Source organism: Mycobacterium kansasii ATCC 12478 (genome assembly GCF_000157895.3).
Classification (GTDB): domain Bacteria; phylum Actinomycetota; class Actinomycetes; order Mycobacteriales; family Mycobacteriaceae; genus Mycobacterium; species Mycobacterium kansasii.
Genome location: NC_022663.1, coordinates 3,568,751 through 3,626,421, shown reverse-complemented (window position 1 = coordinate 3,626,421; position 57,671 = coordinate 3,568,751). Strand labels below are relative to the sequence as shown.

The following is a 57,671-nucleotide window of genomic DNA, read 5'->3' as shown; positions in this document are numbered from 1 at the left end:
TTCGACGGCCGCGACCTCGGCGAGGTACTGATCACCGCGCTCGGCAACGAAATTCGGTTGAGTCACCACAGTCACCCCGAGATCGCACAGGTCGGCCACGTTGTCGTCGGGCACCACGGCGGCGTGCTCGATCCGATCGAGCGGATGGCCGCCGGCGGCGCGCAACGCCGCGATGGTCACCACCAGCTGAGCCGTGGTCACGCAGTGCACGGCCACCGGGCGGCCGGCGTGGTGGCAGCCGGCGATCCAGGCCGTGAGGGCGTCCAGATCCAGCCGCTCGTCATGCAGGATCTTCTTGCCCGGCGCCAAAAACCGAACTCGGGGCCGGAATTCGCCGCGGCGATGCGCCGTCAGCAATGACTCCATGTCGCCGGCACCGAGATCCGGGGTGGCGTCGGTGACTCCGGTCACGCCCATCGAGGTGAGCCGGTCGCTCAATCGCACAAGGTCGGCTTCGCGCCGTGGCAACCCGTCCGACCAACCGGAATCGGCGCTGGGCAGCCGACCATCGGGGTGGCCGGCCAGGCCGACGCTGCCCAGTGCCGCGGAGTTGAGGATCCACAGGGCGCCACTGCGATGCTGGATGCGCAGCGGAATATCGGGCACCAGCGCATCGAGTACGTCTCGGTCCAACCGCCCGGCGACGGATTCGTGATAGCCGATCGCGCGGATCCACCCGTCAGAGCTCGGCCTGGCCTTCGAAAGCGACTGCGCTAGAAGCTCTTTGGTGAGAACGGCGGGTGGTCCGACGAATAGCGATTCTAGAGCCGCGGCCGCCGAGCGCAGGTGCATATGGTGGTCATGCAGGCCGGGCAGCACTGTCCCGCCGGCGGCGTCGAGAACCCGTTCACCCGGCGCTGCGACCAGACCGTCGGCGACCTCGTCGATCAAGGCGCCCACCCGGATGTCGGCTCTCGTCCCGTCGAGCAAGGTGGCCCGCCGAATCAGCATGGCAACGCGCGTCTTTGACCGACGAGGCGGCGCACGGCGTCATTGTCTGCGCCGAGTTCGGCGGCGGCACCGGACGGCGGCGGCGGCGACGGTGGCGGCGCCGGGTATGTCGATGCCGATGCCGTCAGTGGTAGTGCGGCGTAGCTGGCGGCAACTGCTGCCAGGGATACGTCGATGAGTTCGCCGCCACCGCGCCCCAGCGATCCGCTGATCGCTTGGCTTGCCTCGATGCCGGCCAGCGGGTCGGCGATGGCGTCGCCGCAGAACACCGGCCCGTCGGCAGCCGATCCGACGAGTCCACCGGCCACCGCGGCATCGTCACCGAACGCCGGCCGTCCGGACTGTTCGCCATAGCCGGTGACGCGCAACCAGATTCGCCCAGGCCGCGGAGCGATGTGGTCGGGCCCGAGCCGACGTCGCGCCAACGCAGCAGGCCGCGAACCCTCGATCACGATGTCCGCGACGGTCAACAGCTGCCGCAGCTCGTCGGCCCGTTCTTCGAAATCGACGCAGTACGAGAGCTTTTCACCGTTGATCCAGTCGAAGAAGGAGGGGTTGCCGGCTCGGGTGCCGTCGGGGCGGCGCGGGCTTTCGATTTTCACAACGGTCGCCCCCGCGCGGGCCAAGAGGTGCCCGCAGAGCGGACCGGCCCACATCGACGACAGGTCGGCGACGAGCAGGCCGGCCGGTCCGCGCACCGCTCCGCGCGGCCCGAGGCGACGAATCCGCGGCGGTGCAGCCGTTGCCTCACCCAATGCCGCGGCGGGGATGTCGAGGAGCCGGGTCCGCTCGATGATCGTGGACACGCACGACGTCGCGGCCCACCGCCGGATGGCAGGCCAGGGGTCTTCGGGCAGCCGATCTGCCTGCAGCAGCGCGGGAACGGCGGCGACGTCGTCGGGGCGCGACAACGTGATCGCAAGCCAGCCGTCGGCGGCCGCGAGCAACCGGGTGGCTCCGCCGGCCGACACCCGGCCCCGGCGCGTCAGTCCCAGCAACCCGGCCCGTCCGGTCAGCAGCGTGGCCGCATCGGCGACGATCGTCTCGGCGCGGCGCAACGCGTTGGCGCGGGAGAAATCGGGCGGCCCGCCGGGCAGACCGGTCAAGCAGGCCAGCCCGCTCCTCCCCCACCTGGCCAGGGTGCAGCTCACCCAGCCGAGCGTAATGCTCGCGCGGCCGCTCAGAACTGCAGCGCGGTGAACCGCCAGTCCAGCACCTGCCGGTCCGGCCCGGCGGCGTCGCCGACGGCGTAGACCAGCGACCGCAACCCCAGCACGCCGCCGTTCCCGGTGGGGTGGGCGGATTCAACGTGCAGCTCGCTGTAGAGGGTGTCGCCCTCGCGGACCGGCCCGCTGTGGTCGCAGTGTTCCCAGCCCAACACCGTCACCAGGTTCGGCAGCAATCGGCAGGCTTGGGCGAACGCCAGTCCGATGGTGTGCCCGCCGTAGACCAGACGCTGCCCACCGACCCGCGAATCATGGTGTGTCGCCGCAATATTCAGGGTGAGCCGGGCCAACTCGGGGGCGCTGCTGACCAGGTCAGCGGTGCTGTGCAGAACCGAACCCGCAATACCGGCGTCGAAGTGTGGGCCGGGCACCCGTTCTCGGAAGGCCGTGGCGTCCCAGTGGGCGACGGGGTTGACGGCCGGTCCCGTCACGTCGGCGCCGACGGTGGACAAGTCGTCGCCGGGGGCCTCGGGTCGGTCGGGCCGCCAATCCGGGCCGGCGGGCAGCATGGCGCACCGGTAGAAGTCGAGCACCAACCGATCGGCCTGGTCGACGGTCGTCATCCGCAGCGCCGCCAGCCCGGTCGGGGCACGGCCCGGTTTGGCCGTGTTGGCGCGCAGCCCGACCACTTCGGTGCGGGTGTAGACGGTGTCGCCGATCACCGGGAATCGGTGAAACGTCAGGCCTCGGTAGAACAGGTTGGCTTTGACCCGCTGAGTCACCAGGGTCGACTGCCCGATCGCCACGTCGCAGACCAGGCCCGGGTGCGCCAGCGGTGCGGGCGCGCCGATCACCGCTGCGCACAGCGCGGCGTCCAGGGCCAGCCGCAGCCGGTCACCCACGATCGCCTGATGGGCCGCGGCCAGCCCCGGCGACAGCGTCATCGCCGGTGCCCAGTCGAATGTCTGGCCTACCGAGAGGTCGTCGAAATAGGGCCCGCCCTGGCGGGTGTCCGCGTATGTCACAACGCCACATGCTGGCAGCCGGTCGAAGCGAGGGTCAATATGACACGGGTGAGCAATGAGCTGAATCATGAAGAAGCGATGCTGGTCGACACCGTGCGGGCCTTCATCGACCGTGACGTGAAACCGAGCGTCCGCGAGGTGGAGCATGCCAACGCCTACCCCGAGGCGTGGATCGAGCAGATGAAGCGGATCGGTATCTTCGGCCTGGCCGTCTCCGAAGAGTACGGCGGGTCGCCGGTGTCGATGCCGTGCTATGTACAGGTCACCCAGGAGCTGGCGCGCGGCTGGATGAGCCTGGCGGGGGCGATGGGCGGGCACACCGTGGTGGCCAAGCTGCTGACGCTGTTCGGCACCGAAGAACAGAAGACGGCGTATCTGCCGGCGATGGCCACCGGCGAACTGCGGGCCACGATGGCACTCACCGAACCCGGCGGCGGCTCCGACCTGCAGAGCATGTCGACCACCGCGCTGGTATCCGAAGCCGGCGGCTTACGGATCAACGGCGCCAAGACCTGGATCACCAACGCGCGCCGCTCCGGGCTGATCGCGTTGCTGTGCAAGACCGATCCCGCTGCCCGACCACGCCATAAGGGAATCTCGATCGTGCTGGTCCAGCCCGGACCGGGCCTGACGGTGTCGCGAGACCTGCCCAAGCTGGGCTACAAGGGCGTCGAGTCCTGCGAGTTGTCCTTCGACGACTACCGGGTGCCGGTGTCGGCAGTCTTGGGTAGTCGCATGGGGGAAGGCTTTTCGCAGATGATGAAGGGCCTCGAAACAGGCCGCATCCAAGTGGCGGCCCGTGCCCTGGGGGTGGCAACCGCGGCACTGGAAGACGCGCTCGCCTATGCCCAGCAGCGGGAGAGCTTCGGTCAGCCGATTTGGAAGCATCAGGCCGTCGGCAACTATCTGGCCGACATGGCAACCAAACTCACCGCCGCACGCCAACTGACCCGCTATGCCGCCGAGCGCTACGACAGCGGCCAGCGTTGCGACATGGAGGCAGGGATGGCCAAGCTGTTCGCCTCCGAGGTGGCGATGGAGATCGCGTTGAACGCGGTGCGCATCCACGGCGGCTACGGCTACTCAACGGAATACGACGTCGAACGCTATTTCCGCGATGCGCCCCTGATGATCGTCGGTGAAGGCACCAACGAGATCCAGCGCAATGTGATCGCCGGACAACTGGTGGCCCGGGGCGGTATCTAGCCGATATGTCGGCGGCCGGTGCTGTATATTTGCCTGACTTCGCCCAGGGAACCCAAGGGTAGGCACCAAAGGAGGGCAGCCATGAGTTATCCGCCAGGGCCGTATGGAGGTTCCCCGGAGTGGCAGGGCCAGCAGCCGGGCTGGCAGGGTCAACAGCCGCAACCGGGTTGGCCGGCCGCGCAACCCGGCTACGCACCAGAGCCGGACAACTACCTCGTCTGGGCCATTCTGGCCACGATCTTGTGCTGCCTCCCGTTCGGGATCGTGTCGATCGTGTACTCCACCAAGGTCTCCGGGCTGTGGGCCCAAGGCCGCTATGCCGAGGCGCAGGCCGCGTCCGCCAACGCCAAGAAGTGGGCCATCATCAGTGCGATCGCCGGGGCGGTCATTGGTGTGATCGTCGGGGTTATTTACGTAATCCTGATTGTGGTGGCCGTGTCGGTCGATCGCAACATGCCCTCCACTATCACCACGTATTCCGGCTACTGATCGAAGCGTTCCAACGTTGCGCGCCAGCAGGTCTGCCCCTAGCCGGCGGCCGCCGAGATAGCGTCCACCAGCCCCCAGGCCAGTGCGGTCTCGGCGTCGATAGTTCGGCCGGAGAGCACCAGATATGCCGTGCGCCAGCGTCCGATCCGTCGGGTGATGCTGACGGTGCCACCGGCGCCGGGGATCAGTCCGAGGCTCAGTTCGGGCAGCCCGAACACCGAATCCGGCCGGGCCACAACCCATCCGCAGAACGCCGCCATCTCCAACCCGCTGCCCAGCACCCGCCCGTGCACCTCGGCCCGGCACTCACGGCCAAGCCTGGCTCTGAGTTCGTCGAGCACCAGCGCCGGACTGTGCCGGGTGCGGGCAAAGTGCGCGCTGACCGGATCGGCAAAGGTGCCGAACTCGGCAAGGTCTCCACCGCTGCAAAACGATGGGCCGTTGCCACTCAACACGATTCCGGTGACCGACGGGTCCAGCTGCGCGACGCTCAACGCCTCCAGTAGCGCGGCGCGCACATCGGTGGAAAAAGCATTGTGTCGGTGCGGCCGGTTGAACCGGATACGCAGGGTGTCCTCGTCGCGCTCCACGAGCACCGCGTCGGCTGTGCCCGGAACGGCGGCCGGGCCGCGATCGTCGAGCCAGCGCGCGAACTCGGGTCCGGCCTGCAGGGTCGAGTAGGCCAGGGATTCGGTCAGCACGCCGGCCAGCGTCGCACCGGCGGGATCCAGGGCCCGTAGCACGTCGTCGCACATGGCGCTGGCCTGCGGCCAGCGTCGGCAGCGCCGCGTCACGTCGGCCAACGCCTCGGGCACCGACGCCACGGTGACCACCCGGCGATCGCCACATGGCTCGTCAGTCAGCGTGAAAGTCGCTGTTTCCAGCCAGAATTCATCCGGAGGCGAGCCCTGAGCGACGATCACGCCCGGCGGCGAGGGCACACCGGCGTCCCGCTCATCCGCGGGTTTCGACAGGTCAACTACACGCAGCATCGGTCAGGCCGAATACTTCTCGATCAGCCCGTCCTTGTAGAGCTTGCCGGTGTCGGTGCGCGGCAACTGCACCTCGAAAGCGATGGCCTTGGGACATTTGAAGTGCGACAGGCGATTCCGCAACCACGCCAGCAGTTCAGCAGCGAATTCCTCGGTGGCGTCCGCCGGGTCGACGGTCTGCACCGCCGCCATCACCCGCTGTCCCATCTCCTCGTCGGGAACACCGAAAACCGCTGCGTCGAGCACCTTCGGGTGGGTGACCAACACGTTTTCGGTTTCCTGCGGGTAGATGTTGACGCCGCCGGAGATGATCATGTGGTGGCGCCGGTCGGTCAGATACAGGTAGCCCTCGTCGTCGAGATAGCCTATGTCGCCAACCGTCACCCACCCGTGCTTATCGCGCGACGCAGCGGTTTTCGACGGATCGTTGAGGTATTCGAAGGAGTAGCCGCCCTCGAAAAAGATCTCACCCGGCTGGCCTGGCGGCAGCTCGTTGCCGTCGGGGTCCAGGATATGCACCGCGCCCTGCATCGGCTTGCCGACCGAACCGGGGTGCGCCAGCCAATCCTCGGCGGTGATCAGCGTGGACCCGATGGCTTCGGAGGACGCGTAGTACTCGTCGACGATCGGTCCCCACCAGTCCATCATCTGCTTCTTGATCTCGACCGGACACGGTGCCGCGGCGTGCATCACCCGCTTCAGGCTGGATATGTCGTACGAATTACGCACCCGATCAGGTAGTTTCAGCATCCGGGTGAACATCGCCGGGACGAACTGGCCGTGTGTCACCCGGTAGCGCTGAATGGCGTCGAGCGCCGACTCGGGATCGAACTTCTCCATCACCACGGTGGTGATGCCGCCGGCCTGGGCGCTCATCGACCACACCGACGGTGCGGTATGGTAGAGCGGCGCCGGGCTCAGGTACACCGAATCGCGGTCCATCCAATAATCAATGAGCGCCGACATCATCCCGGGCGCCTGATCCGGCGGGACATGCGGTAATTCGCGTTTGATTCCCTTGGGCCGGCCGGTGGTTCCCGAGGAGTACTGCAGCAGGTCGCCTTCCAGTTCGTCATCGATCGGTGTCCCGGGTTGGCCGGCAACGCATTCCGGGTATCGCCCCCAGCCCGCCAGGTCGCCGTCGGCGACCATCAGCAGCTCCGGCAGGCCTCCGGGAAGGTGGCCGGCCAGACCCGCGCAGGTCTCGCGCAGCGCCGCGGAGCCGACAATCGCCCTGGCGCTACTGTTGTCGACGATGTAGGCCGCCTCTGCCGGGGCCAGGTGGGTGTTGATCGGCACGTAGTACAAGCCGCTGCGGCGTGCCGCCCACATGACCGCGTGGATGTGCTCGTTGTTTTCCATCAGAATGGCGACGACGTCGCCTTCCCGCAGCCCCGCCTCACGGAATCGGTGCGCCAGTCGATTGGCTCGGGCTTCCAGCTCTGCGAAGGTGACGACGGTCCCGGACGGATGCAGGATGACTGCCGGTTTGTTGGCGCTTGTCTCATCGCGCAGGTGCTGGCGGATCTGCATGAGCCGACTGTACGTCGCATCCCGGTTACTGGAGCAATGGGGCGCGGTCCCCCGGTGCCGGCCGCCTGAGCGCCATCCAGCGATCATCGATGTCGACTAACCGGCTCCAGCGATCCGGCCGAAGTTCCCGGGTAAACTGAATGGCCTTGCGGTGCTGGTTATCTCATCGTCGTTTCGACGCTACGGTCGAACGTCGTCGCTGAGCAATGCCGCGGGAAAGGCCAGCGTCTTCGGCGGCCAACCGTACCACGATCTGGACGTCACGCTGAATGCCCGAAGCGACCTCGCGAACTGCCGCAACCAACTCGCGCACAGCGACGCCGACGACCACCGTCGCGGCCCGATGCGGCAGCGCTCAACGGGCCGCTAGCGAGCGCAACTTCTTACCCAATACCACTGCCACTGAGGTGTTTTCAGCGATAACGGTGACCTCGATACCCGCTCGTCGCCGCAGCTCGCGTTGCAGCCTGTCGCGAAGCGTGGAATTCGCGGCGAGGCATCCGCGGCAGGCTCCTGACATCCGCACAGTCACGTTGAGACCGACAACGGAAACCAGTTCAATCGACCCGCCGTGCGAACCGGCAAGCTCCCCGATCGGACCGGCGAGTAGTTCCTGTGCGAGCGTCGTCAACTGAGCCTCGGAGCTCGTTGGTTGCTCGACCCGCCAACCGGCCGGGTCCACCAGCGCGTCGGTGAGCGCCGTGCGGATATCGTCTCCCAACTCGCGCCAGCTACGGGTTGCGCCGACGGTGATCAGGATATCGGTGGCGCGCACGGCGATCTCGGCGATCAGTCCGCTCTTCAATAGTGCGCCCAGCCGGCCCGGTGCGTGCCGGACAACGCCGAGGGGTGGCAGCCGGTCCGGTGCGGCCACCCATCGAAGCTGTCGCGGATCGCCGGTGGCAGTGGCGTGCAGGGGAATCATGCACCCAGGCCAATCGCGATCGATCTGGCTGCAAACGCCGCTACCCAGGCGAGGCCGAACATGTAGGAGAATGCGACCGCAGGCCACCGCCAGGAGTTCGTTTCGCGGCGCATCACCGCGACGGTAGACATGCATTGCAACGCGAAGATGAAATACGCCAGCAGCGCGATGACGGTCGGCGCGCTGAACAACTTATGGCCGTCGTCGTCCGTGAGAGCGACCAGTGCTCCATGCGGATTGGCGGGGTCGGTAGCCGCCGACACCTGACCGACGGCCGACACGAACATTTCGCGCGCCGAAAAGGAACCCAACAGGGCCACATTGATGTGCCAATCGAAACCGAGTGGTTTGAACACCGGCCCCATCGCCTTCCCGACGTCGGCGGCGTAGCTATGGTCCATCACATACGCGCTGGCCTGCGTCGGCGACATGTGCGCGGTCTCCGCCGCCCGGGCCGGCAGGTTGAGCAGCACCCACAGCACCACCGACGTGCCCAGGATGATGGTTCCCGCCTTGCGCAAGAACAACTTCGCCGAAGCCCACATCGCGATGAGCAGGTTCCTGGGCGACGGAAAGCGGTAGGGGGGAAACTCCATCGTGAACGGCAGGATATCGCTGCGCAGGATCGTCGACTTGAACACCGAGGCCGCGATCAGCGCCGCGGTCCCGCCGCACAGATAGAGCAGAAACATCACGACACCCTGAGCGCTCAGACCCCACCAGTGGATCTGCGGCGACACCAGCAGTCCGACCAGCAAGGCGAACACCGGAAGCCTGGCCGAGCACGTCATCAACGGGGCCGTAATGATTGTGGCGATCCGGTCACGAGATGACGGCAGCGTGCGCGTGGCCATGATCCCCGGGATTGCGCAGGCGAACGACGACAGCATCGCAACAAACGCGCGACCTTCCAATCCAGTCGCGGCCATCACCCGGTCCATCAGGAACGCGGCCCGTGCCATATAGCCGACGTTTTCCAACAACGCGATCAGCAGGAACAGCAAAACGATCTGCGGGATGAACTGCAGCACCGTTCCGACACCGCCGATGAGCCCCTGGCCGAGCAGACCGCGCACCACATAGTTGTCGATGTGCTCACCGACCAGTCCGCCAAGCCAGCCGAGCACTCGGCCCACCCGGTCCTGCAGTGGCGCGGCGACGGTGAAAACGACCTGAAAGAAACAGAACATCACCGCAAAGAAGACGGCGGTGCCCCACAGTGGGTGCAATACCACCGCGTCGATCCCTCGCGTGCGCCGATCGGCTTGTGGTGCAACGTAACCGGCCGCGTCGAGCACCGAGGTGCCCCAGGCGTCGACGGCGTCATCCTCGACCGGGGGCAGCAGCGGGGGACGCTGCCACCGCTCGAAGGACGCCAGCTGATCGCGTACCCTGTCGACGCCCACGCCGCGGTTCGCAACGACCGCGACGACCGGGATGCCCAGTGCCGTCGACAAGGCGTCGACGGCGATGCTGCCGCCGCGGGCGCTCAATTCGTCGGTCATCGTCAGCGCCAGCAGACACGGCAGGTCAAGCCGCAGCACCTGTGCCACCAGGACAACGGACCGGTGCAGGGTGGTGGCATCGGCCACGATGACGATCGCGTCGGGGCAGCCGGTGTCAGACATCTCGCCGGCCAGCACGTCAGCTACCACCTGCTCGTCCGGGCTGATCGGGTCGAGACTGTAAGTGCCGGGCAGATCCTCAACGGCGATCTCGACGTCACCGGACTTGGCGAAGCCGACGCTGCGCCCGACTGTGACACCCGGATAGTTGCCGGTCTTGGCGCGTAGTCCGGTCAGCTGGTTGAACACGGTCGTCTTGCCCGCGTTGGGGCTGCCGACCAGGGCCACCCGTGCCACACCGGCAACCGAGACCACGGCGCCGTTCTCCTGGTGACACGTCGTCATGCGCCGTTTCCCGGGTCAACTTCGATCAGTTGCGCGTCACGTCGGCGCAGGCAGAGTTCGGTGTCTTGAACCCGGTAGATAGTCGGATCACCCAGCGGGGCCCGGCGGATCACCTCGACGACGGACGCTGACCGAAATCCCAACTGTCGCAGCCGGCGCGCTAACGCCGAAGGTGCCCGCGGCGCGGTGCCCACGATGGTTGCCCGCTCACCCGGCCGCAGATCGGTGAGCGCGATCGCAAAACCCGGCACCGGACGCGGGCGCGGCGCTTGATTGGGCATTTTGGTCCTCCAAGCAACAATGTAGCGACTTTGATACCCACGGGCAGGACACCGCCACCACACGGGTAACGGTGGTCGGCCCCGGGCCGCATGGAAACCCACTGGCTGCCTTGTGCCGAGACCCTGGATGGATGTTTAAGATAGCCTAACCTTAATTGCAACGAGGGGGTGCCAATGCCAGCGTCCACAGGCCGCGCATCGGAGGCTGCAGAATGCATCCGCGGTGCGCGGGCTCATCGGGGAACCACGCCGAATGCCGAGCGCCAGATTCACCGGGCCTGCGGGGACGTCCGTGCCGCACTTCTCCAGGCACTTGATTTACTGTCCGTGGCGACGGCCCCCCGGCCTGGCCGCGACGACGTGTTCCGGGCATACAGCGACTTGGGGCGTGTCGAGCGTCACGTCCTACTGGCCCTGCACGCCACCGACCTGCTCGACCAAATGGTGGGCACTCAGCCCGAACACCGACAGCCCTGGTCTTACTATCGCGGCCGGATCGGCATGAAGTTGCGATCGGTGGGTCGCCGGGAATCGAGTGCGACGCTGGACATTTGCGACACAGCGCGATCGCCCGGGCAGAAGGGTTAGTCGGCCCCTACTCGGCCAGGCGTTCCTTGAGCGCGTCGAACTCGTCCTTGACGCCGGTGGGCAACTTCTCACCGACGAACTCCAGCCACTCCTCGATAAGGGGCAGCTCCGCGCGCCATTCTTCGGGGTCGACCTTCAGCGCCTCGGCCACATCGGCCACATCGACGTCCAACCCGTCCAGGTCCAAGTCCTCAACGGCGGGGACGGTGCCGATCGGGGTGGTTCGGCCGCCGGCCCGGTGCTCGATGCGCTCCACAATCCACTTCAATACCCGGCTGTTCTCGCCGAAGCCGGGCCACAGGAAGTGCCCGTCGTGGCCGCGGCGGAACCAGTTGACGAAGAACACCTTCGGCAGCTTGGACTCGTCGGCGTTCTTGCCCAGGTTGATCCAGTGCTGGAAGTAGTCCCCGACGTTGTAGCCGAGGAACGGCAGCATGGCCATCGGGTCGCGACGCACGTTGCCGACTTTGCCCTCGGCCGCGGCGGTCTGCTCGCTTCCCAGAGTCGCTCCGATGAAAACCCCGTGTTGCCAGTCACGCGCCTCGGTGACCAGCGGAACCGTGGTTTTGCGGCGTCCGCCGAACAGGATGCCGGAAATCGGCACACCCTGCGGGTCGTCCCATTCGGGCGCCAGGATGGGGCACTGCGACATCGGGGTGCAGTATCGGGAGTTCGGGTGTGCTGCTTTGGTTTCCGTTTCGCGGATGTACCAGTCGTTGCCCTTCCAGTCGATCAGGTGGTCGGGCTCGCCCTCCAGACCTTCCCACCAGACCTCGGCGTCATCGGTCAGTGCGACGTTGGTGAACACCGTGTTGCCCGCGGCGATGGTGCGCATGGCGTTGGGGTTGGACTTCCAGTTGGTGCCGGGCGCCACCCCGAAGAAGCCGAACTCGGGATTGACCGCGTACAGCCGGCCGTCCTTGCCGAACCGCATCCAGGCGATGTCGTCGCCGAGTGTCTCGGCGCGCCAGCCGGGGATGGTCGGCTGCAGCATCGCCAGGTTGGTCTTGCCGCATGCCGACGGGAAGGCCGCCGCGAAGTAGTAGGCCTTGTTCTCCGGTGAGATCAGCTTGAGGATCAGCATGTGCTCGGCCAGCCAGCCCTCGTCACGGGCCATGGCCGAGGCGATCCGCAGTGAGTAGCACTTCTTGCCGAGCAGCGCGTTGCCACCGTAGCCCGAACCGTAGCTCCAGATCTCGCGGGTCTCCGGGAAGTGGGTGATGTACTTGGTGTCGTTGCAGGGCCACGGTACGTCCTTTTGGCCCTCCTCCAGCGGGGCGCCGACGGAATGCAGCGCCTTGACGAAGAACCCGTCGTCGCCGATCTTCTCCAGGGCGGCCTTGCCCATGCGGGTCATGGTGCGCATCGATACGACGACGTATTCGGAGTCGGTGATCTCCACGCCGAGCTTGGGATCCTCGGCACCGAGCGGGCCCATGCAGAACGGCACCACGTACATGGTGCGCCCCCGCATGCAGCCGCGGTACAGGTCTTTCATGATGGACCGCATTTCGTCCGGGTCCATCCAGTTGTTGGTGGGGCCGGCGTCGACCTCGCGCTCGGAGCAGATGAAGGTGCGGGACTCCACCCGCGCCACATCCGACGGGTCGGACAGCGCCAGGAAGGAGTTCGGGTACTTCTCGGGGTTGAGCCGGGTGAACGTGCCGGCCCCGACCAAGTGATCGGCGAGCCGCTGGAACTCTTCCGCTGAGCCGTCGGCGAAGACAACCCGGTCAGGCTGAGTGAGCTCGGCGACCTCCTCCACCCAAGACAGCAACCCCTGATGATTAGTCGGCGCGGTGTCTAAACCGGGAACGGTCGCTGAGGTCATCGAACTCTCCTGAGATTCTGCTGCGTATCTGCGGCTAGTTGTCGGCTGGTATCGGCTTCGGGATCCATCTAGGGGGTCGGTTGATGCGTTTGCTAGCACGAATGTTGACCCGGGTGCTTATTAATACAGGTTATCGTGCATCACTTGTCGCGGAAGGCCAGGGCGGGTATAAGCCTCCTCACAAGACCGATTCAGAAGGATCAATATCCTTCCCATTTCCTGTTGTTGCTGCCTTTGGGGCCGCTGGTGCGCTGGCAGCAGTGCCGACGCCCTGGGATCGGGTGCCAACCGTGGGTATACCCGGTTCGCCCAGTTCTTTACGCACCGCGTCGAGCGCGGCTTGGATGGCGGGCAGCTCCCGGTCCCGCACTGCGGCGGCTCGCGCCGCGGCGATGGTGTGTTCGCGTAGTTCGGCGTCGATCATGCTGACCTGGTGGGCCACCCGGGCGTGCTCGGCCTCGTCGCGTGCGCTCAACGCGGTACTCAGCTGCGACTCGGCGGCCAGCACCCGGCCGGAGACCAGTTCGTCCAATACGGACCGCAGCGCCGAGATCACGTCACCCGTCCAGCGATCCAGCACGGCGCGGTCGCTCAGCAAGGCGCGGGTGTGGACCACCCACAGCGTCAACACCAATCCGAGCGCCACACATCCGACGATCCCGGCCCCCGTCAGCCAGGGGTTGAGCCGGGGCGCCAGTCCGGCCAGCAACCGGCTCAGCGTCATTGCCACACCCAGGCCGAAGCCGGCGCCCAGCACCACCATGAGCCGGCTCTCCAACCGCCGGGACTTCAACGGTGGCGCCGAGACGGCGACCGTGGGCGGCATGTCGACGGGTGCAAGCTCGACGGGCACGCTCAGCGCATGCGTCACATCGGCGAGCCTCCGGTGGACGGCCTCGCTCACCTCGGCGAGCGCCCGGGCGACCCGGCTGCGGGTGTCATTTTCGAACTCGGCGATCTTGCGCCGCGGCAGGACCGCGACGTCCTCCTGCAGCTCGACACGTAGCGATGAACAACGGTTGCGGGCAAGGTAGGACAATTGGACCCGGGCCTGCTGGACCTGACCGCGCAGCGCAATGGCGTGGTCTGTTCTCGACTGACGCCGATGCCGCAGGGCCGCACTGCGTTCCGCACGCAGGGCATCCACCCGCGCCTTGCGGCCGGTGCCCTCGGCGTCGCGCCGGAACCGCTGCGCGAGCGTCTGCAGCCGCGATTCCCAGGCACGCAGCCTGTTGCGCCGGGCGATGTCCGGATCGGCGAGCTGACTGAGCAGCGCGGCGACCAGGTCGTCCATCCGCGACGGCCCCAGCTGCGGCGCGGCGGCCGCACCCACCCACGGCACGTCAGCGTAACGAGGCGCATGCGCCGCCAGCGTGGCCCGGTCTGTGGCCAGCACCTCGCGCCAGCTGCGGTGCACGTCGACCTTGGACGCCACGCCGATCACCACGTCGGTGTGCTCGGCGGCGGCATCCAGCAATGCGCAGTCGGATTCGGTCAGCGGGGCCGCCGCGGAGACCACGAACACCACCGCGGTCGGCGCGTCGCCGGGCGCCAGCGCCGACGGTTCGACGAACTCGTGTCGCGGCGCCCGTTGCCGCAGAGCGGCTACCACGCTGCTGACGCCGGCCAGCCAAGGGCCGGTCACCAGGACCACGTCGCGGCGGCGGATCACCAGCGGACCCACCTTGGGGCCGATCGCCGCCACCAGTGCGTCGACCCGGGCGGCCGGGTCTTCCCGGGCCGCGCCGATCACCCGAGTTCCCCTGACTCGACTGACCCGCCCGCCCGCGACCAGAGCCGAAGCGATCCTCTGACGATGTCGGCACCGCAGGCGGCGTCCACGCGGGCGGCCGTACCACCGCGGGACCTACGGTGGTACTGCCATCGCACCGCCCGCCGCAACAGCGCGGCCATATCGTCGGTCGCGATGTCTTCCGGTTCCAGGTGAAGCGCGGACACTGCGTCCAGGGCGGCGCTCATCCGGGCGAGCACCATGTTGTCGCCGGATAAGCACCGCGCTATCCGCTCGTCCGCCACGGCCATCGCCTCGAGCGCCGTGACGGCTTCGAGTATGCGGCGGTAGCGCGCCGGTCCGCGGGCGGCCATGGCCTGGGCGACGACGGCGTCGACACCGCTGGCCCGGTGCAGCAGGGCCCGCACTTCCGCGGGCCCCGCGCCGCGGCGCACCGCTGCGACGCCAAGCGCGATGCCGAAGAGGTCGAGGGCCTCCAGCAGCCGCAGCCGCATCGGCATCGACACCGTGAGCTCCGCCGCCAGAAAGCCGTCGAAGGATCCGTCGAGGCAGGTCAGGCCCTCTGGGTGGGCGGCCAGCGCGCGCAGCGCGAGCCAGCAGGTTTCATCGAGAAAATCGAACGCCGCAGCGGCGAGCAGCCCGATCATCGGCACCACGGGCAGGCCGACGAGCGCGGAAAAATGCGCGCAGCGGGTCTGCGCCGCGGCCATCGGCCCGGCCCCGCCGAAGCCACTCAGATCCGCCTTGTTCAGCACGATCACCAGCGGCTGCCGAGCGTCACGGACGGCGGCTATGGCGTCGCGGTCCTCGGGTTTGAGCGCCTCGGCCAGGACGTACAACTGCACGTCGGCGACGCTGGCCGAGAAGGCCGACGACACCACCGTCAGTCCCGCGCCATTCAGGGCGTGCGCCACCGTGCGGCAACCCGCCCCCGGGCGCCCGCGGACCGCCACCCGCGGCGGTTCCGCGACGCGCGCGGCGATCGGAGGCACCCGCTGGTCACCGGTGCGGCCAGCGAGACGCGTCAGTTCATCGAGGAAAAGCCGATACCCCCGCCCCGTCATAGCCCCCTGCTCGGTCGCATTACACCGATATCGAATGGTGGCAGCTGCGCCCCCGCCCCGCCAGCCACCCGCGAACCGGGAATGCATCTACTCGGTTACGAAAGACCATCAGCTGTCGAGAACGGCCCAATCCGACGACGCTCAGGTGGTCGCGGGCGGCGGCGCCGCGAGCTCGACGCTGACCAACTCGGTCAGACCGCTGATCCGCAGGACCGGCATCATGCGCGAGCTCGCGACCAGGCGCAGCTGATCGGCGTGCACGTAAAGGGCGTTGATGGCCTTGCTGTCCAGGTACTCCACCGCGCTGAGGTCGACGGTGAGCGTGTCACCGGCGCCCACGGCCTCGCGGAGCGCGCTGGCAAAGGCGTCGACGTTGCTCATGTCGATTTCTCCGACCGCTATCAGCACCGGCGTGCCGTCGCTGCGGCGTTCGGTCGACAGGGTCAGCGGTGTGGTCATCAGAAGATCCTCGCGTGAAGATGGACGGTGGTACCGAGCGTGCCGGCCTGGATGGTGACGTCGTCCATGAGAGTCCGCATCAGGGCGAGGCCCCGACCGCGGTGGGAATCTCGCGGCGGCCGCGGAGGTTTCCACGAGCCGGTGTCGGTGATGGTCAGCTGCAGTCGGTCCGCCAGGGCGATCGCGCGCAGGCCTATGGTGCCTTCGGGGTTACGGCGGTGTCCGTGCTCGATGGCGTTGGCGAGCGCTTCACCGACAGCGATCAGCACGTCCTGCGCCTGGCCGGGACGGACCATGGCGCGCGCCAGCCAACCCCGTAGCGCGCTGCGGGTGGCGGCCAGTTGACTGGCCCGGGCGGGAAGGTCGATCTCCAGCGGGCCGGGCTGACGATAAAGCAGCAGGGCCACGTCGTCCGGATAGCCGCCGCCGGGGTTGAGCCCGGACATGATGCGGGTGGCCAAGTCTTCCAGGGTGACGGTGCCGCCGTCCCGAACCAGCTCGATGGCCTCGGCGATGCCCTGGTCCAGCGGGTGGCGGCGACGCTCCACCAGACCGTCGGTGTAGAGCAGCAAAGTCGCGCGGGCCGGGATCGTCAGCCGCGCTTCGGGGCGGGCCCAGTCCGATCGCACCCCGAGCGCGATGGTGCCGGCCTCGTCGAGAATCCGGGCGGTGCCATCGGCATGAACCAGGATGGGTGGTGGGTGGCCGGCGCTGGAATACACCAGCTCACCGGTGTCGGGGCTGAGCACCGCGCAGAACGCGGTAGTGCACTGGGCGCCCGGTAGGCGCGCGGCGAATCGGTCCAGACCGGTCAGTGCGACGCCGGGGCTGAGGTGCTCGAGCAGCAGCGCGCGGCAGGCACTGCGCAATTGCCCCATCACCGTCGCGGCGGCCAATCCGTGGCCGACGCAGTCCCCGACGACCAGTGCGAGGCGCCCGTCGTCCAGGTCGACCACGTCGTACCAGTCGCCGCCGACTTGCAGCGGCCGGGTGGCGGGCTGGTAGCGGACCGCGAATCCGCCGGGCAGGTGGGCTGGACCCAGGATCGCGTGTTGCAGCGCCAGGGCCGTTTCGCGTTGCTGGTCGAGCTGGTAGACGCGCTGCAAACCCTGCCCCAGGCGGCCGGCCAGCGCCGTCAGCAAGGTTTGGTCTTCGGACGTGAACGGCCGGTTTTCGGCCAGCTCGATCCAGATCACCAGCACCCCTCGCGGGTGTTGCAGCGCGATGCCCGCCGTCCCCGGGGTCGTTGCCTGGGTGGGGAGCAGATCGGCGTTGCTCAGCGCGCTGATCGTCGCCCGGGTACCAGCTGGCAGCTCGGCCCACCCTACGGGCTCACCCGCCGACACCACTTCCGGTTCGCCGGCTGCCCGGGCTTGTGGTTCGACGCCGTGGCCGGCAACGGTGACGGCCAGTATCCGGCGCGCCCGCCACAGCTCGCGCAGCACCTCGACCGCGGCATGTATTGCCGCATCGAGGCTGTCGGCCTGCCCCAGTTGCTGGTTGAGGGCGGCCCACGCGGTCTGGCTCTGCACGGTGTAGTGCTCGGCGGTGACGTCACGGAAGGTGCCGACCATGACGCGTCGGCCGGTGTCGGGGTCGTCGACCTGGTTGAAGTTGGCGTTGATCCAGATTCGGTGCCCGTCCCGGTGGCGCGCCGGAACGGTGTAGTTGCCGTGGGAGTGGGTAAGGAAATGGGCGAACGCGTCGGCGAACTGCCGGTGTGCTTCGGGGTCGTCGCCGGCGTCGGGCCACCACGGGTGGGTCTGCACGTAGGGCAGGCCTTCGGGGCCGTAGCCGAGGATCTCGGTGAACGCGCTGTTGATCTCGACGACGGTGCCGCGCTCGTCGCACACGAAGAAGGCCTCTTGCAGCGAGTCCACCAGGGCGCTACGCCAGCGGGCGTGGTGATTGCGCAGTCGCGTCATCTGGACATTGGCGCGCACCCGCGCCAGCAGCTCCGTGGCGGCAAACGGCTTGACCAGGTAGTCGTCGGCACCCGCATCCAACCCTTCCACGGACGCCTCTTGCCCGGCGCGCGCCGACAACAGCAGCACCGGCACCGCGGCCGTGCGCGGATCCGCCCGCAGCTGTGCGACCAGCGCAAGACCGTCCAGCCGGGGCATCATCACGTCGCTGATCACCAGGTCGGGCACCTCGGCGCGGATGACGGCCAGCGCCTGCCGGCCGTCGCTGACGGCCTCGACGCGGTAGTCCGCGCTGCGCAGCAGCCGGGTGAGGTATTCGCGCATGTCGGCGTTGTCGTCGGCAACCAGCACTCGGGCCCGCGTGGCTGAATCCGACTCAGCGACGGGGTCCCCGGTCGGCAGAGCGGCCCCGGCGTTGATGTCAGCAGGCAGCCACCGCAACGCTTCCTGCAAGTAGGCCTCGGCCGACGAAGCGCCCCGCGCGGGCTCGTGGGAGGCGAGCGCCCCGGCGGGCAGGTGTGCCGTGCCATATGGCAGCCGGATGGTGAAAGTGGTACCCCCAGCCTGGCTGCTGTCGACGGTGATGCTGCCGCCGAGCAGCCCGACCAGCTCCTTGACCAGGGCCAGACCGATTCCGCTGCCCTCGTTGGATCGGGCCTGCACGGTTTCGACGCGGTGGAAACGCTCGAACAACCGGGGCATCTCCGCCGCCGGCACCCCGACGCCGGTGTCGCTGACCGTGACCACCGCGGCGCTGTCACCGCCTCCGACGCGCACGGCGATCGACCCCTCGAAGGTGAACTTCAACGCGTTGGACAGCAGGTTGAGCACAACCTTCTCCCACATGTCGCGATCGACGTAGACCGGTTCGTCCAGCCGCACGCAGTTGACGATGAATTCGAGTCCGGCCCGCTCCACGGCCGACCGGAACACGCTGGCCAGGTCGGCGGTGACGGCGGCAAGGTCGACCGGCTCGTAGTGGGCGCGCATCCGGCCGGCCTCGATGCGGGAAAAGTCCAGGAGGGTGTTGACCAGCTTGGCCAGCCGCAACCCGTTGCGGTGCACAACCTCCAGCTCCTGTCGCGCCTGCTCGTCGAGTCCGGGTGTGCGGCGGCGCAGCTCCGCAACCGGCCCGATGATCAGCGTGAGGGGGGTCCGGAACTCGTGACTGATGTTGGAGAAGAACGTCGTCTTGGCCCGGTCCAGCTCGGCAAGCTCCTCGGCCCGCTGCTGCTGCGCCTGATAGCTGCGCGCACTGGCGATTCCGGCGGCCAGGTGGCCGGCAACCAACTCGACAAACCCGCGGTAGCCCTCGTCGAGCCGGCGATAGCGGTTCAGCGCGGCCACCAGGAATCCGTACGGCGGACCACCTTGCTGCAGCAGCGGCACCACCAGCGCCTGGGCCGGCGGGTCGGGCCAGTCCCCGGTCGGGAGCTGGCGGAACAAGCCGTCGAGCTCGACGAGGACCGACTGCCCGTGCGCTGCTTGCTCGAGCGGCCACACCGAGCGGTCGGCCGCCAGCATCGTGGGCGCAGCCGGATGCCCGACAGCGATCCCGCTGAGCGCCGCCAACCGCGCCGACCCGCCCCCATCGAACGATCCCTCGTCGAACGATCCCTCGTCGAACGATCCCTCGTCGAACAAGTAGGTCAACGTGAACGGCAAGTCCCGCGGGTCATGGCCGAGTTGGGCGGCGGCGAACGTCAGCATCTCCTGTTCGGTGCGCACCACGCTGGGATCGGATCCGAGATCGCGCAGGGTAGCCATGCGGCGCTCGTTGATCACCCGGTCGGTGTCCTCGCTGACCACGCACAACATGCCGACGACGTGCCCGAAGTCGTCGCGCAGCGGGCTGTAGGAGAACGTGTGGTACGTCTCTTCCCGGTATCCCGACCGTTCCAGGAACAGCAACAGGGCGGCGTCCCAGGTCGCTTGTCCGGTCGACAGCACCCGCTGGATCCGCGGACCGATGTCGTCCCAGATTTCGGCCCACACCTCGCGGGCGGGCCGGCCCAGCGCCCACGGATACTTCTGGCCCAGAGTGTCGCGGCGGTAGGCGGAGTTGCAGAAGAACGTCAGCTCCGGTCCCCACGCCATCCACATGGAAAACCGTGACGACAGCAAGATGCTGACGGCTGTCTGCAGGCTCTGCGGCCACCCGGCGGGCGGTCCGAGGGGAGTCGCCGCCCAGTCCACCCGCGCCAGGTCGCGGCCCACCTCGCCGTCCGCGCCAAAGATCGCGTCCGGTGCCGGCAGCACCGGCCCGTGCTCGGTATCTGCAGCGCCCACCATCGATCCCTCTCGCGAAGGTCCGCCACCCGCCCGCCATCGCACGCTCGCCGGCGGACAGGCCCTACAAGAAGGTTTGCCGCCGCCGTTGGGCGCGAATCAGAACATTGGCAGATTCACACCGTACCTCTCGGCCGAGCAGAACCATTACCACTGTTTTGGGCCCGCTGTCGGGCCTCTTCGGGCCGCTGTCGGGCCGCTGTCGGGCCTCTTCGGGCCGCTGTCGGGCCGCTGTCGGGCCGCTGTCGGGCGCTTGTCGGGCGCTAGTCGGGCGCTAGTCGGGATCACCGGCGTGTCGGCGTCCGGCACGCCCGGTAGCGCTATCCGCTACCAGCCAAAGGCAACTGTTGGGTATCAATCTGGCCCAGGAGCGGCTACACCTGCGTTTCATGAGCCACCATGGACGAATGCACGCGCAACCCGAGGTTGGGTTACGTCCCGACTCGCCGGCTCTGCCCAGCCCGGAGTCCGGCGAGCAAGACCGGGGCAGCGCGTGGGGCTATCTGCCTGCCACCAGGCTTCGCTCCCGCCATTCGGCGCTGTCGAACACCCAGTGCCAAACCTGGGACCGGCGGTGGCCGGAGCTGGGCATCGACGCGCTCGCCGGGTCACCTCGCCGGGGACCGTTGGACACCCGCGCGTGGTTCGGCCGCGACGCGCCCCTGGTGTTGGAGATCGGCTGCGGCAGCGGGGTCTCGACGCTGGCAATGTCGCGGGCCGAGCCCCATCTCGACGTGATCGCGGTGGAAATCTACCGCCGGGGCCTGGCGCAGCTGCTGTGCGCGATCGACAGTGCGAACGCGACCAATATCCGGTTGATCCGCGGCAACGGGATCGACGTGTTGAAAGACCTGATCACCTCGAATTCGCTGTCCGGCGTCCGGGTTTTCTTCCCCGATCCCTGGCCCAAGGCGCGACACCACAAGCGGCGGCTGCTGCAGCCCGCCACCATCGCCCTGATCGCCGACCGGCTAATCCCCGGAGGTGTGCTGCACGCCGCGACCGACCACCCCGGCTACGCCCAGCACATCGCCGCCGCCGGCGACGCCGAGCCGCGGTTGGCACGTGCTGATCCGGGTACCGAAGCCCTGCCGATCTCGGTCGTTCGCCCCACGACCAAATACGAATCCAAAGCCCACGACGCCGGCAGCGCCGTCAGCGAGCTGGTCTGGAGAAAACCGAAATCAGATGACTAAATGAGCCTGACTGAAGACGTGACCACACAAGCGTCAGAACCCGTCGCCGGGACCCCGGTATCACCGCTGCCGTCGGTGCTGCCCGGCGATTTGTCCAACGATGGCCTGACCGGCTTGGCCCCGCCGACGGGTCGGGTCCTGCTGGTTTGGGACGCTCCCAACCTCGACATGGGGCTGGGCTCGATCCTGGGGCGCCGCCCGACCGCGCTGGAACGGCCCCGCTTCGACGCGCTGGGCCGCTGGCTGCTGGCCCGCACCGCAGCCGTCGCCGCCAGGGCGCCGGGCGGGCCGGCCATCCGAGTCGAACCGGAGGCCACCGTCTTCACCAATATCGCGCCCGGCAGCGCCGATGTGGTCCGCCCGTGGGTGGACGCACTGCGTAACGTCGGGTTCGCGGTCTTCGCCAAACCGAAGATCGACGAGGACAGCGACGTCGACCGCGACATGCTCGAGCACATCGACAAGCGCTACCGGGAAGGGCTGGCAGCCCTGGTCGTGGCGTCGGCGGACGGTCAGGCATTCCGACAGCCGCTCGAGGAAATCTCTCGCGGCGGAATCCCAGTTCAAGTGCTCGGATTTCGTGAACACGCCAGTTGGGCGCTAGCGTCGGATACCTTGGAGTTCGTCGACCTGGAGGACATTGCCGGTGTTTTCCGGGAGCCGCTCCCCCGAATCGGCCTCGATTCGCTACCTGAGCAGGGAGCTTGGCTGCAGCCGTTCCGGCCGCTGTCCTCGCTGTTGACCTCGCGTATGTGAACAGGCCCCGCGTCTGAAAGCCCGAGCGCCGGACAATCGAAAAGCAGTGCAAAGCAATGCGCGGGTCGCTAACGATCCAGTAAGGAGATTACGTGTTCGCCTGGTGGGGTCGAATTGTGTACCGCTACCGGTTCATCGTAATCGGCGTCACGGTGGCGTTATGCCTCGGCGGCGGGGTATTTGGGCTGAGCCTGGGTAAGCACGTCACGCAGAGTGGTTTCTACGACGACAGCAGCCAGTCGGTCAAGGCGTCGATACTGGGTGACCAGGTCTACGGCCGGGACCGGACCGGTCACATCGTCGCGATCTTCAAAGCCCCCGACGGCAAGACGGTCAACGACGCGGCGTGGTCGAAGAAGATCACGGACGAGCTGAACCGATTCGTGCAGGACCACCCCGACCAGGTGATGGGCTGGGCCGGCTACCTCCGGGCACCGGACACCACCAGCCCCGTCGTCAAGGGCATGGCCACCGAGGACAAGAAGTACACGTTCGTGTCCATCCCGCTCAAGGGCGACGACGACGACACCATCCTGACCAATTACAAGGACATCGCGCCCTCGTTGCAGAAGCTCGACGGCGGCACGGTTCAACTCGCCGGCCTGGAGCCGGTCGCCGAGGCGCTGACCGGCACCATCGCCACCGACCAGCGACGGATGGAAGTGCTGGCCCTGCCGTTGGTGGCCGTGGTGCTGTTCCTGGTGTTCGGTGGCGCGGTCGCGGCGTGTCTTCCGGTGATGGTCGGCGGCCTGAGCATCGCCGGCGCGCTGGGCATCCTGCGGTTGGTGGCGGTGTTCGGGCCGGTGCACTTCTTTGCCCAACCCGTGGTCTCGCTGATCGGCCTTGGTATCGCGGTGGACTATGGACTATTCGTGGTGAGCCGTTTCCGGGAGGAGATCGCCGAAGGCTACGACACCGAGGCGGCGGTACGACGCACCGTCATGACCGCCGGCCGAACCGTCGCCTTCTCGGCGGTGCTGATCATCGCCTCCGGGATCAGCTTGCTGATGCTGCCGCAAGGCTTCGTGAAATCGCTGACCTATGCGCTGATCGCCGCGGTCGGGTTGGCCGCCCTGCTGTCGATCACGCTGCTGCCGGCAGTTCTGGGTGTCCTTGGCCGGCACGTCGACGCGCTCGGCGTACGCACCGCATTCCGGGTGCCCTTCCTGCGCAACTGGAAGGTTTCGCGGGCCTACCTGAACTGGCTCGCCGACCGGCTGCAGAAGACCAAGACCCGCGAAGAGGTCGAGGCCGGCTTCTGGGGCAAGCTTGTCAACTGGGTGATGCGGCGGCCGCTGGTCTTCGCCATCCCGATCGTCCTCGGGATGATCTTGCTGGTCATCCCGTTGTTCAACCTGTCACTGGGCGGCATGAGCGAGAAGTATCTGCCGCCCAACAATTCGGTGCGCCAGTCCCAGGAGCACTTCGACCAGCTCTTCCCCGGATACCGCACCAATCCGCTGACCCTGGTGATCCAGTCGACCAACCACCAGCCGGTCACCGACCAGCAGGTCGCCGACATCCGCAGTAAGGCGATGTCGATCAGCGGATTCATCGAGCCGGACAACGACCCGGCGAACATGTGGCAGGAGCGCAGCGTCGCCCCCGGCGCGTCGAAGGATCCCTCGGTACGGGTGCTGCAGAACGGGCTGATCAACCCCGGCGAGGCGGCCAAGAAGCTGCAAGAGCTGCGCGCGATCACGCCACCCAAGGGACTCGAGGTATACGTCGGCGGCACTCCGGCGCTGGAGCAGGATTCCATCCACAGCCTGTTCGACAACATGCCGGCGATGCTGGTCATCTTGCTCACCGCCACCACACTGCTGATGTTCCTGGCCTTCGGGTCGGTGGTGCTGCCGATCAAGGCCGCGGTGATGAGCGCGCTGACGCTCGGGTCCACCATGGGGATCCTGACGTGGATATTCGTCGACGGGCACGGCTCGGGGTTGCTGAACTTCACCGCAACGCCGTTGACCGCGCCGGTGATCGCACTCGTGGTGGCGGTGGGATACGGCTTGGCCACCGACTATGAAGTCTTTCTGGTCTCCCGCATGGTCGAGGCCCGGGAAAGCGGCATGTCCACCCAGGAGGCCATCCGGATCGGCACGGCCACCACCGGACGCCTCATCACCGCAGCCGCGCTGGTGCTCGCCGTGGTCGCCGGCTCGTTCGTGTTCTCCGACCTGGTGATGATGAAGTACCTGGCCTTCGGCCTGATGGCGGCGCTGCTGCTGGACGCGACCGTGGTGCGGATGTTCCTGGTGCCGTCGGTGATGAAGCTGCTCGGCGACGACTGCTGGTGGGCTCCGCGGTGGATGCGGCGAGTGCAGACCCGCATCGGCCTCGGCGAGATCCAGCTGCCCGACGAACGAAAGCGGCCGGTTACCGACGGCCGTGCCGCCCGGCCTCCGGTCACCGCCGGCTTGGTCGCCGCCGGCCCGCGCCCCCCGCACGATCCCACCCACCCGTCGACGCCAGAGTCGTCCCAACGCGGGTCTGCCCGGCCGGAGATCGGGCCTGCTCAGAGCGGGCCGTCCAGTGCGGGCACCAAGCAGATCCCGATCAAGGCGAGCCAGCCGAGCGAACCGCCGACAACTCGGTTGTCGACACCCGGCAAACCGGGCGCACCGGGCCGCGGATCGAGCAGCCCCGCGCCGGCGGCACCGTCGTCGGCCCGGCCACCGGCGCCGACCCCGCCGCCGGCCCCCTCGGCCGGTCAGACCCGCGCCATGCCGATTCCGGGGAGTCGTTCCGTCGAAACCGACTCGGCCGATGCCACGGCCAAGCTGCCGGTCCAACGGCCGGAAGACAGCGACTCCGACGCGGCCACTGAGCAGCTCAACGCGCGCGGCGCGCAGGGCGACAACGGCGCCCGGCGCCGGCGTGGAGCCGGCGGCCTGTCCGCCCAGGACCTGTTGCGCCGCGAGGGACGGCTTTAGGTTTCCTGCGGCTCCTCTTCGCCGGCCTCGTCGGGATTGTCCGGTTCGACCTGCAGGATTGTCGATGGCTCTTCGGGCTGCTCGGCGGCGGCCGCCGGGTCCTTGGCCAGCAGCACCTGCATCGCATTGTTGAGAAACGCGACCGTCGGGACGGCCAGCAGGGCTCCCACAATCCCGGCAAGGACACCGCCGGTCGAAATGGCCAGGACCACCGCCAGCGGGTGAATCGAGACCGCACGGCCCATCACCAACGGCTGCAGCAAATGGGCCTCGAGCTGATTGACCGCGATGAGCAAACCCAGAGTGATCAATGCGTAAACCAGTCCCTTGGCCAGTAGGGCCACCACCACGGCCAGCAAACCGGAGATCAACGCACCCAGCAGCGGGATGAAGGCACCCAGGAACACCAGCGAGGCCAGCGGCAGCGCGAGCGGCACCCCCATGATCGCCAACCCGGTGCCGACACCGATCGCGTCGGTCAGGGCGACCAGGAACGTGGCCCGCACATAGCCGATCAGCGAGGAGTATCCGGCGCGCCCGGCCTCCAGAACCCGGTCGCGGGCGGGGACGGGCACGATCTTGACCACGTACTGCCAGATGTTGCGGCCGCCGTACAGGAAGAAAATCAGTGTGAACAGCACCAACACCGCGCCGGTGAGCAACTCGGTGATGGTGGCCGCGGTGGAAATCGCGCCGCTTGTCAACTTGGCCTGATTGTTGCGCAGCGCCTCGATCGCGGCGTTGCCCGCGTTGTCGATCTGTTCGCGACGCAGATGCGCCGGCCCTTCGATCAGCCACCGGCGGCTCGAGTCGATGCTGCGTTCCACCTGCTTGACCAGATCGGGCAGGCCCACGATGAACTGGCTGATGACGAAGGCCAGGATGCCGCCAAGGATCGCAAAACCACCCAGCAACACCAGCGACACCGCGGCACCGCGCGGCACGCGTCGCAGGTCCAGCCAGTCCACGACCGGCACCAGCAACGCGCTCAAGATCAACGCCAGCAACACCGGTACGACGATGATCTCCAGCTTGCTGATGACCCAGATGACCGCGAGTGCGGCAGCAAAGATGACCAATAAGCGCCACGACCATGCCGCGGTCTTGCGGACCAGGGGGGTTACCGAAGCATCGTCGAGGCTTGCCGACATCCGGCAAGCCTAACCGGGCTGCGGCACCGGGCCCCCGCAGCGCCTCGAACGCCTCCCTACGCGATCCCGCATGGCGGCGGTCGCTTCCCGCCGCCGCGGTCGCCACGATCCGGTCACGACCCCGGAACGACCCTGACACAGTCGATGACGTGCGGAGATCGCGGTGCCACCTGCACGGTTACCCTTATCCGGTGTCGCACGACGCCCCCGTCCGCAAGCTCGTCGACCGGCGCGAAGAGGCGCCGCGCGGCAAGTACTGGTGGCTGCGCTGGGTGATCCTGGGCATCGTCGCAATCGTGCTGGCCGTCGAGATCGCGCTGGTGTGGGACCAGCTGGCCAAAGCATGGATGAGCATCTATCAGGCCAACTGGTGGTGGCTGGTGGCCGCCATGGGGGCAGCCGCGGCGTCGATGCACAGTTTCGCGCAGATCCAGCGCACACTGCTGAGTTCGGCCGGGGTACACGTCAAGCAATTGCGGTCCGAAGCCGCCTTCTACGCGGCGAACTCGCTGAGTACCACGCTGCCGGGCGGTCCGGTGCTGTCGGCGACCTTTCTGCTTCGTCAGCAACGCATTTGGGGTGCCTCGACCGTGGTGGCGTCCTGGCAGCTGGTGATGTCGGGGGTGTTGCAGGCCGTCGGGCTGGCCCTGCTCGGATTGGGCGGCGCCTTCTTCCTGGGCGCGAAGAACAACCCGTTCTCGCTGCTGTTCACCCTCGGCGGTTTCGTCGCGTTGCTGCTGCTGGCCCAGGCGGTGGCGTCCCGACCGGACCTGATCGAAGGGATCGGCAACCGGGTGCTGTCGTGGGTCAACTCGATTCGCGGTAAGCCGGCCGACACCGGCGTGGCGAAGTGGCGCGAAACGCTCATGCAGCTCGAGTCGGTCAGCCTGAGCCGGCGCGACCTGGGAGTTGCGTTCAGCTGGTCGCTGTTCAACTGGATCGCCGACGTGGCCTGCCTGGGCTTCGCCGCCTACGCCGCCGGAGACCATGCCTCGGTCGCTGGGCTGACGGTCGCCTATGCGGCCGCCCGGGCGGTCGGCACCATCCCGCTGATGCCGGGCGGTCTGCTGGTGGTGGAGGCGGTGCTGGTGCCGGGCCTGGTATCCAGCGGCATGGCCTTGCCCAATGCCATCTCGGCGATGCTCATCTACCGGCTGATCAGCTGGCTGTTCATCGCCGCGATCGGCTGGGTGGTGTTCTTCTTCATGTTCCGCACCGAGAACGTCGCCGATTCGGATGCCGACGACCCGCCGACCGACCCCGAGCTGGGACGCATCATCGGGGTCCAGCGCGGCGTTGCCGACGACCCGGCCGAAACCGCCCTGCAGGGCCCGTTGCCCCCGCCTGATCGTGACTCAGCAGACGGTCGCTGAGTCAGCGGGAATGATGTCGCTGAGTCAGCGGGAATGATGTCGCTGAGTCAGCGGGAATGATTCTGTGTCGCCGTTTCAACGGCCCCGGACCGGGCCGCCGGCTGCGGGCGGCTGGGTGCCTGCCGGTGGCTGGGTGCCTGCGGACGGCCCGGCGGCGGGCGGCGCCCCGGCCGCTGGCGGCAAACCCGGCAACCCACCCGCGCCCTGCGCGGCCTGCGCCAGGTTCAGCGCCTGCGGAAACGTGACCGGCAGCTTGCACTGCATCGAAAGATTGGTCAGCGGATGCGCAAGCGACTGCAGGTCGCCGGCAGCCTTGGGGTTCCGCTCGAAGTAACCCTTCAGTGATGCCAGGGATCCCAGTGATTCCGATCCCGCCGGCTGCTGCAGTGCCGCGGTCACCGCCTGGTTGGTCTCCGGATGCGAGTCCAGGTAGTCGCCGGTTTGCTTGGCGACCGAGCCGATGGTCCTGGCTACTTCACTGGCCGCGCAGGGATCGGTCGCCCCGGTTGCCGAAGGTCCGGCCGGCACGACCAGCGCGGTCGCCGGCAACCCAACGGCGATCAGGGCGACGAACAACCCGCGCCGCGCAGCAGTACCTGTCCTGGCGAACGACTGCTTACCAGCGTCGGATGCACCCGCCGCACCTGGCAGCTCACTACGTTCATGTGTCGACATCAGTTCCCCCGTCTAACCCGAGTTGCGGACTCCGAATGCGCCGCACGGCCACGGACATCCTGCCACCTCCGGCGCCGTCGCCGTCAAGGCCGACGACCTGGGCCGGGGTTCGCCGCAGCGTCGCGGTGCCGACATCGTTGCAGCTCAGCAACCAATAAGCCGACATAATTGATACGTGCTCTGCGGTAGGCTCGCGAGCACGCATTGCGAGAGAAATACCGGGAGAACAACATCCAGCAGTTCATGATGCGCCTGAGCCGCAACCTGCGCAGATTCCGGTGGTTGGTGTTCACGGGCTGGTTTCTCGCTTTGGTGCCGGCAATTTATCTGGCCATGACGCAGTCGGGGAATCTCACCGGCGGCGGCTTCGAGGTAGCCGGGTCGCAGTCGTTGCTGGTCCACGATGTCCTCGACGCTCAGTATCCCGACCAGGAAGCGCCGTCGCTGGCGCTGGTGGCCACGCCCCGCCCGGACGCCAGCTTCCAGGACATCAACGACGCGGTCGCCCGGCTGCGGAGCATCGCCGGCGAATTTCCGGGTGTGTCGGAAGTGCCCAACCCGACGCAGCGGCCCCCGCAGCCCGACCGGCCATATGTGGTGTCGTTGCGGCTGGACGCCCGCAACGCCGGCACCAGCGATATCGCCAAGAAGCTGCGCCAGAAGATCGGCGTGAAAGGCGACAAACCCGGGCAAACGGCGGACGGCCGGGTGCGGCTCTATGTCATCGGGCAAGGTGCGCTCAGCGCCGCCGCGGCGGCCAACACCAAGCACGACATCGCCGACGCCGAACGCTGGAATCTGCCGATCATCCTGATCGTCCTGCTCGCCGTCTTCGGCTCGCTTGCCGCCGCCGCGATCCCGCTGGCCCTTGGTATCTGCACGGTCGTCGTCACGATGGGCCTGGTCTATCTGCTGTCGATGCACACCACCATGTCGGTGTTCGTGACGTCGACGGTTTCGATGTTCGGGATCGCGCTCGCGGTCGACTATTCCTTGTTCATCCTGATGCGCTTCCGCGAGGAACTGCGTACCGGCCGCCGGCCGCAGGAGGCGGTGGACGCCGCCATGGCCACCTCCGGGCTCGCGGTGGTGCTGTCCGGGATGACCGTGATCGCCTCGCTCACCGGCATCTACCTGATCAACACCCCCGCGCTGCGGTCGATGGCCACCGGTGCGATCCTCGCCGTCGCGGTCGCGATGCTGACGTCGGCCACGCTGACACCGGCGCTACTGGCGACCTTCGCCAGGGCGGCCGCCAAGCGATCGGCCCTGCTGCACTGGTCCCGGCGGCCGGAAAGCACGCAGTCGCGGTTCTGGGCCCGCTGGGTCGGGTGGGTGATGCGCCGACCCTGGATAACGGCGTTGTCGGCATCGCTGGTGCTGCTGCTTATGGCGGCGCCGGCGACACAGATGGTGTTGGGCAACAGCTTGCTGCGACAGTTCGACTCGTCGCACGAGATCCGGGCCGGGGTGTCGGCGGCCGCCCAGGCGCTCGGTCCGGGCGCGCTGGGCCCCGCTCAGGTGCTGGTCACATTCCCAGACGGCGGTGCGTCCACCCCGGCGCACAGTCAGACCATCGCGGCGATCCGTCAGCAGATGACGCAGGCTCCCGACGTCGCGTCCGTGGCACCGCCGAAGTTCGCCGCCGACAATCGCAGTGCGCTGCTCAGCGCGGTGTTGTCGGTCGACCCCGAAGACATGGGCGCCCGGCACACCGTCGACTGGATGCGGACCCACCTGCCCGGAGCGGCCGACGGGGCCCGCATCGACGTCGGCGGACCGACCGCGCTGATCAAGGATTTCGACGACCGGGTGGCGGCGACCCAGCCGCTGGTGCTGGCCTTCGTGGCCCTGATCGCGTTCGTGATGCTGCTGGTCTCGGTGCACTCGATGTTCCTGGCGCTCAAGGGCGTGCTGATGACGTTGCTGTCGGTGGCCGCCGCGTACGGCAGCCTGGTCATGGTCTTCCAGTGGGGCTGGGCGGAGAAACTGGGCTTTCCACACTTGAGTTCCATCGACAGCACCGTGCCCCCGCTGGTGCTGGCGATGACGTTCGGGTTGTCGATGGACTACGAGATCTTCCTGCTGACCCGGATCCGGGAACGCTTCCTGCACACCGGCCAGACCCGGGACGCGGTCGCGTACGGGGTGAGCACCAGCGCGCGCACCATCACCAGCGCCGCGCTGATCATGATCGCGGTGTTCTGCGGATTCGCCTTCGCCGGCATGCCGCTGGTGGCCGAGATCGGCGTCGCCTGCGCGGTCGCCATCGCGGTAGACGCCACCATCGTGCGGCTGATTCTGGTACCGGCGCTGATGGCGATGTTCTCGCAATGGAACTGGTGGCTGCCGCGGTGGCTGGCCCGCATGCTGCCGTCGGTCGACTTCGACCGGCCGCTACCCGAGGTCGACCTTGCCGACGTCGTGGTGATTCCCGACGACATCGCTGCCGCAATTGCCCCCAGCGGCGACCTGCGGATGGTGCTCAAGTCCGCGGCCAGGTTCAAACACCTTGCCCCCGAATCGATTTGCGTGGCCGACCCGCTTGCCTTCACCGGCTGTGGACGCAGCGCCAGGGGACCCGAACACGTTCCGGAACTGGTCCGGGACGGCGCCGACGTCGCGGTGCCCGCTACCGCCCCCGCCGCCTCGGCCCCCGCGTCCGCCGCCTCCGCCAAGACCGGCGGCCAGTCGGCGGCCAGCAAGGTCGGCCAGGCCTACCGCAACAGCCTCGCCCGGGCGATGTCGTGGGCCGAGCGTCCGGTTCATCCGGTCACCGTGTGGCGCGGGCGACTCGCGATCGCCCTCGACGCTCTGGAAACCGACGCCGCCGAGCGCGCGGCCGCGAAAAGCGGCACGGACCGGCCCCGGTTCGAGCGGCGCAGCCCGGTCGAGACCACCAACGTCCAATTGCCCACCGGCGACCGTCTGCTGATCCCGACCGGAGCGGAAACGTTGCGGCTCAAGGGCTACCTGATCATGAGCCGTAACAGCAGCCGCGATTATGCCGAATTTGCTGACATGGTCGAAGCAATGGAGCCCGAAACCGCGGCCGTGGTGCTGGCGGGAATGGACAGGTATTACTGTTGTCAGCCACTGGGTTCGTATTCGAGGCGGCAATGGATGGCCACCCAGCTGGTCCGCCGGCTCGCTGATCCGCACCCGTCTGATGTCGACGACGAGTGGCCCGACCCGGATGCCAGGGCAAACTGGGAGGAGGTCAGGCAGCGCTGCCTGGCAGTGGCCGTAGCGATGTTGGAGGAGGCGAGGTGACGTTGGCCGCCGACCAGCGGAAACCGGTGCCCGCTCCGCCACCACAACGGCCCGGGCGGGGAACCAGCGAACCCGGCACCGACCAGCCGGTGGAATTTTGGTCTACCGCCGCGATCCGCGCGGCGCTGGAGGGCGGCGACATCGCCACCTGGAAGCGCATCGCCGCCGCGCTCAAGCGTGACCCGTACGGGCGTACCGCCCGCCAAGTTGAAGAGGTCCTCGGAGGAGTTCGGCCGTACGGCATCTCCAAGGCACTGTCGGAGGTGCTGGACCGTGCCCGCATCCAACTGGAGGCCAACGAGCGTGCCGAGGTGGCCCGTCACGTAAAGCTGCTGATGGATCGATCGGGTCTGGGGCAGCAGGAGTTCGCATCGCGGATCGGTGTGCAAGTCGAGGACCTGACCGCCTACCTCGACGGCAGCGTCAGCCCGTCCGCCTCGCTGATGATTCGGATGCGACGGTTGTCGGACCGGTTCGTCCGGGTGCGCAACACGCGCGCGGCCGACACCAACTGAGGCCCGGCCTATCGGGAATTGATCGGCGTCACGTCGAGCACCAGCCAGTCATTGCCGCGCTTGGTCAGCGTCACCCGTACCGCCGGCGCCGCCTGACTCGGGGGTTGACCGGGCGAGTTCTGGGTGACCCGCAGAATCACCGCCACGCTGGCGTCCGCGGGCCCGAGCGCCTCCACTCCGGCCGACAGTGTCGCCGCCTGTGCGGTGACCTTGCGTTGCACCAGGTCGGCGCTGGACTTGGCGTATTGCTCTTTGAACGCTTGCGCCCGGTCGGGAACCATCATGGCCGCGGCCCGGTCCACGGAGGCGTTCGGCGCCGTCGGCGAGAACGACGCCACCGCCTCGGCCATCCCGGTGGCGACCTGTACCACCGTTCGGGAGTCGCGATTGAACTCGCGATCCGGCGTGGTCCAGTGGGTGTATCCGGTCAGCACCGCGGCCACCAGTGCGGCCGTGCACAAGAACACCACGGCCAGGCGCAGCCCCGGCGCGTCGTCGTCGGTACCTACGGTGACGGCATCACGGCGAAACAGCCAGAAATTGACGGCCACACCCTCGGCGATCAGCAGCACCAACACCGAGCACGCCGAAATCCACCACCACGGCCAGCCGAGCACGAATCCGATCACCAGCAACGCCATGGCGGCCACCAGCGGCGCCGCGACGTCGAATACGGCCAGCCGCCACGCGTTTCTCGTCGGGAGTCTCATCGGATCGACTCCAGCCCGGAGATCATCAGCTTGCCGTCCACCTCGGAGACGTCGATCCGCAGGTTCCAGTGCACCGTCTGGGGCTTGACTCCGGCGTTCTCGGCGACCGACGTCGCCACCAACAGCACCGAGTCGGTCCGGGTGGCGAAGGGCGGCAATTTGGTGGTCACCACCGGCCGGGCGCTGCCGGGCTGGGTATCCAGGTCGTGATGCACGGTTTCGATCGCCACCGCCTCGATCCGGCCGTTGCTGCGCGTCTGCAACTTCTCCACCACCTGCCGGTAAGGCTGCACGGCGGCGTCGAAATCGGTGTTGAGCTGTCCGACCGTTCCGTCGTGCAGCCGCTGCAGGCTGGAGTCGACGTTGCCGGCGTTCATGTTGATCAGCACATCGGTCCATTCGGCGGCCGCGCGCATGACCCGACTCAGGTACACACGCTCGGCGACCTCGTCACGATGTGCCGACCAGATAAGAGTCCCGAGCACGACTGCGGCCACCGACAGCACACCGAGAACGGTCGAGGCGATGCCATAGTGGGAGAACATCGCGGCCTGCGTCGACTCCGGTTCGTCGGGCTCCGGCGTTGCTTCCCCGGAGTCGTCGGCCTCATCGACATCAGCATCCTCGTCGGGCATGGCCCGATCGTCGCACCCGATATGGGGTGGAAGGATGGCGGGGTGACAGTAGAGGCCATCCGCTCCGGTATCGACCTGAGCTACGTCGACGCCGATGCCCGCCCCCAAGACGACCTGTTCGGCCATGTCAACGGCCGCTGGCTCAAGGAACACCAGATACCTGCGGACCGGGCGATCGACGGCGCCTTCCGGCAGCTGTTCGACCGCGCCGAAGAGCAGGTGCGCGATCTGATCGTCGAAGCAAGCCAAGCCTGCGCAACAGGTGCCGCGACCGGCGGCGACGAGCAACGCATCGGCGACCTGTACGCCAGCTTCATCGACGAGGACGCCGTCGAACGCCGCGGTCTGCAACCACTGCACGACGAGCTGGCCACCATCGACGGCGCCGCCGACCGCGCCTCCTTGGCCGCGGTCATCGGCGCCCTGCAACGCACCGGCATGGGCGGTGGCATCGGATTCTATGTGGACACCGACTCCAAGGACTCCACGCGTTACCTGCTGCACTTCTCCCAGTCCGGCATCGGCCTGCCCGACGAGTCCTACTACCGCGACGAACGGCACGCCGCGGTGCTGGCCGCCTACCCCGGCCACATCGCGCGGATGTTCAGCTTGGTGTACGGCGACACCCCCGAGGACCGGGCCGCCCACGCCGCTGTCGCGGCCCGCATCGTGGCGCTGGAGAGCAAGGTGGCGGCCGCCCATTGGGACGTGGTCAAGCGCCGTGACGCCGAGCTCACCTACAACCTGCGCACCTTCGCCGACCTGCAGGTCGAGGGCGCCGGCTTCGACTGGGAGGGCTGGGTCACCGGGATGGGCAGCACGCCGCAGTCTCTCGCGGAATTGGTGGTGCGCCAGCCCGATTATCTGCACGCCTTCGCGGCCCTGTGGGACAGCGAAGACCTCGACGACTGGAAGTGTTGGGCGCGTTGGCGATTGATCCGTTCCCGGGCCCCCTGGCTGACCCGCGATCTGGTCGATCAGGACTTCGAGTTCTACGGCCGCAGGCTGACCGGCGCCCAGCAGATCCGCGAGCGCTGGAAGCGCGGCGTGGCCCTGGTCGAGACACTGATCGGCGATGCAGTCGGAAAGCTTTATGTGCAAAGGTATTTCCCTCCGGGCGCCAAGGCCCGCATCGACGAGCTGGTAGCCAACCTGCAGGAGGCGTACCGGGTCAGCATCGGCGAGTTGGAGTGGATGACCCCGCAGACCCGGCAGCGAGCACTGGCCAAGCTCGGCAAGTTCACCGCCAAGGTCGGTTACCCGGTGAAGTGGAAGGACTACTCCAAGCTGGTGATCGACCGTAACGACCTCTACGGCAACTTCCGGCGCGGCTACGCGGTCAACCACGACCGCGAGCTGGCCAAGCTCGGCGGCCCGGTCGACCGCGACGAGTGGTTCATGACACCCCAGACGGTCAACGCCTACTACAACCCTGGGATGAACGAAATCGTTTTCCCGGCAGCCATTCTGCAACCGCCGTTCTTCGATGCCGAAGCCGACGACGCCGCCAACTACGGTGGCATCGGCGCTGTGATCGGGCACGAGATCGGGCACGGCTTCGACGACCAGGGGGCCAAGTACGACGGCGATGGCAACCTGGTCGACTGGTGGACCGACGACGACCGCGCCGAATTCGCTACCCGCACAAAGGCATTGATCGAGCAGTACGAGACGTACACGCCGCGAGATCTCGATGCCGGCCACCATGTGAACGGTGCGTTCACCGTCGGGGAGAACATCGGCGATCTGGGTGGGCTGTCCATTGCGCTGCTGGCCTACCAGCTATCCCTGAACGGCGAGCCCGCTCCGGTCATCGACGGCCTTACCGGTGTGCAGCGGGTGTTCTTCGGGTGGGCCCAGGTGTGGTGCACCAAAGCGCGTGAGGCTGAGGCGATCCGGCGGCTGGCCGTCGATCCGCATTCCCCGCCGGAGTTCCGGTGCAACGGCGTGGTGCGCAACATCGACGCTTTCTACGAGGCATTCGACGTCACCGAGGACCATGCCCTGTATTTAGCGCCGCAACAGCGGGTCCGCATCTGGAGTTAGGTCACGTTCTTCCCCGCGAGCAGACACAGAATCGCATCATCTGGCGGCTAGACACGCGATTCTGTGTTCCCCCGCAAGCGGGTGGTACCCCCAGCTGGGCAGGGCTCGATGCGCGCCGGCACATGTTTGTGCCACGGTGTGCCGGCATAGGGGTCACGCCACTGTGTCGAGGTCAGCGTGTTCGGGGCGACGCCCGGGGTGCGTAGCCGGCCGTCGTCGTCGGTGTAGTCCAGGCCAAAGCCGTTGGGCAGGGCGGCATGTCCGGGCAGCATCGTCTCGGTGATCTCGACAGTCGCCTCCGCGCTGCCAGCCGCGGTGGTGATGCGGGCTCGGCCACCGTCGACCAGTCCGAGGACTTGGGCGTCTTCGACACTGACCCGAAGCGCCCCGTCGGCGTCGCGTTTGCGCCAGGACGGGTCGCGGAAGATGTCGTTGGCGGTGTAGGCGCGGCGCTCGCCCACGGACAGCACGATCGGCAACTCGGGCGTCGTCAAAGCCCCCGAAGCGCGGGCCAATGATCTTATCTCGTCGAGCATTTCGGGGATTTCCAGGGCGATCTTGTGGTCGGCGTGGCTGATCAACGCGAAGTCGTCCGGGTAGTTGTGCGCGGTGAAGGTGACCCCGGAACGTCCGGACAGGATCGCGTCGAACAAGGCGTTGCCGTCAGCGTGCCCGGCGCGCCGGACGGCGTCGGGATAGGTCATCGCGGTCTTCTGGGCAAGTCCCCACAGGGCAGCCGCTCCCGCCAGCCCGTCCGGTAGTGTCGGGCCGAGGGTTTCGTAGAGCACGTAGGGAAGCAGTTTGGCCACAGTCGGATTGGTCGCCACCGCGGTAAGAAAAGCTTGGGTGTACGCCTGGCGACCTTGCTGCGCCGCCTCGCGAAGCGGCCGCAGATCCGCGTCGTCGACAACATCCAACGCGCGTACCAACCGTGACCAGATTTCCGGCTCCGGCAACGTTCCCGAAAGCGGTTCCAGTATCGGGTGGCGCAGGTGCACCGCGTTGTGCGGGAACTCAAAGTTGAAGAAGGTCGCTTCGACCTTCTCGAACTGCGACGACGCCGGCAGCACGTAATGAGCCAGCCGGGCGGTTTCGGTCATCGCGACGTCGACGACCACCAGTAGCTCCAACGTTGCGAACGCCTCCCTGCAAGCTGCCGAATCAGCAAGGGAATGAGCAGGATTAGCGCTTTCGACGATCATAGCGCGGAACCGGTCCGGATGATCGGTCAGGATCTCTTCCGGCACGACATTGCCCGGAACCAGTCCGGCGATGATGGGAGCGCCGGTGACCGGCGTGCGTCCGGATACCGCGCTGAACAATGGCGCGAACGACGAATGCAGGTGCTGGCCACCCTGTTTCGCGAAGTTGCCGGTGAGGATCCACAGCATCTTGTTCAAGTACGAACACAGGGTGCTGTTGGGCGCCTGCTGGACTCCGAGGTCCTCGAACACCGAGACGCTGCCCGCGGTGCCGATCCGCCGGGCCGCCGCTCGCAACAATTCCTCGTCCACTCCGCAACGTTGCGCGTAGTCGGCGACGGGAACCTCCCGCAGTACGGCGCGCACGGCGTCGGCGCCGTGCACGTGTTCCCTGAGAAACGCCTCGTCACAAAGGTTTTCCTGAACCAGAACAGCCGCTAGTGCCGCCATGCACCAGGCGTCGGTGCCGGGCCGCACCCGAAGATGAAAGTCTGCCATCTTGGCCGTGTCGGTGACGACGGGATCGATCACGATCATCGACCGGGCGGGGTCTTTCGCGATGTCGTTGAGCACCACTCGAGCCCGCGGGAAGCTCTGCGACATCCACGGATTCTTGCCGACGAACACCGATACCTCGGCGTACTCGAATTCGCCGCGCGTGTGGCCGCCATATAGCTGCCAATCGATCCATGCTTCTCCGGTCTTTTCCTGCGCCAGGGCATTTGACCGGTAGCGCGCGCCCAACGCCTTCAGGAATGCGCCGCTGTAGGCACCGCCGAGATGATTGCCCTGCCCGCCGCCGCCGTAATAGAAGATCTTGTCGCCGCCGTGGACGTCACGGATCCGCTTGAACCCGTCGGCGATTTCGACAATCGCGGTGTCCCAGTCGATTTCCTCGTAGGTTCCGTCGGATCGGCGGCGCAGCGGCGACGTCAGCCGACTGCGGTTGTTCTGGTAGTGATCCAAGCGCAGCGCCTTGTTGCAGGTGTAGCCCTGCGACGCCGGATGCGCTTTGTCGCCGCGGATGCGGGCCAGTTTGCGGTCTGCTACCTGCACCACGATGCCGCAGTTGCATTCGCAGAGGATGCAGGCCGTGGGCTGCCAATCCGTGGTGGTCATCGAGGTTTCCCTTCCGGCAGCTCGGCCAGTAGCAGGTGGTGCAACTGGCGGTGAACCGATTCGAGCGGCGTCAGGTCACGCCGTACCCGGGCCAGCAGCAGCGCGCCTTCCAGAGCCGATGTGGCAAATACCGCTAGTTCGTTGGCCCGGCCGGCAGGTATGCCGTCGCCGACGAAGCGCTGCGCGATCAGTGCTGACCAGCGGTCGAACACCGCCGCCGCATGCTCGATCACCGGGGTCATCCGCTCGCTGTCGGGGCCCTCGCCGGCTTCGACCGCCACCGCCGCGATGGGGCAGCCCGCGCGAAAGTCGCTGGCGAGCAACTGCTCGCGGTACTTGCCGATCAGCGTGTCCAGCAGTTCGAGGCTGTCGCGCGGCTCGGTGATGATGGCCGCGACGTGCTCACCGGCGTAGTCGACGGCCTCGCACAGCAACTGGGTCCGCCCGCCCGGGAAGTAGTGGTAGGCCGACCCGCGCGGCGCGCCGCTGTGCTGTAGCACATCGGCGATGGCCGTGGCGCGTGCGCCACGCTCGCGGATCAGCAAGGCCGCAGACACGACCATCCGTTCACGGGGGCCAGGCATATGTATGATGATATACATAACCGCCGTCGAATGGAACCCTCGAGCAGACGCAGTGCTGCCGGCTTTGCAACGAACGATTTCCTGAGAGCTTGGCTGCGGCGTCAGTCCACGAAGAGTTCCACATGGTCATTGACCCAGTCGGCGTACGTCTTCGCAGGGCAGCCGAGAATCTGCCCGGCCTCGCTGGTCACAAGCGCCCGCCCGACCTCGCGGGAATGCCGAACCATCAGGGCCGTCACAAATGCCATGGGCATTCCTTGGGAAACCATTCGCTCGTTCACTTCCTGCACCGAAAGCTCGTCATAGCGAAGCGGTTTCCCGATCACCTCGATATACCATCACGTCCTGTGACAATCCTAACCTGTTCGTTGTTACCGTGACCCCGCGGCGGAGAGGCTGTCGACTCGTGGGCGAAGTGTGCCGATCAGATTGCCACCGTGATGCACGTCACACACTATTAGCATCCTCAGGATAGTCATATAACGTGATGATCACTGACAGTGATTCTAGGGGAGGCCTAATGAATCTGGTGATCTTCGGGGCGAACGGCCAGACGGGTCGTCTCGTGACCGCTCTGGCATTGGCGGCGGGGCACCGCGTCACCGCCGTGACCCGCCGCCCTCGCGAATTTCCGATCGCTGGGCACGGGTTGACCGTGGCCGGCGCCGATGCGCGGGACGCGGCCGCGGTCAGCCTGATTGTGCGAGGCGCAGATGCCGTCGTCTCGGTGCTGGGGGTGTCGTTCACCCGTGAGCGGGTTGACACGTACTCGGTCGGCACCCGCGCCATCGTGGACGCGATGCGCGGCGCTGGCGTGCCACGCCTGATCGTGGTCAGCTCCACCGCGGCGCACCCGAGCCGGCGCCGTGCGGCACCGATCTCAATTCGGCTGATCGAGCCGATCATCACCCGGACTATCGGCAAGACGGTGTATGACGACATCCGGCGCATGGAAAGCATCGTGCGCGGCAGCAGGCTCGACTGGACCATTGTCCGCCCCTCGGGTCTGTTCGACCTTCCCGCACCAACCCACTACCTGTCCGGCGATATCGAACCCGTCGGCGCGTTCACCGCTCGCGTCGATCTGGCGGACTATCTGGTGGCGCTGACCGCTGATTCGTCCGCGGTGGGCAAAACCGTCGTTGTCTCGACCACCGAGGACACTCCGAGTGTGTGGCAGATGATTCGTCGGGAGGCCTCGTCGGGCAACGCACCCCGCCCCGCTGACCTACCGACGCGCCGGACCGGCGCCGAACGTGCCTGAAACCAAGGGGGCAAAGCCATGTCGGCCTCATCCGATATCTCCTTCCCGCGCAACGACACCGACACTGCCGGTGCCTCGAATCGAAAAGCGCCAGGGCTGCTTGAGTCAGCGTCGGCTTACCTCGCGGTGCTCTTCAGCGGACTTTTCGCCGGTTTCCTGATCACGGTGGCGGTCCTCGAAAGCAGTTTGCGTGGTGCCGGGGCGTCGGTGTACGCCCAGGTCCGGCTGATCGAGCTCGACCGGCTTGGCGGCCTTGCCGCAGTGCTGCTGGTGCCCGCGATCGCGGCCGCAACGGCGTTGACGCTGTATATGGTTCGGCGACGTGGCCGCGGCGGCCGGTGGGTGCTGGTGGCGCTGCTGATGCTACTGACGGCGACTGCGATCAGCGCAGCAGTCAGCGTCCCGATCAACAACGCGCAACAAGGTTGGTCGGTGCTGGTGCCGCCGAGCGACTGGTCGGGCGTGCGCGACCGCTGGCAGCTCGCCCATGCTGCGCGCACCACCGCCGCCACCCTGGCGTTTGTGCTGCTGACCGTGGTGACAACGGCGCCCCGTTTCCAAATGCGAAGGACGACATCATGACAACGATTCTGGTCACCGGCGCCACGGGCAATGTCGGGCGTCCTCTCGTCACCGCACTTGCCGACGCCGGTGTCACCGTGCGAGCGGTGAGCCGCCACCCCGACAGCGCGGGCCTTCCGGCCGGCGTAGCGGTGCTGACCTCGGCCGCGGATGGGCTGCGTGGGGCCGACGCGGTGTTCCTCAACTCCCGCGCCCTCGGCGATCACCTTGTCGCGGTCGTGGACCGCGCCCGCGACGAAGGGGTGACGCGACTGGTGGTGCTCTCGGCGATCAACGCCGACGACGACTTCTCGGTGCAGCCGTCACGCTTTCGCGGAGACCGCAACCAGGAGGTCGAGCAACTGGCCGTCGACTCCGGCCTGGAATGGGTGAGCCTGCGGCCGACGATGTTTGTGTCGAACCTGGTCGGCATGTGGTCCACCCAGCTACAGGCCGGTGATGTGGTCAGGGGGCCGTACGCCGCCGCGTCCTGTGCACCCATTGTCGAGGAGGACATCTCGGCGGTGGCGGCGCAGGCGTTGCTCACCGACAGGCTGGTCGGCCGCAGGATTGCGTTGACCGGCCCGCAATCATTCACCAACGCGGAGCTGGTGGCGGAGATCGGCAGCGTTGTGCATCGCCGCCTGCGTTATCAGGAGGTCCCGCCCGAACAGGTGCGGAATAAGTTTGTCGCACTGGGGTTTTCACCGGGATTTGCGGACGCCTACATCGGGTTTCTCTCGGCCACCGTTGACGGGCCGGCTGCGGTAACGCGTGAGGTCGAGAACATCTTGGGCCGCCCGGCTCAATCATTCGCCGCCTGGGTCGCCGACCATCGGGAGCTGTTCACCAGATCGCAAGGAGGATAATCATGACCGCACCAGGAGATTTCACGTTCGAATCCGCATACCGCGGTGAGGTGCCCAGCCTGGGGTCCGGACCCAAACCGCCGTGGAGCATCGGCGAACCGCAACCCGAACTAGCCGCGCTGATCGAGCAGGGCAAATTCCACGGCGACGTCCTCGACGCCGGATGCGGCGAGGCGGCGATCTCGCTGCAGCTGGCCGAACTCGGCTACACCACAGTCGGACTCGACTTGTCGCCGACGGCCATCGAATTGGCCAGGGCCGAGGCCGCCAAACGCGGGCTGAGCAACGCCACATTCGCCGTCGCCGACATCAGCGACTTCACCGGCTACCCACCCGGGTCGGAAGGCCGGTTCGGCACCATTGTCGACAGCACGCTGTTTCACTCGCTTCCGGTCGAGGCGCGCGAGGGTTATCTGCAATCGGTCGTGCGCGCCGCCGCGCCGGGAGCGTCGTACTTCGTTTTGGTGTTCGACCGCGCGAGTATGCCCGAAGGCCCGGCCAACGCCGTCACCGAAGACGAACTGCGCGAGCTGGTCGGCAGGTACTGGGCAATCGACGAGATCAAACCGGCTCGCCTGCATGGCAATCTGCCGGAAAGCTTCTCCGCACTGCCGCTCGGTGACCTGCGCGACGAACCAAACGGACGCAAGTCGGTTCCCGGCTGGCTGCTCAGCGCACACCTCCCCTAGTCAGATCCCCATCCCGACTCGTACCGCCCGCCCTGCGTGCCTATGCCCAGTCCCAGACGCTGCACACGATCACTGCCCGGACGTTCGCGGTCAGCGGTGGAGCCGATGTGCTCACCCACCGGCTCATGCCCGTGATCTACTGGCGCCATTCCCGGCGCCACGCTTGTACATCGGCCGACGGCCGGGCCCATGCTGCCGCAGCAGGCGCCCGCCGCCATCGATCGGGCGATGGGCCTGCTGACGCACGCAGCACCAGAAATGCACAGCGCATGAACCGAATTCGTGAATCTCGCGCAACCAACCGATTGCCTCGACAAGGAGGATGAACCAGATGACTGCTATTCTTAGCGCGCTGAAACGGTTGTGGATACCCTTGGTCGTCTCGCTAACGGTCGCGACCAGCGGATTCACCGTCTACCGACTCCACGGGATCTTCGGCGCGGCCGGCTTTTCGGCAATCAGCAACGGCCACGCCGACGAGATCGTCCCGTTCAACCCGAAGCAGGTTCGCTACGAGGTTGTCGGCCCGCCAGGGACTACCGGAAGCATCAGCTACCTGGACGAGAACGCGGCGCCGCAGCAGGCTCGCTTCACTATGCTGCCGTGGACGCACACGTTCACCACGACCATCCCGGCAGTGTTCGCCAATCTCGTTGCCCAGGGCGACAGCAACGCCATCGGATGTCGCATCAGCGTGAACGGCGAAATCAAGGAGCAGCAGTACGCCACCGAAGTCAATGCCCAGACCTTCTGCCTGGTGAAGTCCGCATGAGCAATCGGCATTCCGAACGCCCCGTCCTGGCACGGGCCATTCGGTTGCTGTCGGTGCCGATCATTGTGTTCTGGCTGGCACTGGCCGCCGTAACGAATACTGTTGTCCCCCAGCTGGAAATCGTGGGCAGGCACCACTCGGTGTCGTTGACGCCCCACGATGCGCCGTCGTCGATCGCAATGAAACGCATGGGCGCTGTATTCGGTGAATACGATTCCGACAGCGCCGCAATGATCGTCCTGGAAGGCGACGCACCGATGGGTGGCGCCGCACATGACTACTACGACGGCCTGGTGCGGCAACTGGAGCAGGACACCAAACACGTGCAGCACGTGCAGAACTACTGGGGGGACCTGATCACCGCGGCGGGGTCGCAGAGCGCCGACGGGAAGTCCGCCTATGTCCAGTTGAACCTGGCCGGTGACGTGGGCCAGCCGTTGGGCAACGAGTCGGTCGAGGCGGTCCGGGATATCGTCGCCCGTTCCCATCCACCGGCCGGGGTGCGGGCCTACGTCACCGGGCAGGCGCCGCTCACCACCGACCTGACCGATGCCGGCGAGAAGAGCATGGTGAAGATCACCGTGATCACACTCGTGGTCATCACCGTCATGCTGCTCATCGTGTATCGGTCCGTCGGGAACCTGTTGCCCGTGCTGCTGGTGGTGGTGATCGAAATGTGTGCTGCGCGAGGGGTTGTCGCGGTCATCGGAAACGCCGGCATGCTGGGGCTGTCCACCTTCGCCACCAGCCTGCTCACCTCGTTGGCCATCGCAGCCGGCACCGACTACGCAATATTTCTCGTCGGCCGATACCACGAGGCCCGCCAGGCAGGCGAGGATCGCGAGACCGCCTACTACACCGCGTATCGCGGTATCGCCCATGTGATCCTGGGTTCGGGCCTGACGGTCGCGGGGGCCATGCTGTGCCTGCACTTCACCCGACTGAACTACTTCAGTTCCATGGGCATACCCAGCGCCATCGGTCTGGCCGTGGTCATCGCGGCATCGCTCACGCTGGGGCCGGCTGTTCTGACCGCGGGCAGCCGGCTCGGTCTGCTCGACCCTAAACGAACGATCAACACCCGGGGATGGCGCCGGGTCGGCACCGCGGTCGTTCGGTGGCCGGTGCCCATTCTCGCCGGGGCAATCGCCGTCGCCCTCGTCGGCTTACTCGCCCTGCCCGGATATCGCACGAACTACAACGACCGCCGCTACATCCCCGCCAGTCTGCCCACCAATATCGGGTACGCGGCCGCGGAGCGGCACTTTACCGCAGCCCGCATGAACCCGGACATGTTGCTGGTGGAAACCGACCACGACTTGCGGAATCCGAGCGACATGCTGGTCCTGGACAGAATCGCCAAGAACATATTCCGCGTTCCGGGCATCGCCCGTGTGCAGAGCATTACCAGGCCCCTGGGAACCCCCATCGAACACAGCTCGATCCCTTTCCAGATCAGTATGCAGTCGGTATCCACCACCGAAAACCTGCAATTCTTGAAAGATCGCATGGCAGACATGAAGAAGATGAGCGACGACTTCGGCGTCATGGTCGCCGCGATGGAACGCATGATGGATCTGATGCGCCAACTCAGCGACACCACGCATCATATGGTGGCCGATACCGAGGAAATGAAAGCGACAACCGACGAGATGAGGGATCACCTCGCCGATTTCGACGATTTCTTCAGGCCGCTCCGCAGCTACTTCTACTGGGAGCAGCATTGTTTCAACATACCAATTTGCTGGGCGATGAGATCGGTGTTTGACGGCCTGGACGGCGTCGACAAACTCACCGACAACCTGGATTTGTTGCTGGACGACCTGAAGAACATGGACGCGGTGCTGCCGCAGCTGCTCGATCAGCTGCCGCCGATGATCGTCGTGTCCAAGAGCATGCAGACCACCCTGTTGACCATGTACAGCAGTTTCGACGGGATGATCACGCAGATCGAGCGCATGACCAACACCGCGACCGCCATGGGCCAAGCCTTCGACGCGGCAAAGAACGACGACTTCTTCTACCTGCCACCGGAGGCTTTTCAGAATCCCGATTTCCAACGCGGCCTCAAACTGATGGTGTCGCCCGACAACAAGTCGGCTCGCATCATCATCACGCACGACACAGATCCCGCTACACCAGAGGGAATTTCGCATGTCGATGCCGAACTCCAGGCAGCACACGAAGCCGTGAAAGGAACGCCGCTGGCCGGTGCCAAGTTCTACCTTGGCGGCACCGCCGCAACCTACAAAGATATCCAGACCGGCGCGAAATGGGACCTGATGATCGCAGCGACGGCCGCGATAACGCTGATCTTCATCGTCATGTTGGTGATCACCCGTGCCCTCTTTGCCTCGTTCGTGATCATCGGCACGGTGGTGTTGTCACTCGGTGCCTCCTTTGGTCTGTCCGTACTGCTGTGGCAATACATCCTGGGTATCGAATTGCACTGGATGACAATGGCGTTTTCGGTCATCGTGCTGCTTGCAGTCGGATCCGACTACAACCTATTGGTCGTGTCACGGTTCAAAGAGGAAATCACCGCTGGACTGAAAACCGGGATCGTCAGATCCATGGGGGCCACCGGAGGCGTCGTCACGGCCGCCGGCCTGGTGTTCGCCGTCACCATGGCCGCCATGGCGACCAGCGAACTACGCGCAATCGGGCAGGGCGGCACCACGATCGGCCTGGGATTGCTGTTCGACACCTTGGTGGTGCGCTCCCTGATGACGCCCTCCATCGCCGCGGTGCTCGGACGTTGGTTCTGGTGGCCGCTGCAGGTTCGAAGCCGGCCTGGACACGTCGCACCCCTACCGGCACCAGCGCGGCCGAATCCGGTTGCACTGCAACCAGTCCCAGCCGAATGAGAACCTTCCTGGGGCACCAGCGGCGCTCAGGCCTGGTAATTCCTGGGTGCCGCCGGCACCTCCTGCCCACATCGGGCACCTGGTGTGCGTCATCCCAAAGCGCGGGCCGTGCTTGCAGATCGCAAGCAGGAGAGGACCTTTCATGGACATCCGGATTTCGTCGCAACTGCCCCGGCGCGGGTATTCGCGCAACCGTGGCCGCGCTTGCCGTGAGTGCCGGGTTGGCAGCTGCGCCCGGTACCGCGTCGGCCGACGGTACCGACGACTATCCGATACCGCACCGAATGATTGTTACGACGTGCACGGCCGAGCAGATCATGGCGGCCGCCCGCGACGTGGAACCCGTCTACTACCAGCGGTACATGATCGATTACCACAATCACTCGGCTGAGATTCAGGAGGCGACTCGACACCAGATGCACTGGTTCTACGGGCTCGGTGTCGCCGACCGGCGAGCTTATTCGGAGCAATTCGTGACACACTTCGCCGATCCCCTGACCTTGGCGTGGCCCAACCATGCCAAGCTGTTCTTCAACAACAAGGGCGTCGCTGCGCACACCACCGACATCTGCGGTCAATACCCACCGGACGATCCGTCCGTGTGGAACTGGTAGCGGCGCAACGGTTGCGACGCGCAACCGACCGGTGAACCGCCTACCGGTTAACCGCGCTCAGACATTCGAGGATGAACTCCGGGGATGAGTCCGGCACCGGCAGCCATCCGCCGCAACAGTTTTCGCAGGGTGTCACGTTCAACCAGCGACAGCGGCGCAGACATCTCCTCGTCGAGCGCTTGCCCGGATTCATCGAGGGCCGGGAGCAGGCGGCGGGCCTTATCGGTCAGGGTTATCGCGAATGCGCGCCGGTCCTCGGGGTGTCGCAGGCGCTTGACCAGGCGCTTGCGTTCGAGTTCGTCGATGACGGTCACCATGACGTTGCGATGGATGCCCAGCCGGGCCGACAACTGACGTTGAGATTGGCCGTCGTCGGCTGCCAGTGCCATCAGGACCGCGTAGGCTCTCGGTTCCACGCCACTGGGAGCCAGCCGGCGGTGGAACTCCCCGTCGCTGTACGACCCCAGCTGTGAGAGCAGGAATGCAATGCGCTCATCCAAAGCGGTAATGCCTGACGGGGGGCCGGTCATGGGGCAAGACTAGCATCGTCCAGGATCGTCATGACTCATGATAATCAAGTTAATGACTACGGATTTGCGCCACTGATCCGGTACGACGTGACCGGCGCCTACCTGCACGGCATGATCGCGCCCGCTCAGGACGCAACAAACACGGTTAGATCTGCCAGTCCTGAGCGCCGTCGTTCTTGTTGTAGGTCCCCACGGAGTTCTTCACGACCACCGGGTCCCCGCTGCCGAAGTTGTCGTAGAACCACTTGGCGTTGGTGGGACTGAGGTTGATGCAGCCGTGGCTGACATTGCGCTTGCCCTGATCACCCACCGACCACGGCGCGCTGTGCACGAAATTGCCGCTGTTGTCGATGCGGACGGCGTCGGAAACGGTCACCTTGTAGCCCTGGGCCGAGTTCACCGGGACCCCGTACGTCGAGGAGTCCATCACCACCGTCGGGAACTTCTCCAGGACGTAGTACGTGCCGTTGGGGGTTTGGTGGTTACCGGCCGACATCCCCATCGACATCGGGAACGTCTGCTGCACAACGCCGTTGCGGGTGATCGTCATCTGGTGGGTGGCGTCGTCGGCGGTGGCCACCAGCGCGTCACCGGTGCGAAAGCTCGACCTGGTGCCGGCCGCATCGATGTTGACCGCCGTGTTGGCCGGCCAGAACTGGAGCGGGCGCCACCGCACTTGGGTCGGACTCATCCAGTAGAACTTGCCGGGCACCGGCGGGATCGACGAAATGTGGATGGCACTTTCGGCCATCGGACGGTCGGCGATGGGCACCTGGAAGTTGATGATGATCGGCTTGGCCACCCCGACCATCGCGCCGTTGACCGGGTTGAATGTCGGCGGCCGGAATGGCGGATCGCCGACGAACGGTGTGGGATCCTGCCCGGCGACGGGGCCGGCCGCCACCGGTATCGCCAGCGGGTCCGGCGGCGGCGGCGCAAGCGGGTCGGCCGGCGGCAGGGCCAGCGGGTCGGGTGCGGGAGCCGCCGGGTCGGCAGGCTCGGCAGGTGCAACCACATCCGGGTCGCCGGGCACCTGATCCGGGTCCGCGAGGGCCGGACCGGCACCGAGCAGCAACACCGAAACCACCCCCGCTACGTTCACCGCGGCGAAGAGGCTGACCCTTCTGAGCCTTCTGACCCTGCTGCCCCTGCTGCGGGCCCTGGTCCAGCGCGACATATGTCATCCCTCCCGTCACGTCCTGGCCCCCAGTGTGGCATAGCACAGCGGCTACTTTCCGGCCCCGAAGCCGTCCGGCCCCACACCAGCCACCCAATTCACACCGCTGACCTGCGGTGTTAGTTAGGGTGTGAAGTTGCCCTGCCGGTGTTGGAAGCCGCGTCATCCGCGGCCTCGAAGACACGCCGGACCGCCGATACCGCCACCAGCGCGACACCCATCAAGATCGCCGATGCGGTGAGCATCAACGCCACACTCCGCTCGTACAGCAATCCACCCGCCAGCGAGCCGGCCATGATCCCCAGCTGAAACGCCGTCACATACAGCCCGGATGCCCCGTCGGGGTCGTCTGCCCCGCTGCGCATCGCCGCGGATTGCAGCATCGGCGACACGGCGGTGGCCGCCGCTCCCCACAGCACGATCGCCCCGGTCCCGACGACCAACGTCGTCACCGGCGCGCGGTCACCGCCGAAAGCCAGCCCCGTCAGCACGACGAATGCAACGGTCAGGCCGGCGACACAGAAAATCACCGCGCCCTTCGGCCGGCGGTCCAGCGGGCGCGCCACCAGAGCCACCGCGATCACTCCGGCGACACCGTAGGCCGCCAGCAGCCACGCCTGGCTCGGCCCGTGCACCCCGACGACTTGCCGGATGACCACCACGATGTAGGTGTACGAGACGAAATGGCCGGTGACGCCGATCATGGTGATCAGGCTGACGATTATCAGCGCCCGATTGCGGTGGTGGCGCGATCGCGGACCCACGTGCTGTAGCTGGTCCGCGCTGAGCACGAGTTCGGGCAACAGCAGCCGGGCCGCCACGGTCACGACGGCAGCCGCAACGGTCACGCACACCGCTGCCAGCCGCCAGCCCCACATCAGGCTCATGACGGCCGTCAGGGGACTGCCCACCACCAGCGCCAGGCTGGTTCCGACGTAGATCGAGGTGGTGGCGCGTCCGGCGTGGCTGGCCGGCACCAGGCGGGTGGCGATCGGGGCGATCACCGACCACAGCAGACCGTGGGTGACCGCACAGAGCACCCGCCCGGCGGCCAACACCGCGAAGTTGGGCGCCAGCGCCGAGATCAGCTGGGAAACGGTCAGACAAACCAGGGCAACCACCAGGGTCCGGCGACGCGGCCAGTGCGCCGTCCAGCGCACCAACGGAACCGTCGTCAGAGCCGCGACCAGGGCATACCAGGACAACAGGGTCCCCACCAGGACGATGCTGATGTTCAGGTTCCGGGCAATCGCCGACAGGGCACCCACCGGCAGGATCTCCGCGGTGACATAAGTGAAGGCCGCGGCGGCCAGCACGGCCAGCTGCGCGGCGATCCGCGGTGTCCACGGTCCGGCGGCGGGGGCAACGGTTCGGGTGTCGGCAGTCATGGCGGTGACATCTATCGGCGTTCGCGCATCGCCCACGCACCGCGGTGGTGCGTCGCGACGATCACGCTGCACTCACCGTACGCACCGCCGCGGCGCCTTCACACCAATTGCGGGTCAACACGCCCGCGCGACCACCACCTGCTCAGGAACGAACGAGCCGTGCGATGGCCGCGGAGGCTTCGGCGAGCTTACTGTCCGCTTCGGTGCCGCCCTCGGCAACGGCACGGGTGACGCAATGGTTGAGGTGCTCGTCGAGCAGGTTCAGCGCCACCGATCGCAGGGCACTGTTGATGGCGCTGATCTGGGTGAGGATATCGATGCAGTACTTGTCCTCTTCGATCATGCGCGCGATTCCGCGCACCTGGCCCTCGATGCGCCGCAGCCGTTTGGCGTAATTGTCCTTCTGCTGCGAATAGCCGTAGTCGGTTGTCATCATTCTCCCAACGATCGGACGTCCCAGCTCTGCGGAAATCTCCGATCGGGCTGCCGTAATCCTGGATGCTACCTCATACCCTAGCGGGGTATGAGGTAGGGTGCCACGAGCATACTTGGACGATGCCCGAAGCCGACATCAAGCCCCGTAGTCGTGACGTCACCGACGGCCTGGAGAAGGCCGCTGCCCGCGGCATGTTGCGGGCAGTAGGCATGGGGGACGAAGACTTCGCCAAGCCGCAGATCGGGGTCGCATCGTCGTGGAACGAGATCACGCCGTGCAACCTGTCGCTGGACCGGTTGGCCAAGGCGGTCAAGGAGGGGGTGTTCGCCGCGGGCGGCTATCCCCTTGAGTTCGGGACGATCTCGGTGTCCGACGGCATTTCGATGGGACACGAGGGGATGCACTTTTCGCTGGTGTCGCGCGAGGTAATCGCCGACAGCGTCGAGACCGTGATGCAGGCCGAGCGGCTGGACGGCTCGGTGCTGCTGGCCGGCTGCGACAAGTCGCTGCCCGGGATGCTGATGGCCGCCGCGCGCCTGGACCTGGCGGCGGTGTTCCTCTACGCGGGCTCGATTCTGCCGGGGTTGGCCAAGCTCTCCGACGGCAGCGAGCGGGAGGTCACCATCATCGACGCCTTCGAAGCCGTCGGCGCGTGCGCGCGCGGACTGATGAGCCGGGAGGACGTCGACGCCATCGAGCGCGCGATCTGCCCCGGCGAGGGCGCGTGCGGCGGCATGTACACCGCCAACACCATGGCCAGCGCCGCCGAGGCGCTGGGAATGTCGTTGCCGGGCAGCGCGGCGCCGCCGGCCACCGACCGTCGCCGCGACGGGTTCGCACGCCGCAGCGGGCAGGCCGTCGTCGAACTGCTGCGCCGCGGCATCACCGCCCGCGACATCCTCACCAGAGAAGCCTTCGAGAACGCGATCGCGGTGGTGATGGCGTTCGGCGGCTCGACCAATGCCGTGCTGCACCTGCTGGCCATCGCCCACGAAGCCGGCGTCGAGCTGGCGCTGGACGACTTCAACCGGATCGGCTCAAAGGTGCCGCACCTGGCCGATGTCAAGCCGTTCGGCCGGCACGTGATGTCCCACGTCGACCACATCGGCGGGGTGCCGGTGGTCATGAAGGCCCTGCTGGATGCCGGTCTGCTGCACGGCGATTGCCTGACCGTGACCGGACAGACCGTGGCGGAGAACCTGGCCGCCATTGCCCCGCCGGACCCGGACGGCAAGGTCCTGCGCGCGCTGAGCAACCCCATCCACCCGACCGGAGGGATCACCATTCTGCGTGGATCGCTGGCGCCGGAGGGTGCGGTGGTCAAGACGGCCGGTTTCGACTCCGAGGTATTCGAAGGCGTGGCAAGGGTTTTCGACGGCGAACGAGCTGCACTGGATGCGCTTGAGGACGGCACCATCACTGGGGGCGACGCGGTGGTCATCCGGTACGAGGGGCCCAAGGGCGGGCCCGGGATGCGGGAGATGCTCGCCATCACCGGGGCCATCAAAGGCGCGGGACTGGGTAAGGACGTGCTGTTGCTGACCGACGGCCGGTTCTCGGGTGGTACCACCGGCCTGTGCGTCGGCCACATCGCGCCCGAAGCCGTCGACGCGGGGCCGATCGCCTTCCTGCGCGACGGCGACCGGATCCGGCTCGACGTCACCAGCCGCACCCTCGACGTGCTCGCCGACGCGGACGAATTCGCGGACCGGCAACAGGATTTCGCTCCCCCGCCGCCGCGCTACCAGACCGGCGTACTGGCCAAGTACGTCAAGCTGGTCGGCTCCGCAGCCGGCGGCGCGGTCTGCGGGTAGCCACCCCCGTTCGAGCCACAACCCGGATTTGTGGCGATAGCATCGGGCAATCCATCGCTTCGCGAATGCCGGGCGATGGTTTTCGTGAGTACAGCGAGGTGCCCGATGACGTATGTCCTGGTCTCACCGGAAATCATGGCCTCGGTGGCCGCCGATGTGCACGGTATCGGCGCGTTGCTGGCCAACGGGAATGCGGCGGCGGCCGCCACGACGACGAATGTGGCCAGCGCTGCGGCTGACGAGGTATCGACCGCCATCGCGACGTTGTTTTCCCAGTACGCGAAGAACTACCAGGTAGTGGCCGGGCAGGCGGCGGCATTCCACGACCAGTTCACCAACACCCTGCTGGCGGGCGCGAATTCGTACGTTTCCGCCGAAGCCGCCACCGTGGCAGACGTCCTGCTGGGAGTGGTCAACGCGCCCACCCAGGCGCTGCTGGGTCGCCCGCTGATCGGCAACGGCGCCAACGGGACCACCGTCAACGGCGTGGGAACCCCCGGCGGGCCCGGCGGACTCCTGTACGGCAACGGCGGCAACGGCGGGGCGAGCACCAACCTGGGAGCAGTCGGCGGCGCCGGTGGATCCGCCGGCTTGATCGGCAACGGCGGCATCGGCGGCCAAGGCGGACCCGGCGGGACGGGCGGCGCCGGCGGCGGCGCCGGGTTCCTGTTCGGCACGGGCGGGACGGGTGGCGCCGGCGGCGCAGGTATCACCGGTTTGATCGGTGCCGCAGGCGGTGTGGGCGGCGACGGTGGGGCCGGTGGCACCGCGGGGTTGTTCGGTCAAGGTGGGGCCGGCGGGATCGGCGGAGCCGGCGGGATCGGCGGGACAGGTTCGGCTACCCAGGACGGCGGAATCGGCGGGACGGGTGGTCACGGCGGCATCGGCGGCAGCGCCGGGCTGTTCGGCCACGGGGGTGGCGGCGGTTCCGGCGGCACCGGTGGTGGCGGCGGTGTGGGCGCGGCCGGCCAGCCGGGCGGTGGTCTCGCCGCCAACGGCGGCTACGGCGGTCATGGCGGCAGCGGCGGGGACGCCGGCGCCGGCGGCAACGCCGGCGCTCTCGGCATCAATGGCAGTGGCGGGCAGGGCGGCAATGGCGGGGTCGGCGGCGCCGGCGGCGCCGGTGCGGCAGACAACGGTGGCGGTGCCGGCGCGGGCGGCTTCGCCGGCAACGGTGGCAACGCCGGCGCGGGCGGGGCCGCCGGCGTCGGCGGGTACGGCGGCTCGGCCGGCGGCTACGGCAATGGCGGTGCGGGCGGCATCGGGGGCGCCGGTGGGGCCGGGGCCAGCGCCGTGGCCGGCACCGGCGGCAACGGCACCAACGGCGGGGCCGGCGGTCAGGGCGGGTCCGGCGGCGACACCGGCCCCGGCGGCAGCAATGGCGACGGCGGCGACGGCGGCGTCGGCGGAGCCGGTGGCGAGGGCGGCAGTGGCGCCGCCGACACCGGCTCCGGTGCCGGCAACGGCGGCAACGGCGGTAAAGGCGGCACCGGCGGCGTCGCCGGTATCGCCGGCAAGGGCGGCACCGGCGGCAGCGGCGGCATCGGCGGCACCGGGGGCGCCGGCGGCGCCGGCGGCAGCGGCGCCGACGGCAAGATCGGCTCCGGTCACATGGGCGGTGCCGGCGGCTACGGCGGTGACGCCGGCAACGGCGGCAACAGTCTGCCCGGCGGCACCAACGGCGCCGGCGGCGCCGGCGGTACCGGCGGCGCGGGCGGTGACGGCGGCAGCGGCACCCCCGACACCGGCAGCGGCGGCGGCAACGGCGGCTACGGCGGCGACGGCGGCATGGGCGGTGCAGGCGGCTGGCCGGGGCACGGCAACGGCGTCGCCGGTATCGCCGGCCTCGGGGGCACCGGCGGCGCCGGCGGGGCGGGCGGCACCGGCGCTGACGCCATCTCAGGGTCCGGCAACTACGGCGGCTACGGCGGTGACGGCGGCTACGGCGGCGACGGCGGTTACGGCGGCAACGGCGAAACCGGACCGGGTGGCATCGGCGGGACCGGCGGGACCGGCGGCAAGGCCGGTGCCGGTGGCCTGTCCGGCGCTGGGGTGCCCAACAGCTGGGGCACCGGCGGCACCGGCGGCAGCGGTGGCGGTGGCGGCTTCGGCGGCGCCGGCAGACTCGAGCAGCCTGGCGCCGCTGGCGGCTCCGGCGGCACCGGCGGCACCGGCGGCGACAGCGGCCCCGGCGGAACCGCCGGCAACGGCGGCGTGGGCGGCGTCGGCGGCGGTGGCGGCTACGGCGGCCCGGGCGACTACCAGGAAACGGGCTTCGCGGGCGGGCCCGGCGGCACCGGCGGCACCGGCGGCAACCCGGGCACCGGCGGAAATCCGGGTCTCGGCGGCAACGGCGGCACCGGCGGCGTCGGCGGTGGCGGCGGCTACGGCGGCACCGGCCGCGAATCGGCCGGCGCCATGGGCGGCATCGGCGGCACCGGCGGCACCGGCGGCGCCCCAGGGCCTGGCGGCATCGGCGGCAACGGCGGCGACGGCGGTATCGGTGGTCCGGGCGGCTACGGCGACACCGGCATCGGAACGCCGGGCTACGCCGGCGGCACCGGCGGCACCGGCGGCACCGGCGGCGCCCCCGGTCCCGGTGGCAGTGCCGCCGGCAATGGGGGGCAGGGCGGCATCGGCGGCACCGGCGGCTACGGCGGCAGCGGCAACGAAACAGCCGGGTACGCCGGCGGTGCCGGCGGCCAGGGCGGTGTCGGGGGCACCGGCGGCGCGGCCGGTGTCGGCGCCGCCAACGGCAACGGCGGCGGCGGTGGCGAAGGCGGCCAGGGCGGCAAGGGTGGTTACGGCGGCTACAGCGGCAGCACCTACGCCGGCGCGGCCGGCGGCTTGGGAGGCAACGGCGGCAGCGGCGGCGGCGGCGGCCAACCCGGAACCGGCGCGGGTAGCGCCGGCACCGTGGGCGGTGCCGGCGTCGGCGGCGAAGGCGGGCTCGGCGGCACCGGCGGCACCGGCTACTACAGCGGCAATGCCGGCCCCGGAGGTCAAGGCGGCCAAGGCGGCAGCGGCGCTGCCGGTGCGCCCGGCCAGGCAGGCGGCGCCGGCGGTGCCGGCGGTTCCGGCGGCACCGGCGGGACCGCGTCGGGCAGCGGCAACGGCGGCACCGGCGGCCAGGGTGGCACCGGCGGATCCGGTGGCACCGGCGGCAGCGGCGCCACGCCCGGCCAGGCCGGTGGCGGCGGCGGAATGGGTGGGGTCGGCGGGACCGGCGGAACCGGCGGCAAGGCCTCCGGCGGCGGCAACGGCGGCGACGGCGGCGACGGCGGCGACGGTGGCGTCGGCGGCGACGGCGGCAATGGTGACGGCGCCGCCGGCGGCACCGGCGGAACCGGCGGCGGCGGTGGCCACGGCGGCCACGGCACCCCACCGGGCGGTACCGACGGCGGCCCGGGCAACATCGGTGCGGACGGGCTCGACGGCCACACCATCTAACAGCGGCCCGACCGTCACGGCGAGGCAAGGGGGATGGTCCGATGGTTTCCGATGGTTGATGTTCTCGACCGGCTGCGGCTCGACGTTCCGGTCGCCCAGGCGGGCATGGGGGGCGGCATCGCTGGTGCAACGTTGGCGGCTGCGGTCGCCAATGCAGGCGGTCTGGGCACTCTCGGTCTGGTCACCGCTCGCCAGTTGCGCACTGCCATCGATCAGGTGCGGGCCGGGGCTCCGGGCCGAGCCGTCGCGGTCAACCTGTTGCTTCCCTTCCTGCACCGTGGTCATGTCGACGTGTGTGTCCGCGCGGGGGTCGACGTCGTCGTTTTGGCCTTCGGCGAGAAGCAGGGGCTCATCGCACATCTACGCGACGCCGGCATCGTCGTCTTCGTGATGGTCGGCACCCGGAATCAGGCGCTGCGGGCGGTCGGCGGCGGCGCCGACGGGTTGATCGCCCAGGGCCGTGAAGCCGGCGGACACCTCGTCGGGACCATGCCGGCACTGGACTTCCTCCCGCAGGCTCTTGCGGTGGCCGGGCCGCGGCCGGTGTTTCTCGCCGGGGGCATCGCGGACCGCGCCGACACCAGCGCGGCCCTGGCGGCAGGCGCCAGCGGCGTGATCGCCGGAACGCGATTCCTGATGACGCGCGAGGCGAACGCCAACCGCGCGTACCAACGCCGGATCATCAGCGCCGAACAAGACGGTGGAGACGAACCTGTTCGGCTTCAGCTGGCCGCTGCGACACCGCGTCCTACCCAACGACGCCACCCGGCGATGGTGCCGCGCCGATGGGATGGCCAAGGCGGTGCCGGCGGTATTCAACGCCGTGAGCGGCCCGCTTTCGGTACTGGGGTACTTCGAGGCCGGTCCCCTGCTGCGGTTGCAGTCGCCGGGCCGTCCGCTGTTCACACCGCTGCCGCCGGTCGCGGGGACGCCCGAATCCTGGGTGGAGCGGGCGGCACTGTATGCCGGTGAGACTGCGCTGCGCATCGGCGAGATCACCTCGGCCGAGCAGGCGGTCAGGGACCTCACTCCCGAATAGCCCCTGACGGCGTTAGCGGACGGCCGCGATGGCGAATCCGTCCGGCTCGGTCCGATCAAATTCCCCATTCCGGGTGTTTACCAGATACCCGTATGGGGTATAGAGTGATTGTGGTCATCCTGGGACGGCAGTCCCCCGATCCGAATGAAGGTGATATTCATGGCGACCCATGAGGCTGGAACCGAGTTGACCTGCGGCCACGAGGGCTGCGGCTGTCGTGTCCGCATCGAGGTCCCCTGCCACTGCTCCGGCGCGGGCGAGCCTTACCGCTGCACCTGTGGCGACGAATTGGTCCCGGTCCAGTAAGCGGGCAGCCGGTCGTGCGTTCGGATCGACCATCGCACTCATCGCCCGAACGCACGACCGGCCAACTCGACCTCGGCCGCCAGCGTCAGCGCCACCGCTGAAGCGCCCACCGCGACCGCGTAGCGACCCGCCGTGATGCGCCAGCACCCGGCCCGGCCGTCATAGCCGCCCAGCAGTCGCGGGTCCGCTGCGATGCTCACCCGGACGACCTGGCCCGGCTCCAGATCGACTCGCTGGAAACCCAGTAGGCGCAACCGCTGCGCGCCCGGAACGGTGGTCAGATACAGCTGCGCGATGTCCGACCCGTAGCGGTCACCGGTGTTGACGACGCTGAAACTGGCGGTCACGGTGTCGCCGCCGGTCACCGCCAGGTCGCGATACTCGAAGCTGGTGTAGGACAAACCGTGACCGAAGGCGAACATCGGGGCCTGCCCGGTCCGGGCGAACCAGCGATATCCGACATCCGCGCCTTCGTGGTAGTCGATGGTGGTCGGTGTCCCCGGCGCCGCATCGGGCAGCTTCGGGCGCGGTGTCTGGCCGAGATCGGCCGGAAACGTGATCGGCAGCCGGCCCGACGGATTCACCTGTCCGGCAAGGACTTCCGCGATGGCCGTAGCGCCCGCCTGGCCCGGATACCACGCCTGCACGATGGCGTTCACGCGGTCCCGCCAGGGCATGGCCACCGGGTTGCCGGTCTCGAGCACCACGACGGTGTTCGGATTGGCGGCCGCGACCGCCGAGATCACCGCGTCCTGGCCCCACGGCAGCGACAGGTCGGCGCTGTCGAAGCCCTCCCCTTCGGGTCGGATCGCGAACACGATCGCGACCTCGGCGCGGCGCGCCGCCATCACCGCCTCCACCGGGCTGATGCCGGGATCGAAATCGATCGGCACGCCCGGGAATTGCCGTCTCAGTTCGTCGAGCGGGCTCGGCGGCACCAGGTAGAGATTGCGTAAGCCGGCCTGCAGGCCGGACCCGCCGATCGGGATCACGCTCGCGTAGCCGCCCGGCGGCACGACGGTGCTGGAGCCGTAGCCGGCCGCCACCCCGACCTGTGCGTAGCCGCCGATGACGGCGATGCGAACGCCCGAACCGAGGGTCAACGGCAACAGCCCCCGGTTCTGCAGCAGCACAATGCCCTGGCGGGCGACCTGAAGGGCAATCGCGTTGTGCGCCTGCATATCCGGTGCGGGCACGGGTTTCCACCGGTCGATTCCGACAGCGAACATCGAGCGCAGGATCCGCCGGACCATGTCCGACAACCTTTCCTTGGGCAGCAGGCCCCCGGAGTAGGCGGCACGCAGTCGGTCGCCGAATGCCTCCGCCCCCCACAG

44 protein-coding genes and 1 pseudogene (2 of these 45 running past the window's edge) are annotated in these 57,671 nt (G+C 67.7%); 20 read left to right on the top strand and 25 right to left on the bottom strand.

Annotated elements, in window-relative coordinates; translation table 11 throughout:
* The 3 genes in view from MKAN_RS15820 to MKAN_RS15810 are tightly spaced (at most 29 nt apart) and all read right to left on the bottom strand, a layout consistent with a single transcriptional unit that may run on beyond the window.
* Positions 1-951, bottom strand: the 5' portion of a protein-coding gene (locus MKAN_RS15820) for an amidohydrolase family protein (protein WP_023369720.1). 372 nt of this gene lie to the left of the window's left edge; only the first 951 of its 1,323 coding nucleotides appear in the window; its start codon is at positions 949-951; its stop codon lies beyond the left edge, outside the window.
* Positions 945-2,102 carry a CoA transferase gene (locus MKAN_RS15815; protein WP_036395873.1) on the bottom strand — a complete coding sequence of 386 codons (1,158 nt, stop codon included), beginning with the start codon at positions 2,100-2,102 and terminating at the stop codon, positions 945-947. Before MKAN_RS15815 ends, MKAN_RS15820 begins: the two co-directional genes overlap by 7 nt.
* Before the next feature lie 29 nt (positions 2,103-2,131).
* Positions 2,132-3,142 carry a MaoC family dehydratase gene (locus tag MKAN_RS15810; protein ID WP_023369716.1) on the bottom strand — a complete coding sequence of 337 codons (1,011 nt, stop codon included), beginning with the start codon at positions 3,140-3,142 and terminating at the stop codon, positions 2,132-2,134.
* A gap of 78 nt (positions 3,143-3,220) precedes the next feature.
* Between MKAN_RS15810 and MKAN_RS15805 the strand changes: the two genes are divergently transcribed.
* Both MKAN_RS15805 and MKAN_RS15800 read left to right on the top strand, forming a co-directional pair.
* The gene (locus MKAN_RS15805; protein WP_371686005.1) at positions 3,221-4,348 is read left to right on the top strand and encodes an acyl-CoA dehydrogenase family protein; all 1,128 of its coding nucleotides are present in this window, start codon (positions 3,221-3,223) and stop codon (positions 4,346-4,348) included.
* 81 nt (positions 4,349-4,429) lie between these two features.
* Entirely contained in the window at positions 4,430-4,837 is a 408-nt protein-coding gene (locus MKAN_RS15800) for a CD225/dispanin family protein (RefSeq protein ID WP_023369712.1), read from the top strand.
* 38 nt (positions 4,838-4,875) lie between these two features.
* Here the strand turns inward: MKAN_RS15800 and MKAN_RS15795 are convergent, their stop codons facing one another.
* The 10 genes from MKAN_RS15795 to MKAN_RS15740 all read right to left on the bottom strand — a co-directional run bounded on the left by MKAN_RS15795 (position 4,876) and on the right by MKAN_RS15740 (position 20,387).
* A complete protein-coding gene (locus tag MKAN_RS15795) occupies positions 4,876-5,829 on the bottom strand; it encodes an enoyl-CoA hydratase/isomerase family protein (RefSeq protein ID WP_023369710.1) in 954 nt (317 codons plus the stop codon).
* A gap of 3 nt (positions 5,830-5,832) precedes the next feature.
* Positions 5,833-7,362, bottom strand: coding sequence for a fatty-acid--CoA ligase FadD4 (fadD4, locus tag MKAN_RS15790; RefSeq protein ID WP_023369707.1), 1,530 nt, complete (start codon positions 7,360-7,362; stop codon positions 5,833-5,835).
* A gap of 355 nt (positions 7,363-7,717) precedes the next feature.
* A complete protein-coding gene (locus MKAN_RS15780; protein WP_023369703.1) occupies positions 7,718-8,287 on the bottom strand; it encodes a NifU family protein in 570 nt (189 codons plus the stop codon).
* A complete protein-coding gene (feoB, locus tag MKAN_RS15775; protein ID WP_023369701.1) occupies positions 8,284-10,197 on the bottom strand; it encodes a ferrous iron transporter B in 1,914 nt (637 codons plus the stop codon). The genes MKAN_RS15780 and feoB overlap by 4 nt, the downstream gene beginning before the upstream one ends.
* Positions 10,194-10,478, bottom strand: coding sequence for a FeoA family protein (locus MKAN_RS15770; protein WP_023369699.1), 285 nt, complete (start codon positions 10,476-10,478; stop codon positions 10,194-10,196). Before MKAN_RS15770 ends, feoB begins: the two co-directional genes overlap by 4 nt.
* A 595-nt stretch (positions 10,479-11,073) precedes the next feature.
* Positions 11,074-12,897, bottom strand: a complete 1,824-nt coding sequence (locus tag MKAN_RS15760) for a phosphoenolpyruvate carboxykinase (GTP) (RefSeq protein ID WP_023369695.1) — start codon at positions 12,895-12,897, stop codon at positions 11,074-11,076.
* 178 nt (positions 12,898-13,075) lie between these two features.
* A complete protein-coding gene (locus MKAN_RS15755; RefSeq protein ID WP_023369693.1) occupies positions 13,076-14,650 on the bottom strand; it encodes a hypothetical protein in 1,575 nt (524 codons plus the stop codon).
* Positions 14,647-15,714 carry a hypothetical protein gene (locus tag MKAN_RS15750; protein ID WP_023369691.1) on the bottom strand — a complete coding sequence of 356 codons (1,068 nt, stop codon included), beginning with the start codon at positions 15,712-15,714 and terminating at the stop codon, positions 14,647-14,649. The genes MKAN_RS15755 and MKAN_RS15750 overlap by 4 nt, the downstream gene beginning before the upstream one ends.
* A 141-nt stretch (positions 15,715-15,855) precedes the next feature.
* Positions 15,856-16,173, bottom strand: coding sequence for an STAS domain-containing protein (locus MKAN_RS15745; protein WP_023369689.1), 318 nt, complete (start codon positions 16,171-16,173; stop codon positions 15,856-15,858).
* The gene (locus tag MKAN_RS15740; RefSeq protein WP_338043345.1) at positions 16,173-20,387 is read right to left on the bottom strand and encodes a SpoIIE family protein phosphatase; all 4,215 of its coding nucleotides are present in this window, start codon (positions 20,385-20,387) and stop codon (positions 16,173-16,175) included. Before MKAN_RS15740 ends, MKAN_RS15745 begins: the two co-directional genes overlap by 1 nt.
* A gap of 389 nt (positions 20,388-20,776) precedes the next feature.
* On the opposite strand from MKAN_RS15740, the gene trmB reads away from it, so the two are divergent.
* The 3 genes from trmB (at position 20,777) to mmpL3 (ending at position 25,278) form a co-directional block, all read left to right on the top strand.
* Positions 20,777-21,583 carry a tRNA (guanosine(46)-N7)-methyltransferase TrmB gene (trmB, locus tag MKAN_RS15735; RefSeq protein WP_023369685.1) on the top strand — a complete coding sequence of 269 codons (807 nt, stop codon included), beginning with the start codon at positions 20,777-20,779 and terminating at the stop codon, positions 21,581-21,583.
* Positions 21,584-22,339 carry an NYN domain-containing protein gene (locus MKAN_RS15730; RefSeq protein WP_023369683.1) on the top strand — a complete coding sequence of 252 codons (756 nt, stop codon included), beginning with the start codon at positions 21,584-21,586 and terminating at the stop codon, positions 22,337-22,339. It begins immediately after the preceding gene.
* Positions 22,340-22,431: 92 nt separating this feature from the next.
* Entirely contained in the window at positions 22,432-25,278 is a 2,847-nt protein-coding gene (mmpL3, locus tag MKAN_RS15725; protein WP_036395878.1) for a trehalose monomycolate exporter MmpL3, read from the top strand.
* Here mmpL3 and MKAN_RS15720 read toward each other — a convergent pair.
* The gene (locus MKAN_RS15720) at positions 25,275-26,429 is read right to left on the bottom strand and encodes an AI-2E family transporter (protein ID WP_023369678.1); all 1,155 of its coding nucleotides are present in this window, start codon (positions 26,427-26,429) and stop codon (positions 25,275-25,277) included. The two genes, mmpL3 and MKAN_RS15720, sit on opposite strands and share 4 nt — an antisense overlap.
* Positions 26,430-26,620: 191 nt before the next feature.
* Here MKAN_RS15720 and MKAN_RS15715 point away from each other — a divergent pair, with 191 nt between their 5' ends.
* Positions 26,621-27,802 carry a lysylphosphatidylglycerol synthase transmembrane domain-containing protein gene (locus MKAN_RS15715; protein ID WP_023369676.1) on the top strand — a complete coding sequence of 394 codons (1,182 nt, stop codon included), beginning with the start codon at positions 26,621-26,623 and terminating at the stop codon, positions 27,800-27,802.
* A gap of 75 nt (positions 27,803-27,877) precedes the next feature.
* On the opposite strand, the gene MKAN_RS15710 is transcribed toward MKAN_RS15715, so the two are convergent.
* Positions 27,878-28,477 carry a hemophore gene (locus MKAN_RS15710; RefSeq protein ID WP_023369674.1) on the bottom strand — a complete coding sequence of 200 codons (600 nt, stop codon included), beginning with the start codon at positions 28,475-28,477 and terminating at the stop codon, positions 27,878-27,880.
* 243 nt (positions 28,478-28,720) lie between these two features.
* Between MKAN_RS15710 and MKAN_RS15700 the strand changes: the two genes are divergently transcribed.
* Both MKAN_RS15700 and MKAN_RS15695 read left to right on the top strand, forming a co-directional pair.
* Positions 28,721-31,750: an MMPL family transporter gene (locus MKAN_RS15700; RefSeq protein ID WP_036443947.1), complete on the top strand. Its 3,030-nt coding sequence runs from the start codon at positions 28,721-28,723 to the stop codon at positions 31,748-31,750.
* A complete protein-coding gene (locus MKAN_RS15695; RefSeq protein WP_023369668.1) occupies positions 31,747-32,265 on the top strand; it encodes a hypothetical protein in 519 nt (172 codons plus the stop codon). The genes MKAN_RS15700 and MKAN_RS15695 overlap by 4 nt, the downstream gene beginning before the upstream one ends.
* Positions 32,266-32,273: 8 nt before the next feature.
* Here the strand turns inward: MKAN_RS15695 and MKAN_RS15690 are convergent, their stop codons facing one another.
* Positions 32,274-32,975: a hypothetical protein gene (locus MKAN_RS15690; RefSeq protein WP_023369666.1), complete on the bottom strand. Its 702-nt coding sequence runs from the start codon at positions 32,973-32,975 to the stop codon at positions 32,274-32,276.
* Positions 32,972-33,610 (bottom strand): hypothetical protein, encoded by a 639-nt coding sequence (locus MKAN_RS15685; protein ID WP_023369664.1) that lies wholly within the window; start codon positions 33,608-33,610, stop codon positions 32,972-32,974. The genes MKAN_RS15690 and MKAN_RS15685 overlap by 4 nt, the downstream gene beginning before the upstream one ends.
* A 42-nt stretch (positions 33,611-33,652) precedes the next feature.
* On the opposite strand from MKAN_RS15685, the gene MKAN_RS15680 reads away from it, so the two are divergent.
* Positions 33,653-35,656 carry a M13 family metallopeptidase gene (locus MKAN_RS15680; RefSeq protein ID WP_036395913.1) on the top strand — a complete coding sequence of 668 codons (2,004 nt, stop codon included), beginning with the start codon at positions 33,653-33,655 and terminating at the stop codon, positions 35,654-35,656.
* A gap of 47 nt (positions 35,657-35,703) precedes the next feature.
* Here the strand turns inward: MKAN_RS15680 and MKAN_RS15675 are convergent, their stop codons facing one another.
* From MKAN_RS15675 to MKAN_RS15665, 3 genes are all read right to left on the bottom strand, one after another.
* The gene (locus MKAN_RS15675; protein WP_023369661.1) at positions 35,704-37,977 is read right to left on the bottom strand and encodes a molybdopterin-dependent oxidoreductase; all 2,274 of its coding nucleotides are present in this window, start codon (positions 37,975-37,977) and stop codon (positions 35,704-35,706) included.
* Positions 37,974-38,561 (bottom strand): TetR/AcrR family transcriptional regulator, encoded by a 588-nt coding sequence (locus MKAN_RS15670; protein ID WP_036395915.1) that lies wholly within the window; start codon positions 38,559-38,561, stop codon positions 37,974-37,976. The genes MKAN_RS15675 and MKAN_RS15670 overlap by 4 nt, the downstream gene beginning before the upstream one ends.
* A 101-nt stretch (positions 38,562-38,662) precedes the next feature.
* Positions 38,663-38,809, bottom strand: coding sequence for a hypothetical protein (locus MKAN_RS15665; RefSeq protein WP_155254704.1), 147 nt, complete (start codon positions 38,807-38,809; stop codon positions 38,663-38,665).
* A 272-nt stretch (positions 38,810-39,081) separates the two neighbouring features.
* On the opposite strand from MKAN_RS15665, the gene MKAN_RS15660 reads away from it, so the two are divergent.
* From MKAN_RS15660 to MKAN_RS15630, 7 genes are all read left to right on the top strand, one after another.
* Positions 39,082-39,825: an NAD(P)-dependent oxidoreductase gene (locus MKAN_RS15660; protein ID WP_023369655.1), complete on the top strand. Its 744-nt coding sequence runs from the start codon at positions 39,082-39,084 to the stop codon at positions 39,823-39,825.
* 18 nt (positions 39,826-39,843) lie between these two features.
* Positions 39,844-40,407, top strand: coding sequence for an anthrone oxygenase family protein (locus MKAN_RS15655; protein ID WP_023369653.1), 564 nt, complete (start codon positions 39,844-39,846; stop codon positions 40,405-40,407).
* On the top strand, positions 40,404-41,255 hold the full coding sequence (locus tag MKAN_RS15650; protein WP_023369651.1) for an NAD(P)H-binding protein: 852 nt from the start codon (positions 40,404-40,406) through the stop codon (positions 41,253-41,255). Before MKAN_RS15655 ends, MKAN_RS15650 begins: the two co-directional genes overlap by 4 nt.
* A gap of 2 nt (positions 41,256-41,257) precedes the next feature.
* On the top strand, positions 41,258-41,944 hold the full coding sequence (locus MKAN_RS15645) for a class I SAM-dependent methyltransferase (RefSeq protein ID WP_023369649.1): 687 nt from the start codon (positions 41,258-41,260) through the stop codon (positions 41,942-41,944).
* A 331-nt stretch (positions 41,945-42,275) separates the two neighbouring features.
* On the top strand, positions 42,276-42,716 hold the full coding sequence (locus MKAN_RS15640; RefSeq protein ID WP_036395919.1) for an MmpS family transport accessory protein: 441 nt from the start codon (positions 42,276-42,278) through the stop codon (positions 42,714-42,716).
* Positions 42,713-45,583 (top strand): MMPL/RND family transporter, encoded by a 2,871-nt coding sequence (locus tag MKAN_RS15635; protein ID WP_023369645.1) that lies wholly within the window; start codon positions 42,713-42,715, stop codon positions 45,581-45,583. Before MKAN_RS15640 ends, MKAN_RS15635 begins: the two co-directional genes overlap by 4 nt.
* Positions 45,584-45,777: 194 nt before the next feature.
* The gene (locus MKAN_RS15630) at positions 45,778-46,197 is read left to right on the top strand and encodes a DUF5078 domain-containing protein (protein ID WP_023369643.1); all 420 of its coding nucleotides are present in this window, start codon (positions 45,778-45,780) and stop codon (positions 46,195-46,197) included.
* Between the two features lie 47 nt (positions 46,198-46,244).
* Here MKAN_RS15630 and MKAN_RS15625 read toward each other — a convergent pair whose 3' ends face one another.
* The 4 genes from MKAN_RS15625 to ricR all read right to left on the bottom strand — a co-directional run bounded on the left by MKAN_RS15625 (position 46,245) and on the right by ricR (position 49,725).
* Complete coding sequence (locus tag MKAN_RS15625; protein ID WP_023369641.1) at positions 46,245-46,727, bottom strand: MarR family winged helix-turn-helix transcriptional regulator; 483 nt, start codon at positions 46,725-46,727, stop codon at positions 46,245-46,247.
* Between the two features lie 145 nt (positions 46,728-46,872).
* Positions 46,873-47,904: a L,D-transpeptidase gene (locus tag MKAN_RS15620; RefSeq protein WP_036395882.1), complete on the bottom strand. Its 1,032-nt coding sequence runs from the start codon at positions 47,902-47,904 to the stop codon at positions 46,873-46,875.
* Positions 47,905-48,023: 119 nt separating this feature from the next.
* Complete coding sequence (locus MKAN_RS15615; protein WP_036395926.1) at positions 48,024-49,292, bottom strand: MFS transporter; 1,269 nt, start codon at positions 49,290-49,292, stop codon at positions 48,024-48,026.
* Positions 49,293-49,434: 142 nt separating this feature from the next.
* Complete coding sequence (ricR, locus tag MKAN_RS15610; RefSeq protein WP_036395929.1) at positions 49,435-49,725, bottom strand: copper-sensing transcriptional repressor RicR; 291 nt, start codon at positions 49,723-49,725, stop codon at positions 49,435-49,437.
* Positions 49,726-49,847: 122 nt separating this feature from the next.
* Between ricR and ilvD the strand changes: the two genes are divergently transcribed.
* The 4 genes and pseudogenes from ilvD to mymT all read left to right on the top strand — a co-directional run bounded on the left by ilvD (position 49,848) and on the right by mymT (position 56,337).
* A complete protein-coding gene (gene ilvD, locus MKAN_RS15605; RefSeq protein ID WP_023369633.1) occupies positions 49,848-51,542 on the top strand; it encodes a dihydroxy-acid dehydratase in 1,695 nt (564 codons plus the stop codon).
* Between the two features lie 105 nt (positions 51,543-51,647).
* Positions 51,648-54,992 (top strand): PE family protein, encoded by a 3,345-nt coding sequence (locus MKAN_RS15600; RefSeq protein ID WP_023369631.1) that lies wholly within the window; start codon positions 51,648-51,650, stop codon positions 54,990-54,992.
* A gap of 51 nt (positions 54,993-55,043) precedes the next feature.
* Positions 55,044-56,031 (top strand): annotated as a pseudogene (locus MKAN_RS15595) (nitronate monooxygenase).
* Positions 56,032-56,175: 144 nt separating this feature from the next.
* The gene (mymT, locus tag MKAN_RS15590) at positions 56,176-56,337 is read left to right on the top strand and encodes a copper-binding metallothionein MymT (RefSeq protein ID WP_023369625.1); all 162 of its coding nucleotides are present in this window, start codon (positions 56,176-56,178) and stop codon (positions 56,335-56,337) included.
* A 38-nt stretch (positions 56,338-56,375) separates the two neighbouring features.
* Here mymT and MKAN_RS15585 read toward each other — a convergent pair whose 3' ends face one another.
* Positions 56,376-57,671, bottom strand: the 3' portion of a protein-coding gene (locus MKAN_RS15585; protein ID WP_036395934.1) for a beta-glucosidase. 774 nt of this gene lie beyond the right edge of the window; 1,296 of the gene's 2,070 nt are visible here — the last part of the coding sequence; the start codon falls outside the window, past its right edge; the stop codon is at positions 56,376-56,378.

What these genes read in the sequence shown, in the direction of transcription:
- MKAN_RS15685 (WP_023369664.1), bottom strand. Translation starts at nt 33,610, where the DNA reads ATGCCCGACGAGGATGCTGATGTCGATGAGGCCGACGACTCCGGGGAA.
- MKAN_RS15730 (WP_023369683.1), top strand. Translation starts at nt 21,584, where the DNA reads ATGAGCCTGACTGAAGACGTGACCACACAAGCGTCAGAACCCGTCGCC.
- MKAN_RS15800 (WP_023369712.1), top strand. Translation starts at nt 4,430, where the DNA reads ATGAGTTATCCGCCAGGGCCGTATGGAGGTTCCCCGGAGTGGCAGGGC.
- MKAN_RS15745 (WP_023369689.1), bottom strand. Translation starts at nt 16,173, where the DNA reads ATGACCACACCGCTGACCCTGTCGACCGAACGCCGCAGCGACGGCACG.
- MKAN_RS15650 (WP_023369651.1), top strand. Translation starts at nt 40,404, where the DNA reads ATGACAACGATTCTGGTCACCGGCGCCACGGGCAATGTCGGGCGTCCT.
- MKAN_RS15640 (WP_036395919.1), top strand. Translation starts at nt 42,276, where the DNA reads ATGACTGCTATTCTTAGCGCGCTGAAACGGTTGTGGATACCCTTGGTC.
- MKAN_RS15770 (WP_023369699.1), bottom strand. Translation starts at nt 10,478, where the DNA reads ATGCCCAATCAAGCGCCGCGCCCGCGTCCGGTGCCGGGTTTTGCGATC.
- MKAN_RS15675 (WP_023369661.1), bottom strand. Translation starts at nt 37,977, where the DNA reads ATGACCACCACGGATTGGCAGCCCACGGCCTGCATCCTCTGCGAATGC.
- MKAN_RS15620 (WP_036395882.1), bottom strand. Translation starts at nt 47,904, where the DNA reads ATGTCGCGCTGGACCAGGGCCCGCAGCAGGGGCAGCAGGGTCAGAAGG.
- fadD4 (WP_023369707.1), bottom strand. Translation starts at nt 7,362, where the DNA reads ATGCAGATCCGCCAGCACCTGCGCGATGAGACAAGCGCCAACAAACCG.
- MKAN_RS15625 (WP_023369641.1), bottom strand. Translation starts at nt 46,727, where the DNA reads ATGACCGGCCCCCCGTCAGGCATTACCGCTTTGGATGAGCGCATTGCA.
- ricR (WP_036395929.1), bottom strand. Translation starts at nt 49,725, where the DNA reads ATGACAACCGACTACGGCTATTCGCAGCAGAAGGACAATTACGCCAAA.
- MKAN_RS15615 (WP_036395926.1), bottom strand. Translation starts at nt 49,292, where the DNA reads ATGACTGCCGACACCCGAACCGTTGCCCCCGCCGCCGGACCGTGGACA.
- MKAN_RS15760 (WP_023369695.1), bottom strand. Translation starts at nt 12,897, where the DNA reads ATGACCTCAGCGACCGTTCCCGGTTTAGACACCGCGCCGACTAATCAT.
- MKAN_RS15600 (WP_023369631.1), top strand. Translation starts at nt 51,648, where the DNA reads ATGACGTATGTCCTGGTCTCACCGGAAATCATGGCCTCGGTGGCCGCC.
- MKAN_RS15795 (WP_023369710.1), bottom strand. Translation starts at nt 5,829, where the DNA reads ATGCTGCGTGTAGTTGACCTGTCGAAACCCGCGGATGAGCGGGACGCC.
- MKAN_RS15805 (WP_371686005.1), top strand. Translation starts at nt 3,221, where the DNA reads ATGCTGGTCGACACCGTGCGGGCCTTCATCGACCGTGACGTGAAACCG.
- MKAN_RS15670 (WP_036395915.1), bottom strand. Translation starts at nt 38,561, where the DNA reads ATGCCTGGCCCCCGTGAACGGATGGTCGTGTCTGCGGCCTTGCTGATC.
- MKAN_RS15720 (WP_023369678.1), bottom strand. Translation starts at nt 26,429, where the DNA reads ATGTCGGCAAGCCTCGACGATGCTTCGGTAACCCCCCTGGTCCGCAAG.
- MKAN_RS15690 (WP_023369666.1), bottom strand. Translation starts at nt 32,975, where the DNA reads ATGAGACTCCCGACGAGAAACGCGTGGCGGCTGGCCGTATTCGACGTC.
- mymT (WP_023369625.1), top strand. Translation starts at nt 56,176, where the DNA reads ATGAAGGTGATATTCATGGCGACCCATGAGGCTGGAACCGAGTTGACC.
- ilvD (WP_023369633.1), top strand. Translation starts at nt 49,848, where the DNA reads ATGCCCGAAGCCGACATCAAGCCCCGTAGTCGTGACGTCACCGACGGC.
- MKAN_RS15700 (WP_036443947.1), top strand. Translation starts at nt 28,721, where the DNA reads ATGATGCGCCTGAGCCGCAACCTGCGCAGATTCCGGTGGTTGGTGTTC.
- MKAN_RS15750 (WP_023369691.1), bottom strand. Translation starts at nt 15,714, where the DNA reads ATGACGGGGCGGGGGTATCGGCTTTTCCTCGATGAACTGACGCGTCTC.
- feoB (WP_023369701.1), bottom strand. Translation starts at nt 10,197, where the DNA reads ATGACGACGTGTCACCAGGAGAACGGCGCCGTGGTCTCGGTTGCCGGT.
- MKAN_RS15665 (WP_155254704.1), bottom strand. Translation starts at nt 38,809, where the DNA reads ATGGCATTTGTGACGGCCCTGATGGTTCGGCATTCCCGCGAGGTCGGG.
- MKAN_RS15655 (WP_023369653.1), top strand. Translation starts at nt 39,844, where the DNA reads ATGTCGGCCTCATCCGATATCTCCTTCCCGCGCAACGACACCGACACT.
- MKAN_RS15780 (WP_023369703.1), bottom strand. Translation starts at nt 8,287, where the DNA reads ATGATTCCCCTGCACGCCACTGCCACCGGCGATCCGCGACAGCTTCGA.
- trmB (WP_023369685.1), top strand. Translation starts at nt 20,777, where the DNA reads ATGAGCCACCATGGACGAATGCACGCGCAACCCGAGGTTGGGTTACGT.
- MKAN_RS15660 (WP_023369655.1), top strand. Translation starts at nt 39,082, where the DNA reads ATGAATCTGGTGATCTTCGGGGCGAACGGCCAGACGGGTCGTCTCGTG.
- MKAN_RS15645 (WP_023369649.1), top strand. Translation starts at nt 41,258, where the DNA reads ATGACCGCACCAGGAGATTTCACGTTCGAATCCGCATACCGCGGTGAG.
- MKAN_RS15635 (WP_023369645.1), top strand. Translation starts at nt 42,713, where the DNA reads ATGAGCAATCGGCATTCCGAACGCCCCGTCCTGGCACGGGCCATTCGG.
- MKAN_RS15710 (WP_023369674.1), bottom strand. Translation starts at nt 28,477, where the DNA reads ATGTCGACACATGAACGTAGTGAGCTGCCAGGTGCGGCGGGTGCATCC.